At 71.2% G+C, this 57671-nt stretch carries 48 protein-coding genes (1 of these 48 running past the window's edge); 23 read left to right on the forward strand and 25 right to left on the reverse strand.

The annotated features are described in order from the left end of the window. Positions 1–435: FG-GAP repeat domain-containing protein (locus ACFYY8_RS13180; protein ID WP_390040282.1), on the forward strand; the 435-nt coding region annotated here is incomplete at its 5' end. A 26-nt stretch (positions 436–461) separates the two neighbouring features. Here ACFYY8_RS13180 and ACFYY8_RS13185 read toward each other — a convergent pair. After that, positions 462–869: a hypothetical protein gene (locus tag ACFYY8_RS13185; protein ID WP_390040284.1), complete on the reverse strand. Its 408-nt coding sequence runs from the start codon at positions 867–869 to the stop codon at positions 462–464. Positions 870–1042: 173 nt separating this feature from the next. On the opposite strand from ACFYY8_RS13185, the gene ACFYY8_RS13190 reads away from it, so the two are divergent. Beyond that, entirely contained in the window at positions 1043–2548 is a 1506-nt protein-coding gene (locus ACFYY8_RS13190; protein WP_390040286.1) for an alpha/beta fold hydrolase, read from the forward strand. A 193-nt stretch (positions 2549–2741) separates the two neighbouring features. Here ACFYY8_RS13190 and ACFYY8_RS13195 read toward each other — a convergent pair whose 3' ends face one another. Both ACFYY8_RS13195 and ACFYY8_RS13200 read right to left on the reverse strand, forming a co-directional pair. Then, on the reverse strand, positions 2742–3251 hold the full coding sequence (locus ACFYY8_RS13195; RefSeq protein WP_390040288.1) for a DinB family protein: 510 nt from the start codon (positions 3249–3251) through the stop codon (positions 2742–2744). Between the two features lie 84 nt (positions 3252–3335). Then, the gene (locus ACFYY8_RS13200) at positions 3336–4649 is read right to left on the reverse strand and encodes a sensor histidine kinase (RefSeq protein WP_390040290.1); all 1314 of its coding nucleotides are present in this window, start codon (positions 4647–4649) and stop codon (positions 3336–3338) included. Between the two features lie 267 nt (positions 4650–4916). On the opposite strand from ACFYY8_RS13200, the gene ACFYY8_RS13205 reads away from it, so the two are divergent. From ACFYY8_RS13205 to ACFYY8_RS13225, 5 genes are all read left to right on the forward strand, one after another. Then, positions 4917–5495 carry an RICIN domain-containing protein gene (locus ACFYY8_RS13205; protein ID WP_390040292.1) on the forward strand — a complete coding sequence of 193 codons (579 nt, stop codon included), beginning with the start codon at positions 4917–4919 and terminating at the stop codon, positions 5493–5495. Between the two features lie 87 nt (positions 5496–5582). Then, positions 5583–6482, forward strand: a complete 900-nt coding sequence (locus tag ACFYY8_RS13210; protein ID WP_390040294.1) for a DnaB-like helicase C-terminal domain-containing protein — start codon at positions 5583–5585, stop codon at positions 6480–6482. A gap of 63 nt (positions 6483–6545) precedes the next feature. Then, positions 6546–6923 carry a VOC family protein gene (locus ACFYY8_RS13215; RefSeq protein ID WP_390040296.1) on the forward strand — a complete coding sequence of 126 codons (378 nt, stop codon included), beginning with the start codon at positions 6546–6548 and terminating at the stop codon, positions 6921–6923. Between the two features lie 174 nt (positions 6924–7097). Beyond that, positions 7098–7730 carry an AAA family ATPase gene (locus ACFYY8_RS13220; RefSeq protein WP_390040298.1) on the forward strand — a complete coding sequence of 211 codons (633 nt, stop codon included), beginning with the start codon at positions 7098–7100 and terminating at the stop codon, positions 7728–7730. Between the two features lie 120 nt (positions 7731–7850). Further along, entirely contained in the window at positions 7851–8657 is an 807-nt protein-coding gene (locus ACFYY8_RS13225) for a class I SAM-dependent methyltransferase (protein ID WP_390040300.1), read from the forward strand. On the opposite strand, the gene ACFYY8_RS13230 is transcribed toward ACFYY8_RS13225, so the two are convergent. Both ACFYY8_RS13230 and abc-f read right to left on the reverse strand, forming a co-directional pair. Next, positions 8633–9478, reverse strand: a complete 846-nt coding sequence (locus tag ACFYY8_RS13230; protein WP_390040302.1) for a virginiamycin B lyase — start codon at positions 9476–9478, stop codon at positions 8633–8635. The genes ACFYY8_RS13225 and ACFYY8_RS13230 overlap by 25 nt on opposite strands. Next, the gene (gene abc-f / locus ACFYY8_RS13235) at positions 9472–10971 is read right to left on the reverse strand and encodes a ribosomal protection-like ABC-F family protein (protein ID WP_390040976.1); all 1500 of its coding nucleotides are present in this window, start codon (positions 10969–10971) and stop codon (positions 9472–9474) included. Before abc-f ends, ACFYY8_RS13230 begins: the two co-directional genes overlap by 7 nt. A gap of 74 nt (positions 10972–11045) precedes the next feature. Between abc-f and ACFYY8_RS13240 the strand changes: the two genes are divergently transcribed. Both ACFYY8_RS13240 and ACFYY8_RS13245 read left to right on the forward strand, forming a co-directional pair. Further along, positions 11046–11642, forward strand: coding sequence for a TetR/AcrR family transcriptional regulator (locus ACFYY8_RS13240; protein ID WP_390040304.1), 597 nt, complete (start codon positions 11046–11048; stop codon positions 11640–11642). 178 nt (positions 11643–11820) lie between these two features. Further along, entirely contained in the window at positions 11821–12018 is a 198-nt protein-coding gene (locus ACFYY8_RS13245) for a hypothetical protein (protein WP_390040306.1), read from the forward strand. Positions 12019–12532: 514 nt separating this feature from the next. Here ACFYY8_RS13245 and ACFYY8_RS13250 read toward each other — a convergent pair. After that, on the reverse strand, positions 12533–15424 hold the full coding sequence (locus tag ACFYY8_RS13250; RefSeq protein WP_390040308.1) for an AAA family ATPase: 2892 nt from the start codon (positions 15422–15424) through the stop codon (positions 12533–12535). A 259-nt stretch (positions 15425–15683) separates the two neighbouring features. Here ACFYY8_RS13250 and ACFYY8_RS13255 point away from each other — a divergent pair, with 259 nt between their 5' ends. Next, the gene (locus tag ACFYY8_RS13255) at positions 15684–16226 is read left to right on the forward strand and encodes an ATP-binding protein (protein WP_390040310.1); all 543 of its coding nucleotides are present in this window, start codon (positions 15684–15686) and stop codon (positions 16224–16226) included. A gap of 5 nt (positions 16227–16231) precedes the next feature. Here ACFYY8_RS13255 and ACFYY8_RS13260 read toward each other — a convergent pair whose 3' ends face one another. After that, positions 16232–16735, reverse strand: coding sequence for a hypothetical protein (locus tag ACFYY8_RS13260; protein WP_390040312.1), 504 nt, complete (start codon positions 16733–16735; stop codon positions 16232–16234). Between the two features lie 58 nt (positions 16736–16793). Continuing rightward, on the reverse strand, positions 16794–17288 hold the full coding sequence (locus tag ACFYY8_RS13265) for a hypothetical protein (RefSeq protein WP_390040314.1): 495 nt from the start codon (positions 17286–17288) through the stop codon (positions 16794–16796). A 256-nt stretch (positions 17289–17544) separates the two neighbouring features. On the opposite strand from ACFYY8_RS13265, the gene ACFYY8_RS13270 reads away from it, so the two are divergent. The 4 genes from ACFYY8_RS13270 to ACFYY8_RS13285 are packed head-to-tail and all read left to right on the forward strand — an operon-like array spanning position 17545 to position 25070. Next, entirely contained in the window at positions 17545–20847 is a 3303-nt protein-coding gene (locus tag ACFYY8_RS13270) for an FtsX-like permease family protein (protein ID WP_390040316.1), read from the forward strand. After that, complete coding sequence (locus ACFYY8_RS13275) at positions 20844–23423, forward strand: hypothetical protein (RefSeq protein WP_390040318.1); 2580 nt, start codon at positions 20844–20846, stop codon at positions 23421–23423. The genes ACFYY8_RS13270 and ACFYY8_RS13275 overlap by 4 nt, the downstream gene beginning before the upstream one ends. A 2-nt stretch (positions 23424–23425) precedes the next feature. Then, on the forward strand, positions 23426–24394 hold the full coding sequence (locus ACFYY8_RS13280; RefSeq protein WP_390040320.1) for an ABC transporter ATP-binding protein: 969 nt from the start codon (positions 23426–23428) through the stop codon (positions 24392–24394). Continuing rightward, the gene (locus tag ACFYY8_RS13285; RefSeq protein ID WP_352015817.1) at positions 24384–25070 is read left to right on the forward strand and encodes an ABC transporter ATP-binding protein; all 687 of its coding nucleotides are present in this window, start codon (positions 24384–24386) and stop codon (positions 25068–25070) included. The genes ACFYY8_RS13280 and ACFYY8_RS13285 overlap by 11 nt, the downstream gene beginning before the upstream one ends. Before the next feature lie 12 nt (positions 25071–25082). Here ACFYY8_RS13285 and ACFYY8_RS13290 read toward each other — a convergent pair whose 3' ends face one another. The 5 genes from ACFYY8_RS13290 to ACFYY8_RS13310 all read right to left on the reverse strand — a co-directional run bounded on the left by ACFYY8_RS13290 (position 25083) and on the right by ACFYY8_RS13310 (position 29556). Then, positions 25083–26078, reverse strand: a complete 996-nt coding sequence (locus tag ACFYY8_RS13290) for a TIGR04500 family putative peptide maturation system protein (RefSeq protein WP_390040322.1) — start codon at positions 26076–26078, stop codon at positions 25083–25085. Continuing rightward, positions 26075–27085 carry an MvdC/MvdD family ATP grasp protein gene (locus ACFYY8_RS13295; protein ID WP_390040324.1) on the reverse strand — a complete coding sequence of 337 codons (1011 nt, stop codon included), beginning with the start codon at positions 27083–27085 and terminating at the stop codon, positions 26075–26077. Before ACFYY8_RS13295 ends, ACFYY8_RS13290 begins: the two co-directional genes overlap by 4 nt. 61 nt (positions 27086–27146) lie before the next feature. Next, complete coding sequence (locus tag ACFYY8_RS13300) at positions 27147–27308, reverse strand: hypothetical protein (protein WP_362911318.1); 162 nt, start codon at positions 27306–27308, stop codon at positions 27147–27149. A 228-nt stretch (positions 27309–27536) separates the two neighbouring features. Then, on the reverse strand, positions 27537–28388 hold the full coding sequence (locus ACFYY8_RS13305) for a maleylpyruvate isomerase N-terminal domain-containing protein (RefSeq protein ID WP_390040327.1): 852 nt from the start codon (positions 28386–28388) through the stop codon (positions 27537–27539). Between the two features lie 280 nt (positions 28389–28668). Continuing rightward, positions 28669–29556 (reverse strand): TolB family protein, encoded by an 888-nt coding sequence (locus tag ACFYY8_RS13310; protein WP_390040329.1) that lies wholly within the window; start codon positions 29554–29556, stop codon positions 28669–28671. A 515-nt stretch (positions 29557–30071) separates the two neighbouring features. On the opposite strand from ACFYY8_RS13310, the gene ACFYY8_RS13315 reads away from it, so the two are divergent. The 6 genes from ACFYY8_RS13315 to ACFYY8_RS13340 are packed head-to-tail and all read left to right on the forward strand — an operon-like array spanning position 30072 to position 37215. After that, positions 30072–31007 (forward strand): AfsA-related hotdog domain-containing protein, encoded by a 936-nt coding sequence (locus tag ACFYY8_RS13315; RefSeq protein WP_390040331.1) that lies wholly within the window; start codon positions 30072–30074, stop codon positions 31005–31007. Further along, complete coding sequence (locus ACFYY8_RS13320; protein WP_390040333.1) at positions 31004–31672, forward strand: methyltransferase family protein; 669 nt, start codon at positions 31004–31006, stop codon at positions 31670–31672. Before ACFYY8_RS13315 ends, ACFYY8_RS13320 begins: the two co-directional genes overlap by 4 nt. A gap of 2 nt (positions 31673–31674) precedes the next feature. Continuing rightward, positions 31675–32421, forward strand: a complete 747-nt coding sequence (locus tag ACFYY8_RS13325; protein ID WP_390040335.1) for a nitroreductase family protein — start codon at positions 31675–31677, stop codon at positions 32419–32421. Further along, complete coding sequence (locus ACFYY8_RS13330; RefSeq protein WP_390040337.1) at positions 32418–35135, forward strand: PEP/pyruvate-binding domain-containing protein; 2718 nt, start codon at positions 32418–32420, stop codon at positions 35133–35135. The genes ACFYY8_RS13325 and ACFYY8_RS13330 overlap by 4 nt, the downstream gene beginning before the upstream one ends. Beyond that, positions 35132–36028: a hypothetical protein gene (locus ACFYY8_RS13335; protein ID WP_390040339.1), complete on the forward strand. Its 897-nt coding sequence runs from the start codon at positions 35132–35134 to the stop codon at positions 36026–36028. Before ACFYY8_RS13330 ends, ACFYY8_RS13335 begins: the two co-directional genes overlap by 4 nt. Then, positions 36025–37215, forward strand: a complete 1191-nt coding sequence (locus tag ACFYY8_RS13340; protein WP_390040341.1) for a cytochrome P450 — start codon at positions 36025–36027, stop codon at positions 37213–37215. The genes ACFYY8_RS13335 and ACFYY8_RS13340 overlap by 4 nt, the downstream gene beginning before the upstream one ends. Positions 37216–37252: 37 nt before the next feature. On the opposite strand, the gene ACFYY8_RS13345 is transcribed toward ACFYY8_RS13340, so the two are convergent. Continuing rightward, a complete protein-coding gene (locus ACFYY8_RS13345; RefSeq protein ID WP_390040343.1) occupies positions 37253–37630 on the reverse strand; it encodes a hypothetical protein in 378 nt (125 codons plus the stop codon). Between the two features lie 79 nt (positions 37631–37709). Next, positions 37710–38051, reverse strand: a complete 342-nt coding sequence (locus ACFYY8_RS13350) for an ArsR/SmtB family transcription factor (RefSeq protein ID WP_390040345.1) — start codon at positions 38049–38051, stop codon at positions 37710–37712. Positions 38052–38402: 351 nt separating this feature from the next. On the opposite strand from ACFYY8_RS13350, the gene ACFYY8_RS13355 reads away from it, so the two are divergent. Next, positions 38403–38570 (forward strand): DUF3073 domain-containing protein, encoded by a 168-nt coding sequence (locus ACFYY8_RS13355; protein WP_352015836.1) that lies wholly within the window; start codon positions 38403–38405, stop codon positions 38568–38570. Positions 38571–38732: 162 nt separating this feature from the next. On the opposite strand, the gene ACFYY8_RS13360 is transcribed toward ACFYY8_RS13355, so the two are convergent. From ACFYY8_RS13360 to ACFYY8_RS13380, 5 genes are read right to left on the reverse strand one after another with little or no spacing between them, the layout of a single operon-like run. Further along, positions 38733–40004, reverse strand: a complete 1272-nt coding sequence (locus ACFYY8_RS13360) for a proton-conducting transporter membrane subunit (RefSeq protein WP_390040348.1) — start codon at positions 40002–40004, stop codon at positions 38733–38735. Next, positions 40001–41359 (reverse strand): proton-conducting transporter membrane subunit, encoded by a 1359-nt coding sequence (locus ACFYY8_RS13365; protein ID WP_390040350.1) that lies wholly within the window; start codon positions 41357–41359, stop codon positions 40001–40003. Before ACFYY8_RS13365 ends, ACFYY8_RS13360 begins: the two co-directional genes overlap by 4 nt. After that, entirely contained in the window at positions 41356–44364 is a 3009-nt protein-coding gene (locus tag ACFYY8_RS13370; protein WP_390040352.1) for a YbcC family protein, read from the reverse strand. The genes ACFYY8_RS13365 and ACFYY8_RS13370 overlap by 4 nt, the downstream gene beginning before the upstream one ends. Continuing rightward, entirely contained in the window at positions 44361–46004 is a 1644-nt protein-coding gene (locus ACFYY8_RS13375) for a SulP family inorganic anion transporter (protein ID WP_390040354.1), read from the reverse strand. Before ACFYY8_RS13375 ends, ACFYY8_RS13370 begins: the two co-directional genes overlap by 4 nt. Then, on the reverse strand, positions 45970–46482 hold the full coding sequence (locus ACFYY8_RS13380) for a hypothetical protein (RefSeq protein WP_390040356.1): 513 nt from the start codon (positions 46480–46482) through the stop codon (positions 45970–45972). The genes ACFYY8_RS13375 and ACFYY8_RS13380 overlap by 35 nt, the downstream gene beginning before the upstream one ends. A 636-nt stretch (positions 46483–47118) precedes the next feature. Between ACFYY8_RS13380 and ACFYY8_RS13385 the strand changes: the two genes are divergently transcribed. Beyond that, positions 47119–47487, forward strand: a complete 369-nt coding sequence (locus tag ACFYY8_RS13385; RefSeq protein ID WP_390040358.1) for a hypothetical protein — start codon at positions 47119–47121, stop codon at positions 47485–47487. Between the two features lie 83 nt (positions 47488–47570). Here ACFYY8_RS13385 and ACFYY8_RS13390 read toward each other — a convergent pair whose 3' ends face one another. Both ACFYY8_RS13390 and ACFYY8_RS13395 read right to left on the reverse strand, forming a co-directional pair. Beyond that, positions 47571–47978, reverse strand: coding sequence for an NUDIX domain-containing protein (locus ACFYY8_RS13390; RefSeq protein WP_390040360.1), 408 nt, complete (start codon positions 47976–47978; stop codon positions 47571–47573). A gap of 144 nt (positions 47979–48122) precedes the next feature. Continuing rightward, positions 48123–50837 (reverse strand): BTAD domain-containing putative transcriptional regulator, encoded by a 2715-nt coding sequence (locus ACFYY8_RS13395; RefSeq protein WP_390040362.1) that lies wholly within the window; start codon positions 50835–50837, stop codon positions 48123–48125. 68 nt (positions 50838–50905) lie between these two features. Here ACFYY8_RS13395 and ACFYY8_RS13400 point away from each other — a divergent pair, with 68 nt between their 5' ends. Then, a complete protein-coding gene (locus tag ACFYY8_RS13400) occupies positions 50906–54604 on the forward strand; it encodes a WD40 repeat domain-containing serine/threonine protein kinase (protein WP_390040363.1) in 3699 nt (1232 codons plus the stop codon). A gap of 65 nt (positions 54605–54669) precedes the next feature. On the opposite strand, the gene ACFYY8_RS13405 is transcribed toward ACFYY8_RS13400, so the two are convergent. The 3 genes from ACFYY8_RS13405 to ACFYY8_RS13415 all read right to left on the reverse strand — a co-directional run. After that, the gene (locus tag ACFYY8_RS13405; protein ID WP_390040365.1) at positions 54670–55968 is read right to left on the reverse strand and encodes an endonuclease Q family protein; all 1299 of its coding nucleotides are present in this window, start codon (positions 55966–55968) and stop codon (positions 54670–54672) included. A gap of 74 nt (positions 55969–56042) precedes the next feature. Further along, positions 56043–56906 carry an SMP-30/gluconolactonase/LRE family protein gene (locus tag ACFYY8_RS13410; RefSeq protein ID WP_390040367.1) on the reverse strand — a complete coding sequence of 288 codons (864 nt, stop codon included), beginning with the start codon at positions 56904–56906 and terminating at the stop codon, positions 56043–56045. An 81-nt stretch (positions 56907–56987) separates the two neighbouring features. Then, positions 56988–57671, reverse strand: partial view of an IclR family transcriptional regulator gene (locus tag ACFYY8_RS13415; protein WP_390040369.1) — the 3' portion only. Its footprint extends 75 nt past the window's final position; only the last 684 of its 759 coding nucleotides appear in the window; its start codon lies off the right edge, out of view; its stop codon occupies positions 56988–56990.

Consider the following 57671-nt stretch of genomic DNA (forward strand, 5'->3'; position numbering starts at 1 on the left):
TGGGCCACGCATGTGGGTGGCTGGGCTGATTCCACGGCGTGGGTGGCGGGGGACTTCAACAACGATGGGAAGTCTGACATCGCCGCGTCCTGGAACGACGGTGGCGCGCTGTCCACCGCGGTTTACCTCTCGGATGGTTCGCGGTTCCCGGGGTGGACTCAGTGGAGCAATCGTGATGGTGGCTGGATTGACGCGCCCAGCCAGAAGTGGGTCGCCGGGGACTTCAACGGTGACCGGAGGACTGATATCGCGGCCATCTGGAATGACGGTGGCACGAACACGATCACGGTGAGTCAGTCGACCGGTTCGAGTTTCACGCGCAGGCACTGGGCCACGCATGTGGGTGGCTGGGCTGATTCCACGGCGTGGGTGGCGGGGGACTTCAACAACGATGGGAAGTCTGACATCGCCGCGTCCTGGAACAGCGGCAGCTGAAGCTCGTTGCGGAAGCGTGTGATCGTTTAAGCCTTCTCGCATGCGATCTCGGGCGGGCAGCTGACCTTCACGCCGCCGAACCTGACCCGGGTACCGCCGGGCACGCTCAGCCGGTAGTCGGCGCCGCAGTCGCCGCCCCCGCACTCGTAGCCGATGGCCATGCGGTGCTCGCTCCACGACTCGGTGTGGCGCTTGGGGCCGGTCCAGCGCAGCCTGCGGTCGACCACGACCTCGCCCGCCGGCCCGGTGACCACGGTGATCGTCACCGGGCCGCTGGAGTCGACCTCCAACTCGTCTCCGGTCAGTCTGTACGTGCCGCGGGTGGTCTCCGAAGCGGGCACGATCGGCTCGCGGCTGTTGCTGTGGATCAGTACCGCGCCCCCGGCGATCGCGGCGGCGGCCAGCAGGGTGGTGACTCCGAGGATCTTCTTCATGCCTCAAAGGTAGGAACTCGCGGCCCCGGCGAACGATGGTGCTGCGTTCCCACTTGAGGGTGATGCTGGCACCACCCTCGAACCGGGGGTCATCTCCCTCCGCCGTGCGGCGGGGGAGGAGATCATCCGTTGGTCCATGTCGCGCCGTGATCGGGACTTCTAGCGTCAGGACCATGTTGCACGCACACCGCTGGCTTGCCACCGCCATCGCAGGGCTGGCCATGCTTCCCGCACTACCCGCCCACGCCGTCTCGGCCACTCCGGCCTGGTGTCCCACGGTCCCCGGTCACCAGGTCGAATGCGACACCGTCAGCCGTCCGCTCGTCCAAGCCGACCCGGCGCTCGGTACCGTCGACGTCGCCTACGCCCTCATCCGCCGGTCCGCCGGCTCGGCCCCGGCCGCCGGCACCATCGCCGTCAACCCCGGCGGGCCCGGTAACGCGCCCATCCCCCTCAGCGGCTTCTACACCGACCTGCTCGGACCGCTTCTCGCCGACCACGACCTCCTCCTGGTCGATCCGCGGGGCACGAACGCCTCCGGCGCCCTGGACTGCGGCCTCACCCTCGACACCCTGGCCGGACGGGCCGCGGTCCAAAGCGCCGTCGCGCGCTGCGGTGCCGTACTCGGCCCTCGAAGCCGCGGCTACACCGCCACCGCCGTCAGTGACGACATCGACGCCGTCCGCGCGCGCATCGGCGTCGAACGCCTCCATCTCATCGGGCAGTCCTACGGCACCTACCTCATGCAGGTCTACGCCCGCCGCCACCCCAGCCGCGTCGCGTCCATCGTTCTATCAGGAGTTCTACCGGTCGACGCCGACCCGCTCCAGGGACCAGGCGCCCGAGCCTTCCCCGGCATGCTGCGCGCCGTCTGCGAACGCAGCGCCGGAGCGTGTGACGCCGACACCGCCGTCGCCGATCTGCGGACGTTCGCCACCCGCCTCCGCGCACGTCCGGTCACGCTCGTCGTGCCCGATCCCGGTGGCGGTGCCAGCCGTACGGTGACCTTCACCGAGGGAATGCTGGCCGGCCTGGCCCTGCAGAACGCCGCCAGCAGCAGCCGCGGAAACCCCGCCGTCATCGGAGTGATGGGCCGCTTTCCCGCCATGCTGCACGACGCCGTGCGCGGGGACTACGGACGGCTCACCGCCTTGGTCCAGCGCCTGTGGCCCAGGCGTGGCGGCGACATCAACGAATCGACGGCCGCCGCCATGGGCTGCAACGACTTCCCCGTGCTGTGGCGGCCCGGCGCACCGTTGACGCAACGCGCACGACAGTACGGCAGAGCGCTGGCGCGCACGGCACCCGGCCTGACCGGGCCCTTCAGCCCCGAAGCAACCGGTTCGGCCCGCTATGGCTTCGGTGACTTCTGCCTGCGGTGGCCGAAGGTGAAGGGCGTACGCCCGTACAGGCCGTCGGGCACCGCGCCGGACGTACCGGTGCTGCTGCTCTCCGGCGACCTGGACGCCAACACACCCGCCGCGCAGGCGGCGCAGGTCGCCCGATCATTCACCCGCGCCCGCCAGGTCGTGCTGCCCAACCTCGGCCATCTGGTGGACTTCGAACGCAGCGGCTGCGTCACGGGCCTTGTCTCTCGGTTCATCCGCACCGACGACCCCGGTTCCACGGCATGCGCCGCTCTGATCCCACCCCTCAAAGTCGAACCCGTCACCCCATAGCTCCAACGCCGTTCAGTTAGGGAGAGGGCGGTTCGTCAGGGCCGGTGAACAAAACAGCGGAGTCGCTGTAGAAGAGGTCTGTCACTCCGAGACATCCTCACCACAGGGGCTCCGCTGCCGGAACAGGTTGCCGATGCCGGGACACCTGGGCGAACTGACCTGGATCGCCCCGTTCGAGACGGTCGATGAGGTGCTAGTAGTACCCCTTCCGTCCGTCGAGGAGTTCGCGCATCGCGTCCAGGTGGCCGACGTGGCGGGCGGTCTCCTCGACCATGTGGATCAGGATCCACCGCAGGGTCGGGGCGTGGTCCGGCTGCCCGCCGACGTCGTCCAACGAGTGGGCCGCGGTGATCTCGTTCGAACGCGCGTACTGTGCCTCGAACTCGTCCAGCAGCCGGGCCAGCGGTACGCCGTCGGCCATCATGTCGGCGTTGAACGGCAGATCCTTCCGGAACTGCGGGTTCGTCTCCTCGGGCTCACCGAGGAAGATCACGTTGAACCAGCAGTGCTCGGTCCACCGCATGTGCGAGACCAGCCCGGCCGGTGTCATCAGCGGAGACTCCGGCAGCACGGCACGGTGCTCGTCCTCGGCCCGCAGCCCCTCCAGCTTGTGGCGCACCAGCACCCGCTGCAGGTCCAGCCACCCGACCAGCTGGGTCCGTTCATCCGCGACGAGGGGAGGCCGTCGCTCGTAAAGGCTCATGCCCGGAACCTAACCGCCGGACAGGCAGACCGTACGGCCGAAGCGGACGTCGATCGATCGACGGTCCGAAGCGTCGATCGATCGTCAGGCCCGGGGGAGGCGCAGGACCATCCGTGTCTGCGGGCCGTCTCCGACGCCGAGGTCGCCGCCGTGGTCGCGGGCGATGTCCCGGGCGATGGGCAGCCCGAGTCCGGTCCCTCCGGCGTCGCGTGAGCGGGTGCGGTCAAGCCGGGTGAACCGTTCGAACACCCGCTCCCTCATCTCCGGTGGAATCCCCGGACCGTCGTCCACGACCTCCAGGACGGCCTCGTCGCCGTGGCCCCGTACCGAGACCCGCACCATCGAGTCGCCGTACCGGTCGGCGTTGGACAGCAGGTTGGTGAACAGGCGGGCCAGCCGCAGCCGGTTGCCCTGCACGTACACGCCGGGCTCGACGTCCAGCGTCAGTGAGAGCCGGCAGGGCCGCCGCCCGCTCTCGTCCTCGACCAGTCGCCCCAGGTCGACGCGTTCCTGCGAGACGGGTGCCCCCGCGTCGAGCCGGGCCATGAGCAGCAGGTCCTGCACGATGTCGGCCAGCCGCTGCACGTCGTCCAGGGCCGCCCGCCAGTCGGCCTCGGTACGCTCCTCCATCCCCGCCTCCAGACGCACCATCAGGCCACTGATCGGGTTGCGCAGCTCGTGGGAGGCGTCGGAGACGAAGCGGCGCTGCCGTTCGACGGCGTTCTCCAGCCGGTTCAGCGTCTCGTTGGCCGTGGCGGCCAGTTCGGCCACCTCGTCTCCGGTGGACGGAACCTCGACACGTCCGCTGAGGTCTTCGGCGCTGAATCGCTCCAGGGCCCGTCTGATCCGTTCGACGGGTGCCAGGACGCGGCCGACGCCGTACCAGGCGCCCCATCCCATCAGGGCCAGAAGCAGCGCGGACGAGCCGAACAGGAGGGCGGGCAGGAGAGGCGAGTTCACCATGAACGGCTCTTCCATGGCGGCGTAGGCCACGACCGGGCCGTACACGGTGGCGCGGTTGCTGGTGCCCACGATCACCATGCAACGCCCCGCCTGGCACACCCGGTCGTCGACCCGTGAATCGCCTCCGGCCGGCCTGGCCTGAGTCAGCGGCGGACGGCCCTCCAACCTGCGGGAGGAGACCAGGACGCGGCCCTGGTCGTCCACGATCTGCAGGAGCCGGACATCGCCCTGCGGTGGGATCGGCCCGGGGAACCGCCGGTCGTCGATCATGGTGGTGAGGTGGCGGCTGGCGGCGGCGGCCTGGTCGGTGAGCTGGGCCCGCACCCGCGCCGGGTAGGTGACCGAGATCGTCGCCGCTCCACCCAGGATGACCAGGCCGAACGCGACCACCGTCGTGATCGTCATCCGGGCTCTGATGGAGTGAGCGCGCGCCATGTGTCCGACTGTGCCAGGACCACCACAAACACCAGGTCAAATGCCCTTCCGGGGTGAGCTCATGGTCGAAAGGTCACCGGCCGGTACGGCTTCCGCGCCCTGATGACCTTCATGGGGCTTGGAGATGGGGCCTGGACGTGAGGTCTGGGCGTGAAGTCTGAGCGCGAAAATCAACGATGGACAAAGCTCTACGTGTTTGATTCATTACATACGGTGTTGGAAATGCTTGAGTGATCTTCCCGAATCGGTCGAAAAGGAAAAATCACGATGAAGGCAACGATCTCCACCGTACGAATCGCCGCCGGTCTGTGCGCCCTGGCAGTCAGCGGGGCGATGCCGGCCGTCGCCCCCGCCGCGTCGGCGGCGACCTCGGTCCCCGCCCCGTTGTTCAGGGCGAAGCTGATGGTCAACCACAGCGGCAAGTGCCTGGACGTCCCCGGCGCGAACCAGGCCGCCGGGCAGCCCGTACAGCAGTGGCACTGCTACGACGCCCCCGACAACCAGACGTGGAACCTCGTCGCCGCCTACAACAGCGACCTCGCGGACGGGTTCGTCGCGGACAACTACTACACGATCCGTGCCCAGCACAGCGGCAAGTGCCTGGAGGTCCAGGGCGGGGCCACCACTGACCAGGCGTCCGTCATCCAGCAGGCCTGCGACACCAACCACCGCACGACCCAGCAGCAGTGGAAGCTCGTCCAGCGGCCCAACGGCTACTTCAGCCTGGTCGCCCGCCACAGCGGCAAGTGCCTGACGGTCCCGCGAGGCAACCTCACCGACGGCGTCCTCGTGGTCCAGCAGGACTGCTCAAACGACCTGCCCTACCAGGAGTGGAAGCTCCTCTGAGCCACCTGTCATGACCGGCCGCCGCGCTGTGGAACCGGTGACAAATCCTCGCGCGGCGGCCGGTGGGTGTCGGTGCCGGCTGACAAGATGACCGCCATGCCTTACGACCCCACCCCCGCCCCGGTTCGCGAGGAGTTCCACGGTCTTCTAGAGCACCTCGACGCCGTTCGGAGTCGGCCTTCCGGCCGTGTCCTCACGGGCATCACCGACCTTGACGCCCTTCTCGTCTCCCTGAGTCCCGGCACCCTGTCCGTCGTGGCCTCCCGTCCCGGCGTGGGAAGCACGACCCTGCTGCTCGCCTTCTGCCGAGGCGCCGCCCTCACCGACGACACTCCTACTCTGCTGGTCAGCTACGAGTCCTCCCGGCGTGACCTGCTCACCCGCATCGCTTCGGCCGAGGCCCGCGTCAGCCGGCACGCGATGCGCTGCGGCACCCCGCACGACATCGACCGCGCCAAGCTCGCCCAGGTGACACCCCGCATCGCCGAAGCCCCGCTGTTCCTGGCCACTCCCGCCGACTGGACCCTGGGCGAGTTGAGCGCCCGCATCACCCATGCCTGCACCGACGAGCCCGGGGTCCGCCTGGTCGCCATCGACGGCCTGCGGCACATCCGCCCCGACGCGCGTGGTGGCACTCACGAGCAGGAGGTCGCCGAAACCGTCCAGACCCTCAAGGCGCTCGCCGTACGGCTGGAGGTCCCCATCATCGTCTCCACCGACCTCGACCTCCCGTCCGAGGCGGGTTCCAACCGGCCGCCGGACATGTACACCGACCTGTGCGCCCCCATCGCCCGCACCGCCGACCTTGTCGTCCTGGTGCACCGCGACGACGCCGCCGAGCGTGAATCCTCCCGCGCGGGGGAGGCCGACCTGATCGTGGCCAAGGACCGCAACGGCCCCACGGCCTTGATCACCGTGGCCTTCCAGGGGCACTACGGTCGCTTCGTCGACATGCCACATGATGTGGACGTATCTCAGCACGGCTGATGTTTCGGCTCGCGGTGGGACGGACGACCGCGCGCCTTCGGGTTGTCGGCGAAGGGGTTTTCGATGATCGGCAGGCTGCAGTGCGTGGTTCTGGACTGCCCGGACGTTCTGGAACTCGCACGGTTCTACCGGTCGCTCCTGGGTGGCGTGGTCAATCGGCCTGATCCTCGGTGGGCGGTCGACGACGACTTCTCGACCCTTCACACCGGCTCCGGTCTTGTGCTCGCGTTCCAGCGGGTGGAGGACTACCGGCCGCCCCGATGGCCCGACAGCGCGCACCCGCAACAGTTCCACCTGGACGTCGACGTCCCCGACCTCGACCAGGCCCAGAACGAGGTCCTCAGCCTCGGCGCCACACTGCTCCACGCCGACCCCCGAGGCTGGAGGATCCTCGCAGACCCGGCGGGTCACCCGTTCTGCCTGCTCAGGGGTGACGGCTAGCACTACGCCGATGGACTATCCCTGCGTGCGCGGGGAGCACGGCAGCACGCGGCCAAGTACTAATGAGGAGTGGGGACCATCCCCGCGCGGGGATGGTCCTGCCCTATTTCACTCGCCCCGCAATGTGTTGTCGTGCTCCCCGCGCATGTGGGGATGGGGTCGTAGGGTCGGGGGATGTTGGTTTGGGTTAACGGGCCTTTTGGGGGCGGGAAGACGCAGACGGCTCATGAGCTTCGGCGGCGGTTGCCGGGCAGTGTGATCTGTGATCCGGAGCATGTCGGGTTCGGTCTGCACCGGATGCTGCCGCCGGAGTTGCGGGGCGACTTCCAGGATCTGCCCGCCTGGCGGCACGGCGTTCACGAGATGCTTGAGCTGGTCCTCGGCAAGCACGACGGGCCGGTGATCGTGCCGATGACGGTCGTGGAGCCGGAGTACTTCAGGGAGATCGTCGGCCGGTTGCGGGAGAACGGCCATGACGTACGGCACTTCGCGTTGCTGGCCGACCGGGCGACCGTGTTGCGACGGTTGCGTGAGCGCGGCTTCGGCCAGGTCGTGCGGTTCTTCGCGGGGAGCAAGGTCGCCCTGGGGCGGGAGAGTTTCGCCGTGGCCAAGCTCGACCGGTGCCTGGAGCGGCTGCGCGGTGAGGAGTTCGCCGAGCACATCTGGACCGACCACATCACCGTCGCCCAGGTCGCCGACCGGATCGCCTCCTCGACCGGACTGAAGCTCGCCCCGAACACCGACGGCCGACTACGGGGACGCGCCCGCCGAGCGGTGACGGGCCTCAGGCACATTCGTTTCGACTGAGCGTTCCCGGGTGTTTCCGTGGACGAGACGAATTCGTGGCCTTATCGGTGCGCCGATGTGGCAGGTGGAAAAATCCTCCCGGGGGGCTGAAAATCGCCTTCGGAAAATAGAATGATTTTCATGGAGGACGATAAGGCGTACACGGAACGGCACGCTCTGTCATTCGGGGGTGTCGCCCGGATTTACGACGACGCCCGGCCGGACTATCCGGACGAGCTTTTCGAGTACATCGCGGGAAGGCTCCCCGGGCCGAAGGTGCTCGAAATCGGGGCGGGCACGGGGAAGGCCACGATGGGGCTCGTCGACCAGGGGCTCACGGTGACGGCCGTCGAGCCCGACCCCCGGATGGCGGCCATCCTGCCGAGCCGCGCCGGGGGACAGGTCGGGGTCGAGGTGGCGACCTTCGAGTCGTTCGCGGCGGCCGGGCCGTACGACGGGCTGGTCAGTGCGCAGGCCTGGCACTGGACCGACCCGGAGACCCGGATGGACCGGGCCGCCGCCCTGTTGCGGCCCGGCGGGTTCCTGGGGCTGGTCTGGAACTGCGGCCCGCTCAGGCAGGAGGAGGTCGTCGCCGCGATCCGCGCGATCTACGACGACTTCGGGCTGTCCGACCTCGATCGGCCCGCTGAGCCGATCACCGGGGCCGAGGCCGAGACGATCCAGGATCCGGAGACCTGGCCGGGCGACGAACTGGACGCGCACCCCGGGTTCGAATATCTCGGCAGTGTCCTTTTTCCGTGGCAGGAGACTCTCAGGGCCGCGGAATTCGGCGCCTATCTGCGTTCGACGTCCTATTTCCAGACGCTCGGGCCGGAGAGAGGTGAGTCCCTGCTCGGGAGCATAACCACGATGATTCACCGGGATTTCGACGACCTGGTGACCGTCGACTGGACCACTCAGTGTTATGAGGCCGTGAGGCTGGGCTGAACCAGGGCTCCGGACTCCATCGCGACCCAGATCTCGCCGTCGGGCCCGACCGTGAGCCCGTGGGGTTCGGCGCCCTCCAGGGGATACTCCTCGATCCGGCCCTCGGTGGTGACGCGGCCCAGTCTGCCCGTGCCCCACTCGGTGAACCAGAGGGCGCCGTCCCGGCCGGTCACGATGGCGTGCGGCCTGGCGGCTCGGTCGGGCAGCGGGAACTCGCTGATCGCGCCGGAGGTGTCGATCCTGCCCACCTGGCCCGCGCCGATCTCCACGAACCACAGCGCCTCGTCCGGTCCGGCGCAGATGCCCACCGGGGCGGCGCCCGGTGTGGGCAGCGCGTACCGCGTCACCTCGCCGTCGACGGTGACGCGGCCGATCGCGTCGCCCTGGTTGAGGGTGAACCAGAGAGCGCCGTCGGGTCCCGCGGTGATCGCCGACGGCATCGCGCCCTCGGTCGGCAGCCGGTGGAGGGTGATGTCGCCCGACGTGGTGATACGTCCGATCCGGTCGCCCTGGAGCTGGGTGAACCACATGGCCCCGTCGGGGCCCGCGGCGATGCCGTACGGCGACTCCACGTCGAAGGCGGTGACGGTGCCGTCCAGGGTGATCCGCCCGATCCGGCCGCCGACGAACTCCGTGTACCACAGCGCCCCGTCGTGCCCCGGGGTGATCACCGTGGGCTGACCGTCGGCGGGATCGAGCTGGAAGATCGTGGGTTCCTCGCCCGGCACGACCCGCCCGATCTGTCCCTGGTGGACGAGCGTGAACCACAGCGCGCCGTCGGAACCGGTGACGACGCCGTAAGGTGAACCGTTGATCAACATATGTCGCCCCCTGAGAGTTCGATCTCCGTGCCGGTGAAACGGCGCCGCAGCGCCCGGTCGTGCGTGACCACCACGAGCGCGCCGCCGTAGCCGTCGAGCGCCTCTTCGAGCTCCTCGACCAGAGTGAGCGAGAGGTGGTTGGTGGGCTCGTCGAGCAGCAGCAGGTCGTGTTCGCCCGCCAGCAGTACGGCGAGCGCCAGCCGTCGCCGCTGTCCCACCGACAGGGCGCCGACCTTGAGTTCGAGCGCCTCCGGAGGGAACAGGCCGGTCGCCAGCAGCGCCTCCTCCTCCCCGCCGTAGGTCTCGATGACCGTCCTGTCCGGGTCGAACGTCACCTCCTGCGGGAGGTAGCCGGTCCGCGCGCCGGCCTCTGCCGCGATCGCGGCGAGCAGCGTCGACTTGCCCGCGCCGTTGGGCCCGTGGATAAGCAGCCGGTCGCCCGCCGCGATCCGCAACCGGTCGAGTCGCACGAGCGTGCCCGTGCGCGTACCGGCGGGCGCGAACGTGCCGTGGAAGCGCAGCGGCCTGGGCGGGCGTGGGACCGGGTTCTCCTCCAGACGGCGCAGGCGCTCCTGGGCCTGCCGTACGCGTGAGGCCACCGAGCTCTGCACGCGCCCGGCGTTGCGGTCGTAGGCCATCTTGTTGTTGTCCTTCATGGCCCGGCCGACGGCGACGCGGTGCGCGGTGGTCGCGGCGAACTCCTTGACCTGCCGGATCTCCTCCCGCCAGTCGGCGTGGGCCTGTTCCCGGCGCAGCCTGGCCGCCGCCTTCTCGGCGAGAAACCCGCTGTAGCCGCCGCCGAACCTGGTCGTCGTGCCGTCCTCGACTTCGAGGATCGCCGTCGCCACCCGGTCCAGGAAGGTCCGGTCGTGTGAGACCGTCACCACCGTGCCCCTGTGCTCGCGCAGCCGGTCCTCAAGCCAGGTCACCGCCGCCTCGTCGAGGTGGTTGGTCGGCTCGTCGAGCAGCAGGATCTCCGGCGAGGCCGCCAGCACGCAGGCCAGGCCCAGCCGTGCCTGCTCGCCGCCGGACAGGCTCGACAGCACGCGTGAGCGCTCGATCCGTGACAGACCCAGCCCGTGCGTCGCCTTGTCCACCCTGGCGTCGGCCTCGTAGCCGTCTCTGGCCTCGAACGCGGTGAGCAGCTCGCCGTACCTGTCCATGTCCTGCGCCTCGGCGGCCTCCTGGATGCCGCGTTCGAGCGCGCGCAGCTCGGCCAGGGCGGCGTCGATCGTCTGTTGGACGGTGTGGTCGCCTGGCAGGCCGAGGGTCTGGCTCAGATAACCGACACCACCTGCTGCCGAAACCGTCACCTCGCCGTCGTCCGGTGTCTCCGCCCCGGCGATGATCCGGAGCAGCGTGGACTTGCCGGAACCGTTCTCGCCCACGATCCCCGCGCGTTCGCCGGGGCGGACGCTGAGGGTGACCTGGTTGAGGACCCGGCGTTCGCCGTACGACTTCGAGACTCCCTTGAGGGAGAGCTGTGTGGTCAGTGAAGAACTCCAATCGCAACTCGTGTTGCTTTAAGCTAGCAGGGTCAAGGCACTTAATGCAACTGGAGTAGACTTTGGAGCAGCGTCCCGGTGGTCGCAGCGCTCGCGTGCGCGACGCCGTACGGCAGGCGACCCTCGCCGAACTGGCCGAACGTGGCTACGGCGGACTGACGGTGGAGAACGTGGCGATCCGCTCGGGTGTCCACAAGACGACCGTGTACCGCCGCTGGGGGAGTGTTGAGGGACTGATCGCGGACGCGCTGGAGCTCGCGCGTGAGGAGCCGTGGCCGATGCCCGACACCGGCTCCTTCCAGGAGGATCTGCGGGAGATCGTCCGGCTGGTGCAGAGCGGGTTCGCCGACCCCGTCGCCGGCCCGATCTCCGCCGCGTTCGTGACGGCCGCCGTGCAGAACGGCGACGCCGCACGATCCCTGCACGACTTCTTCACGGCCCGCCACGAGCAGGCGGCCGAGGTGGTACGGCGAGCCGTCGAACGGGGCGAGGTGCCGGCGGACACGGACGGCGCCGACGTGATCAGGATGGCCGTCGCCCCGATCTACTACCGGCTGTTCGTCACCCACGAGCCGGTCACCGAACACGACGCGGTACGCGCGGCCGACGCCGCTGCCGCCGCCGCCCGCGCGGGCGTCATCCCAGCACTCCAGCCGTAGACCTGACCATGGAGCGCGAACGACCCGCCGCCGGCGACGGCCGATCCGGGTACGGCTTCGGCGGCATCAGCTCTTCGCCGCCCTCGCACGGGCGGGTGCCGCATTCCGTCGCGCGTTCGTGCAGGATGAGCACTCCGTTTGCCACGTCCGCGTGCCGGAATTCGTGAGAGTGGAGATCATGCCTGAACACGGCAACTGGACCATGCACCACTTTTCGCAGGCGGGGGACAACGTTCCCGGTCTGTTGCGCAAGGTGGCGGAATCAATCGAAGAGCTGGGTGAGGTGGAGGTTCACGACTTGATTCTGCACACCGAGATCGGCTGTGAGGACGGGAACGAATACTCGGTCACCGTATATTTCGGCTATCCCGCATAGTGGCGATCCTGCCTCGGCAGAGAAGAGCGGTTCGGGTGAGTCTTTCGCGCTTCCTGGGAGAGACGTGCGCCAGGCCCCCGGGTTTCCCGAGCCCCGGGGGCCACTCGCATCCAGGGATGCCCTTACCCGGCGGCTCCCAACAGCACTGCCGATCCCTGGCTCCCGAACCTCGTGTGGCGGGTGGGGGAAGATGCCGTTTCCGCCCTCCCACCGACCGAGGAGACCCCGCTGAGACGGGGGACGCCGTTGCCCGTCCCGGGAGGCACCGCAGTCCTTTCCGTACTCCACGAGGTGGGAGGGCGTCATGGACAACTCTGTGCCGACGGCGGGCGCCGAACAATCCGGGACGGCATCCGTAGGGGTACGTGGTTTTTGCCCGCCGTACCCACAGGCCCCACGGACCCTACGGATCCCACGATCCAGTGCCCGCGCCCCACGCCACACGGCCCCACGGCTCACGCCCCACGACCTACGATCCCCGGGCCTCCGGCCCCACGGTCCCAGCGAGGAAGGGTCAGTCGTCGAGCAGGTCGGTTCTGGATTGTTTGCCGAGTTTCTTGAGGGTTCTGGCGACGTGCTGTTCGACCGTACGGGGAGACAGGAACAGCGCCTGGGCGATCTCGCGGTTGGTCCGGCCCTTCGCCAGCAGTCTGGCCACGTCCTGTTCGCGGGGGGACAGCACGTCGCCGTACCCCCGGCGGCCCCGCTTGGACGGCTTGACCGTCCCGTGGCTGCGCAGGCGGTACCTGCACCGGTCGGCGTCGCGGGGCGCGCCCATGGCGGCGAAGCCGTCGGCGAGTGCGGACAGCTCCTCGGTCGCCCGCGCCGCCTCGGCCCCGCCCCGGTCCATCCGGCACAGCGCGGCCTGTTCGGCGGCCAGCGCCGCGTAGTACGGCGCGGGCAGCGCGCGGTAGAGGTCCCTGGCCCGTTCGTAACCGTCGAGGGCCAGGGCCGGGTCGCCGGAGGCACGGGCCAGCCAGGCCCCGGCCATCTCCAGGGCGGCGGCGGCCATCGGGGTGTCCTTGCCCTTGATGTTGCGTTCCAGTTCCCGGGTGAGCTGCCTGGCGTCGTCCGTCCTGCCGACCTCGACGAGTACGGCGACCGCGACGGGGACGAGTTCCCCGGTCCAGGACCAGACGCCCTTCGCGCGGGCGACGGCCAGGCCGCGTTCGATCTCGGCCAGGGCGAGCGCGTTCTGCCCCTGGGCGAGCCTGAGCCTGGCCAGACCGGCGAAGCCGCCGATGGCGATCGGGGTGATGGCGTCGTGCGGGGCGGCGACGCCGGTCACGGCCAGGCGTTCCTCCGCCTCCTCCCAGTCGCCGCGGACGATCGCCAGTGAGCCGAGGACGAGGGAGAGTTCGCTGGCGACGGGGAACAGGTCGTGGTACTCGTCGAGCAGGTCGGTCGCGCGTTCGGCCAGGCCGTTCCACTCGCCGAGGAACCAGGAGAGCCTGGCCTGGGAGGCGCGGGCGGTGCTGACGACGAACGGCGCCCCGGAGTCGATGGCCAGCCGCAGACCCGTCTCAAGCAGGGTCCTGGCCTGGTCGTGGTGGCCGACGCAGGTGCAGGCGTCGGCCATGTTGCAGTGCACCCGGGCGAGGTGCCGCTGTTCGCCGGTGGTCAGCGGCGCGGGGGGCGACAGGAACGCCAACTCCCGCAGGACGCTCGGGTCGCCGGTCTGTATCAGCGACGACAGGTGGTTGGCCAGCAGGGACAGGCGAACCTCGCCCTCGGAGGCCTTGATCAGCTCGCGCAGCCGTTCCCGCCACAGCAGGACCTGTGACACCGGAGCCGTGCCGTAGAAGGGCTGCGCCAGGACGGAGACCCCTCTGGCGAGCAGGTGGGGGCGTTCGCCGAGCTCGTCGAGGGCCGTCTCGATCACGGCACGCCCCGCTTCGAGACCGCCGATCTGCCGCACCAGGAGCATGCCGAGGAAGAGCCGCACCTCGCCCCTGGCGGCGGTCGAGAGCCGGGGGTCGCTCAGCAGCCGCTCCAGGGTGGCCACCGGGTCGTACTGGTCGAGGCCGGTGTGCGCGACCTGGCCGAGTTTGACCGCCAGCCGGTCGACGTCACGGGCGGGCAGCCCCGGGTATCCCAGCAGGCGCTGGAGCAGGCCGGTGGCCGCCGAGACGTCGCCGACCTGCGCGGCCAGGTCGGCGGCCCGCTCGCCGTAGCGCAGCGCGAGCGCGGCGTCCCCGGCGTGGTGGCTGTGTTCGGCCATCCGCACCACGGGCCTGGGGACGCGGTGTTCGAGCGCCCGCAGCGCGCGGGCGTGCAGCCGCTGCCTGTCGTAGCCGGGCAGCGTGTCGTAGACGGCCTGCCTGGCCAGCGAGTGGCGGTAGCCGTAGGAGCGCTCGTCGATCTCGTACAGCACGCCGTTGCCGAGCGCGGAGGCCAGGGCCTCGTGGCAGCGCCGTTCGGTCAGCCCGGCGACCTCGCTCAGCAACCCCACGTCGACGGGCGTCTCCAGTACGGCCGCCGCCTGCGCGAGCCGTACGGCCGGCAGGGGCATGCCGGTGAGGCGTTCGGCCATGGCCTCCCGCAGCAGCACCGGGACCTCGACGTTCTCCAGCAGTTGCCGGGTCGCCCGGCCTCCCTCGGCCGAGTCGCGCAGGGCGAGCAGGGTCTCCTCGACGACGAAGGGGATGCCGGCCGTGCGTTCGTACAGTTTTCCGGCGAACCGGGTGGAGATGTTCCTGCCGAGGAGGGCGGCGGCCAGGACGCGCACCTGGGCGCGGTCGAGCGGGCGCAGGTTCACCAGGACGCTCGCCGCGCCGGGCGGGGGACGGTAGGCGCTGCCCAGCGGCACCCCGCCGGGCACGTCCTCGCGCCGGTAGGTGACCACGATCGACAGGTTGCGCGGCAGGTCGGCCATCAGGAAGCGGAGCAGGTGCCGTGAGCCGTCGTCGGCCCACTGGAGGTCCTCGACGACGAGCAGCGCGGGCCCGACGCCGGAGAGCAGTTCCCGGACGGCGCGGAACAGCCGGTGGCGTTCCGATCGCGGGTCGCCGGTCGGCTCCGGCGCCTCGGGCAGGTAGGCCGACAGTTCGGGCAGCAGCGCGCGCAGCACGCCGGTGACCGGGTTGAGCCGGTTGCGGGCCAGGGAGGGCGGGACGGGCGGGTGGGCGAGGCCGCCGAGCGCCTCGATGACCGCGCCGTAGAGGAACGGCTCCCGCAGTGACTGGCAGCGGCCGAGCATGATGCGCAGGTTCCGCAGCGGGGGACGGCCGAGCAGCTCTCTCAGCAGCCTGCTCTTGCCGACTCCGGCCTCGCCCTCGATCATGGCCACCGCGGGCTGTTCGGAGAGCGTCGCGGTCAGTGACTCCAGCTCGGTCTCACGTCCCACGAGGACGGGTGACGCCGTTCGCGCCGGACCGTACGCCTCGTGCCTTGGAGCCGTGGCCATCGCATGCCCCTGTCCGCATCGCCGTGCAGCACCACGTGGAGTGAAAGCGTAAGTGAACTCATAGTGGTTGTGAACACCAGTTTTTCGGTGGATTACGTAGCTCTACGGAGGTTCCTACGGATTGCGTTGTGTTGGCCCCAGGGAGATGGTGCTTCGGTACGGCTGTTGGGCATCCCCTGACGTTCGGACGGGGGGTATGACGAGGAGACGATGAGGACGCGAAATGTCCATGACGGCGCATCGGCAATCTCGTCCGTGCGTGTTTCTTGAGGGTGAGTGCCGGGAGAGGACCCCGGGGCGGTGGGCGACCTGCTGGGCCAGGTGCTGGGCGGCGCGCTGGGACGCGAGCTGGGACGCCCGGTGGGGTACGGTCCGCCCGGTCGGCCTGCGCGCGTTCGCGGCCACGCCCTCCTCGGTTCCCGACGCCCGTGCGTGGGTGCGTGAGCTGCTCGAGGACTTCGACGGCGCGTCCTCCGACCTTCTCGACGACGTGTTGCTGCTGCTGAGCGAGGTGGTCACCAACGCCGTCGTGCACTCCGACTCGGCACGTCACGAGGAGGGGCTGGTGACGGTGCGTGTCGGCGTGGGCAACGGCATGGTCCACGTCGAGGTGCTCGACGCCGGATCGGCGACGGGTGGCCCCGCCGTACGGGAGGCAACGGCGGACGGCCTCGGCGGCCGGGGGTTGTTCCTGGTGGACCTGCTGTCGGCCGACTGGGGCTCACACTGCGGCGACATGGGCGGAGCCGTGTGGTTCAGGGTCGGCACCGCCCACTCCCCGAGCAACACCCTGGCGGGCTGACCATTTCATTTCGGGCATGCGCTCCGCGGAACAAGCGTGTCCTGCGGAGGATTGTTCATGTCCCTGCCCTGGCCCTGGCCCGTCCAGTAAATTCCGAGTTCCGCCTTCGGTGTGCCGTCTCCGGTCCGGACGACGAGGAATTCCGAGCGGTAGTCCTGGCCGTCGAGTGTTCGGCCGTGAACCTTCAGCTGCCAGGCCTCGCCGTATCCGTCCGCCGCGGGAAGATGGACGGCCCGCTTCACGACCGGCCTGTTCCCGGGTAACAGGCAACGCCTCAGGGCGTCCTTCAGAAGGGTGTCGCACGTCTGGTCGCTACGCGCGAACCGGGCGCAGAAGTCCGTCACCCCGCTTTTCTCGACCCCGGCGACGGTTTCATGGAACACCGATTCCGCCATGTCCCGTGTGAAGGCGGAGGGCGTCACATGATTGTCCGGACCGGAGTCGCAACCTGTCGCCGTCAGTACGACGGCGATGCCGACAACGGCGGCTCGGCGTGCTGTCGGAATCATCTCGTTCCTTTCCGTCGGCTTCGTGCTCGGCCCCGTTCCGGAGAACGCGCGCCGTCGTTCAGACGCCGAGTTCGTCGCAGAGGTCGGCGTAGTGGTCCAGGTGGTCGGGGTTGCTCCGGTAGTCGCCGAGGCCGATCGTGTCGAACTCGTCCATCGGGGGTGACGCCTGGACGCCGAGGAGGGCGAGGGCGTCGTTGATCGACGCCCGGTCGGTCGTCAGCCGCCGCTCACCGGCGAACGCGGCGGCCCACTGGTCGCCGAAGCCGGCGAAGTAGTCGGTCTGGATGATCGCGAACCGTGGTTCCTCGGCGCCGGTCACCTCGCGGACGAGGTCGCACAGCACCGTCTCGCCGGGGAAGGTCGCGGGGAGGCCGTCGGGCAGGTCGAGCCGTGTGTCACCGCCCCGGGTGGCGGCCCAGTAGGCCGAGAAGTAGTGGTCGATCGGGAGGACGCTGACGCCGTCGCGCACGAGTTCGGCGCGCAGTCCCACCGAACGGGCTCGGTCGGCGTCGATCCGCCCGGCCACGACGAGAGCGCAGATATGGTGTCCCACGCCCGAATCCTACTGTCCGGTTACGTGCCCTTTCGGGGGGTAACCGGTGCTGAAGGGCAATGTTTGACGTTCCGAAATGGCCCGCTGAGCTGCGAATATATGGCGGGAAAAGCCTAATGTCATGAGATCGATATCACGCTGACATTGCCCCGAAATACCAGCTCCATCACTGTGCGGCGTCCGAACTTGTTCCGGGGCGCCGTTTACCCGGAATGTGGCGGCAACGGATGTAATCGCTGCTCGGGGAGGCGGTGCCATGCCGAGGCCTACGGCACTGGTCGTGCGCCGCGCGCTCAGTGAACCACTGCTGTTGTTCGCGGCTTTCGGGGCGATCCTGCTCGCCACGACCACACTGGTCGGGCTGAGCGTCTACGCCACCTCGGTGGTCGACGCGGGTGTCCGCCGTACGCTGGAGACCGTTCCCATCGAGGTCTCCGGCTCCGTGGTCAACGCGCCGGTGCACGAGGGCACCTTCGAGGCGACGGACAAGGCCCTGCGCGCGCAGTTCGCCGAGACCTACGCGGGCCTGCCCGTCGTGGTGACGGCGCACGGCCAGTCGGACTCCTACGCCATGCCCGGCCAGGAGCGCAGGTCCAAGCCGGAGCTGCTGAGGTTCGGCACCCAGCAGGGTCTCGCCGAGCACGCCCGTCTCGTCAAGGGCGCCTGGCCGAAGACCGGGACCGAGGTCGTCGAGGCCGCGATCACCGGCGTCGTCGCGCGGGACACCGGAATGGCCGTCGGGGACTCCTTCACGGTCGAGGGACGACTCGACAAGTCGAAGGTCCGCGTCAAGATCGTCGGCGTCTTCGAACTGAAGGACTCCCACTCGGGCCGCTGGATGGGGCAGCCGTTGCTCACCCGGGGCATCGAGATCGGGGGCTACGTCACCCACGGACCGCTCATGGTGCCCGAGGAGGCGTTCCTCGACCGGTTCGCCGCGGGCACCTCGGTCTCCTGGCTGGCCGTTCCCGACCTGCGCTCCCTGCCGAGGGAGGGGTTGCGTTCCCTGGCCGCCGAGGTCGGCGCCATGCAGGGGGTGCTCAAGCGAAGGCCGGGTTGTGAGGGCTGCACGCTCGCCACCCGGCTGCCGGAGCGGCTGAACCAGCTCGCGACCGCGACCCTGGTCGCCCGCTCGACCATGCTCGTGCCGGTGCTGCAACTGCTGCTGCTGGCCGCCTACGCGCTGACGCTGACGGCCCGGCTGCTGGCCGACCACCGGCGCACGGAGACCGCGCTGCTGCGCTCCCGGGGCGGCGGTGCCGTACGGCTGGCGCTGCTCGCGGCGGGGGAGGCGCTGCTGGTCGCGCTGCCGTGCGCCGCGCTCGCCCCACCGCTGGCCCTGCCGCTGCTCAGGGCGGTCAACGCCATCCCCTGGGCGGGGGCGTCGGGCGCTTCGGTCGCGGTCGATGTCGGGCCGTCCGGCTACCTCACCGCCTACGTGGTCTCGGTCGCGGTGGCGCTCGGCTGCGCCGTACTGATGACGCTGCCCGCGCTCAGCGGCTCCCGCCGCACCTATGTGGCCGAGCAGACGGCGCGTGGACGCGGCCAGCGGTACGGCCCGCTCCAGCGGGCGGGCGCGGACGTGGTGCTGCTCGTCGTCGCGGCGCTCGCGGTGTGGCAACTGCAGCACTACGGCGCCCCGGTCACCGCGACCGCCGGAGGCGAACTGGGCATCGACCCGCTGATCGTGGCCGGTCCCGCCGTCGCCCTGCTCTGCGGTGGCGTGATCGGGCTGCGCGTCGTGCCGCCCGTCTCCAAGGTCGCGGAACGGCTCGCCGCCCGCCGCGTCGACCTGGCGCCCGCGCTCGGCGCCTGGCAGGTCAGCCGCCGTCCGGGACGCTACTCGGGGCCCGCGCTGCTGCTGACCATGGCCATCGCGATCGGTGTGGTCAGCATGGCGACCACCGCCACCTGGCGCGGCTCCCAGGAGGACCAGGCCAGGCACCAGGCCGGGGCCGACCTGCGGGTGGCCGCGCCGCCGGAGAACGCCGAACTGGGACCGCTCGGCAGGGCGGCGGCCTACGCGTCGCTGCCCGGCGTGACCTCGCTCAGCCCGGTCTACCAGAGCGGCGGCGAACTGGCGGGTGAGGAGACGACGCTGCTGGCCGTCAACGGGAGCGAGCTGCCCGGCATGCTCAAGCTCCGCCCCGACCTGTCGAACGAGACGATCGGCGCGCTCGCCGGCGGACTCACCGCGGCACGCCCTGAGCTGCCCGGCCTGGCGATCCCCGGACGCCCGGAACGGCTGCTCGTGCGGACCCGCCTCACCGTCCAGGACCCCGCGAAGACCGAGGACTACGCCAACGCGGGGCTGATGCTGACGGTCGTCGACGGCGCGGGCACGAGGTATCCCGTCCGCTTCTTCCCCGGCCTCGGGGAGCGAGAGACGGCACTCGACCTGACGCCGCTGCGTGGACGGAGCGGGCGGCTGACCTACCCGCTGACCGTCGCCGCGATCGTCGTCGACGTGCCGTTGCCGATCGAGGGGGCCGGCTTCGAGGCGGCCGTGCTCGGCGTCAGGACGGGGGACGGCGCCCAGATCACCGTGCCGGAGGGGACGCGGCTGGCCCACGGGGTCTCGGCCACGACCGCCAGGGAACGTGGCTTCGAGACCGGGGAGGGGCTGTTCACCGCCTCGTTCGAGGCCCCGCCGCGCCGCGAACCGTTCGACGCGCTCGCTCCGCAGCGGGTCACGGTCGTCCCCGTGGCGAAGGAGGTGCGGGAAGAGGCGGTGTTCTTCAGCGAGGGAACCCCGCAGGGCGACCATCTCGGCCCGCTGCCGATCGTCCTCACCGCCGACCTGGCCGCCAAACTCCACCTGACCACGGGCGCGACGGCCAAGGTCACCCTCGACCGGCGCACCACCGTGATCAAGGTCGCCGGGATCGTGGAAGGGCTGCCGGGGACGACGCCCGGTGTGCCCGCCGTACTGCTCGACTGGCAGACCATGCAGGCGTGGGACATGCTCGGCCATCACAACCCGCGCATGCCGACCGAGTGGTGGCTGAGCACGGGCGGGGCCGAGACCACCGGGGCGGCCGCCGAACTCAGCCGCCACCCCGGCTGGGAGACGACCGTGGTCGACCTGTCCTCGCTGGCCGACGGCCTCAGGGACGACCCGCTCGCCGGCGGGCTCAGAGGGGCGCTGACGCTCGGCTTCCTGGCCGCGCTCTCCTTCGCCGTCCTCGGCTTCGTCGTCAACGCCGCCGTCGCGGCCAGGGAACGAACGTCCGAGTTCGCCATCCTGGGCGCCCTCGGCGTCGGCTTCCGGCAGGTGTTCACGATGCTCGCGGTCGAACAGGCCTTCCTGATCGGCCTGTCCCTGGCGGCAGGGACCGGGGTCGCCGTGGTCGTCGCGTCGCTGGTCGTGCCGTACATCGTGCTGACGGGCCAGGCCACGGCCGTGACCCCGAGGGTGCTGCTGGACATTCCGTGGCCGGCCACGCTGGGGCTGCTGGTCACGGTCGCCGTGCTGCTGTTCGCGATCGTCGCCGTACTGGCCCGTGCGCTGCGGCACCGGGGCATGGGCGGCGCCCTGCGGATCGGGGAGGACCGATGAACCCCTGGACACAGGTACGAGTCAACCGGGGCGTCGCCGCCGTGCTCGGCCTGCTGGTGCTCAGCGCCTGCCTGCTGGTCGCGGCCGTGCCCAAGGTCACCCAGACCGCCTACGACGAGGCACTGCGTGACGCCATCGCCAAGGGCGAGCCGAACCGTACGGACCTGACGGTGGTCAGCAGGCGCAACAGCCCCCCGCAGGAGCCGCTTACCCCGGACGTGCTGCTGGACGCGGACCGGAGGTTCAGGGCGGAGCTGCCTCCCGGACTCCGCCAGGCCGTGACGGCGCCGGGTGCCGGGAGCAGCCACTACGTGGTGCGCAAGAGCGAGAACCCCGCGCTCGCCGTGGACGACCAGGTGCGTTACTACCAGTACCTGAACCTGGGCTGGATCTCCGGCACCGAGCGATATGTCCGCTATGTCGAAGGCCGTCCACCGGGGACGCCGAAGCGGCTGGACGGCGGACCGCTGTTCGAGGTGGCGCTGGAGAAGAAGGCGGCCGAGGACATGAAGATGCCCGTCGGCTCGACCGTGCGGCTCGGCGGCCTGCAGAAGCTGTCCGCCAAGGTCACCGGGCTGTTCGAGCCGATCGAGCCGGACAGCGGCTACTGGCGGCACAACGAGGCCTTCCGCCAGGTCATGAAGATCCGCAAGCCCGGGGCCGACGCCGACGACTGGTACGCCACCGGGCTGGTCGCGGAAACCGCCCTGCCCGAGCTGGGCGCGATGTACACCAACGTCACCTACCAGTGGGTGATCGGCGTCAACGGCCCCGCGGTCACGACCCTGCGGGCGCCCGAACTCACCGAGGCGGTACGCGCCTTCCGGGGGGCCGTCCCGGTCGTGCTCGACGGCACCTCACCCGGCTCCCTCGACACCGGGCTCGACTCGCTGCTCGACGAACACCTGAGCCGGATGCGCGTCGCGGAGTCGCTGCTGCTGTTCGTCATCGGGGGCCTGCTCACCGTTTCGCTCGGCGTGATCGCGCTGGCCGTACGGCTGCTGGCCGAACGCATGCGCCACAGCCTGGTCCTCATCCGGGCCAGGGGCGCCTCCCTGCCCGGGATCGCCGCGACGACCGCCGCGACGGTCGCGGCGGTCGCGGTGCCCGCCGGGGTGGTGGGCTACGCCCTGTCCTACGCGCTGCCCGGACCGCTCACCCTCTTCGTGCACCTCGGCCCGCTCGTCGTCGTGGCCGTCACCGCGCTGCTGGCCGCCGGGCAGGCCCTGGGCCACCGGTGGCCGCGCGCCGACCGGCGTGACGACGTCGCGACCTCCCGCCCCTCGCCCCGGCGGATCACCGCCGAGGTGGCGGTCGTCGTGCTCGCCCTCGCCGGGACCTACCTGCTGCGTCAGCGCGGGCTCACCACCCAGACGGGCGAACGGGGCTCCGACCCCTTCCTGATCCTGGTGCCCGCCGGGCTGACCGTGGCCGTCGCGCTGGTCGTGCTGCGCTGCTACCCCTACCCGTTGCGCCTGGCCGTACGGCTGGCCGCCAGGCTGCGGCCCGCGGTGCCGTTCCTCGGCCTGACCCTCGCGGCCAGGGCCAGGCCCGCCGCCACGCTGTCGGTGCTGATCCTGCTGCCCGCGCTGGCGGTCGCGGTGTTCGGCGTCGTGATCTCCGGCGGGCTGGCCACGACGCAGCAGACCTCGGGATGGCAGCAGGTCGGCGCCCGCGCCCGGCTGGACAGCGCCCTGCCCCTCACCCCGGAGGCGGTCGAGAAGATCAGACAGGTCCCCGGGGTCAGGAACGTCGTCCCCGCGACGCGGAGCACCGCCATGGTCAAACCCGACATGCAGCAGGTCATCGTGCTCGGCGTCGACACGCGCGCCTACCGGGCACTGCTGTCCGGCAGCCCCCTGGTCCTGCCGGACGCGCCGGTGCTGGTCTCGCCCGACCTCGCAGGCCGGGGGCCGATCGAGCTGCTCGGCAAGACCTCGCGCGCGCTGACCCCCGGCGGCGTCGTCACCGGCCTGTCCCGCGTGTACGGCGGCGGCCCCCTGGTCGTGGCCCCGCCGGACGGTTCCCCGGTCAACACGGTGTTCATCGACGGCGCCGGCATGGACGCCAAGCAGCTGAGGGCCGCGGCCGGCATGCCGGACGTGCAGGTGGCGAGCCTCGACGACGTCCTCGCCGGCATCGCGGGAGCGCCGTTCACCGCGACGATCGAACGGGCCTTCACCGTCGTCACGATCGCCCTGGTCGGCTACGCGCTGGCCGCGGTGCTCGTCGCCCTGGTGACCGGCGGCGCGGACCGCACCGGCACCCTGTCCCACCTGCGGGCCCTGGGACTGTCGACGGCCCAGGCCCGCCGTCTGACCGTGCTTGAGATCTCCCCGATGATCGTGCTGACCGCGCTGGCCGGGATGCTGCTCGGTCTCGCGCTGCCCGCCGTACTGGGGCCGGGGATCGATCTGCGGGCCTACACCGGGGGTCTCGCGGTGGAGGTCTATCCCGCCGACCTGACCACACCGGTCCTGTTGACCGCGGGCCTGGCGGCGGCGGCCGTCCTCGGGGCCTTCGCGTACGCGACGCTCGGGCGCGCGGTCGCCCCGCGCCTGAGAAAGGGAGAGTGACGGTGAGCGGACTGGCGGACACCTCGCTGGCGGAGCTTGAGGCCGAGGCCGTACGGCACGGCCCCGCCTTCGGGGAGGGCGCGCACATCCTGTGCGACAACCTGGTGCGCATCTACAAGACCGAGGGCGTCGAGGTGGTCGCCCTGCAGGGTCTCGACCTGCTGATCGAGAAGGGTGAGCTGGTCGCGATCGTCGGAGCATCGGGTTCGGGCAAGTCCACGCTGCTCAACGTGCTGTCCGGGCTCGACGTGCCGACCGCCGGGGTGGCCAGGGTCGCCGGGGTCGACCTGCTGGCGATGACGGCGCGCGACCGGCTGAGGTACCGGCGCCAGGTGGTCGGCTTCATCTGGCAGCAGACCGCCCGCAACCTCCTGCCCTACCTGAGCGCCGCGGAGAACGTCGAACTGCCGACGCGCCTGGCGGGCAGGCGGCGGCGCGACCGGGCCACGGAGCTGCTCGACCTGCTGGGCGTCGGGTACTGCGCCAAACGCAGGCCGGCGGAGATGTCCGGCGGCGAACAGCAGCGGGTGGCCATCGCGGTCGCCCTGGCCAACTCCCCGCAGGTCGTCCTGGCCGACGAGCCGACCGGCGAGCTGGACAGCGAGAGCTCGGAGGCGGTGTTCGCCGCGCTGCGCGGGGCCAACCGCGAACTCGGCGTCACCACGGTGATCGTCACCCACGACGCCATGGTCTCCGGGCAGGTGGACCGGACCATCGGCATCAGGGACGGGCGGACCAGCAGTGAGACGCTCCGCCGCGCCTCCTCGGACGGGCTGGTCGTCGCGGAGGAGTACGCCGTGCTCGACCGCGTCGGCCGCCTGCAGCTGCCCAGGGACTTCACGAGCGAGCTGAACATGGAACGCCGGGTCCGCCTGCGGCTGGAGAGCGACCACATCGGTGTCTGGCCCGAGGAGGCGGCCGACGGTCCGGGCAGGGAAACCGCGGGAGAGGGAGACGAGGATGGGGACTGAGGAATCGCTGGTCGCCGTCGAGGGGCTGCGCAGGGTCTACCGGAGCGGCCCCAAGGAGGTCGTCGCCCTGCGTGAGGTGTCCTTCGAGGCCGCCCCCGGGGAGCTGGTCGCGGTCAGGGGGCGTTCCGGGTCGGGCAAGACGACTCTGCTCAACCTGGTCGGCGGCCTGGACCGGCCGGACGCGGGCCGGGTGACGGTCGCCGGGCACGAGGTGACCGCGCTGCCCGAGGAGGGGCTGCTGGCCCTGCGCAGGGACGTGGTCGGCTTCGTCTTCCAGTCGTTCGGGCTGATCCCGGTGCTGTCGGCGGCCGAGAACGTCGGGGTGCCGATGCGGCTCAGCCGTACGCCGACGGCCGCGCGTGAGGACCGGGTGCGGGTGCTGCTCTCCCTCGTCGGGCTGGCCGAGCACGCCGACCAGCGGCCCTACGAGCTGTCCGGAGGCCAGCGGCAGCGGGTGGCCGTCGCGCGGGCACTGGCCAACCGTCCCCGGCTGCTGATCGCCGACGAGCCGACCGGCCAGCTCGACTCGCAGACCGGCCGCCAGATCATGCGGCTGATCCGCGCCCTGGTCCGCAGCGAGGGCGTCACGGCGCTGGTCGCCACACACGACCCCGCCCTGATCACGCTGGCCGACCGGGTCCTCGAACTCCGTGACGGGGTGCTCGCCCCCGCCTGAGCCGGGGACGGGTCACAGCCAGTACCACTCGATCCTGGCCTTCGCCCGCCGGTCGGCGAGGAAGGCGGTGAAGGCGGCCCTTCCCGCCGCGGCCAGTGTCGGCCTGTCGGGGCGCGCGGGGTCGCGGCGCCGTACGGCTCCGAACAGGAATCCGTCCCGGTGGGGCACCGGACCGGTGGCCTCGCCCTCACCCAGCTCGCGCAGCGGGGCGGGCAGTTCGGACGCCGACCGGTCGGCCACGTGGACGGTGAGGTCCCCGACCGGCCGGGCGACCGCCTCCCCGAGCGCGGCGAAGGGGTCGTCGCGCCCGGCCAGCTCCGTCAGCCGCTCCTCGGAGCCGGTCGCCCACACCGCCGAGACCCGGTCGAACTCCGTGGCGTGCTCCGCGAAGTAGGCCTCGGCCGACTCGGCCTCCTTACGGGCACGGAAACCGCGCATCTTGGCCAGCGAGTGCAGGTGGTTGTCGTAGGCGCCGGGTGTCAGGCCGACCTCTTCGAGCCAACGCAGCATGTCGGCGCGGCTGTGCAGGCCGCGATGCCTGCGGAAGTCGTCGGAGGCCCGCTGGAGCTCCTCCTGGGAGGGGGCCGGCTCCTGCCAGCTCTCCAGGATGAGGAGGCAGTAGTCGATGAGGTCGTCGTGCACGGTCCGGTCGCGGTCGGCGAGCGCCTTCAGCGTGAACAGGGCGGTCTGTACGGAGAGCTGCTGGCCGTCCACGGACAGCACGTTGCTCGCGGCCCAGTGCGTGGAGTGCTCGGCCGTCCACGGGACGCCGTCCTCGGCGGGGGCGGTGATGGCGACGCAGCCTCCGTCGGGGTGGTCGAGGACCAGGTCGTAGTCGACGATCGGGGTGCCGGGCCGTACGTCGACCACGAGCTGGGCCAGGCTCTCGGGGTGGGCCGCGCGCCACGCGGCGACCCTCTCCCGGGCGTCCGGTACGGCCTCACGCCTGCGCGGCAGCTCGCGCAGCAGTTCGACGGCCCCGGCGAGCGTCTCGGGGAACCCGCTCATGCCGGGACTCCCTGCCGGGTCGGCCCGTCCGTCCCGACGGCGGGTTCTCCGGCGGCGAGCCAGTCGGCGATCGCCCTGGAGACGGGCAGGTCGGTGAACTCCTCGATCCATCCCCACTGTCCGTTGGGGTTGAGTTCCAGATACACGTACTCGCCTTCCGGGGTGAGGATCACATCGATGCAGCCGAAAGCCAGGTCCAGGGAACGGACCAGTTCGACGCAGCGCCGTTCCATGTCCTTGGGCAGGTCGTGGACGGCGTACTTGGAGAAGTGGCCTTCGTAGTGCCGGTAGTCGTGGCGGGTCGCCTTCGAGCCCTGGGAGTGGATCTCGGCGGTGAAGACCTGGTCGCCCACGACGGTGATCCGCAGCTCCACGGCCTTGTCCACGTAGGGCTGCAGGATCACGGGGGCGTGGGCCAGGCGGTGCCTGCCGGTGAGATGCCGCCGGGAGACCGGGGTCGTGTAGAAGTTGTGGCCCATGCCGTCGATCCCGAACTCCACGAACTCGACCTCCTTGGCGATCATCCGGCCCTCCGTCTCCTCCCAGACCTCGATGAGTCCTTCGGGGCTGTTGGTGACGGTCGTCTCCGGGACGGTGAAACCGAGTTCGGCGGCGGCGGCGAGGTTGAGCAGCTTGTTCTGGGTGCGGAGCACGTCGGCGGTGCGGGCGGGGAACCAGCGCGTGTCCAGGGTGTCCTCCCACCCGTTGAGGTGGAAGCGCGCGATCTTCCGGACGTAGTCGCGGTGCGTCTCGTCCGTCACGACGTCCGCCGCCCTGGGCAGGGAGGGCCTGCGGTTCCAGACGGCGCTGAAGAGGGAGAAGTCGTACTCGGTGCCGTTCGTCACCAGGGTGTGCCGCCACCGCCCGCCGGTCAGGCGCGAGGTGATCCGGCTCTCGGTGGGATAGTCGCCCGGGTCCCACCAGAGCGTTTCGATTCCTCGCTCGGTGAGTTCGGGCAGGACCAGGTTGACCGCGAGGTCTTCTTTTCTGCTGATTACCAGGATCACGGGTTTCTCCGCGGGAAGCGGATGGTGCCCGTGCACCCGTACGGGCACCATCCATTTACTTTCAGGAAATGTCGGGCAGCGGGTCGCCCTGGGTGCCGTTGCCCAGCGAAGAGGCGTACCTCGGGGTCGGGGGCGTCATCGGCGGCCGACCGCCGACCACGGCGCCCAGTACCTCGTCAGAGACCTCGGCGGAGCCGTCCAGGTCATCGATACGAACAGTCATTCCACACCTCCATCGGTTTCTCGCTTCAACGAGACCGATCCTTCATCCGGCCCCTTGGCGAGGACTTGTAGGCAGCTTGGATCTTTCCTGGAAGGAAATCCGGATATCGGCCAGGAAGTATGGGAGCCGCTCACGGTCCTCGCCGCCGACGCCCGAGAGGGGGCAGCCGACATATGAGGGGAAAAGTGATGAAAGGGTGCAGAAATCCGGAAAAGTCCGGAAAGGGCGTCAGGGCATGTGGACGACGCGCAGGAAGGCGGGCAGCAGCCAGGGGCGGGGGCCGCCGATCGCCACCCGGCCGCTGAGCAGGGCCCTCAGCTTGCCGATGCGGCCGAACATCATCAGGTTGAAGACCGCCGGGTCGAAGGTCACCCGCACGTCCGGCCGGCGCCCCGGCTCCCCGAGCGTCACCCGCCCGTCGCGCAGGACCATCGTCACGGTGGTGATGTACGGCGAGCGGAACTCGACCGCGATCGGGCGTTCCGAGCGGGGCTGGCCGGTCTCCAGCAGCCGTCCCGAGCCGTGGCGGACGACCCCGGCCATGAACAGCTCGATGAAGAAGGCCGCGTCCGCGGAGGAGATCCGCCACGTCATGCCAAGGGCGCGTCCCATGTCGTGGCCGTGCAGCAGCAGTTCGTTGAGCAGGTGGGCGATGATCCCGGCGACCGGGACGCGGGAGCCGCCGAGCCAGGAGACCGGCAGCGTGGGGTCGAGGTCCTCGGTCGAGGCGAGCAGGACGTCGATGTGGGTGTTCAGCAGTTCGGCGAGCCTGCGCGGGTCGCGTTCGGTGAAGTCGCGCAGCGTCAGCTCGTTGAAGTCGTCGATGTCGTCGACGCTGATGTCGTCCAGCCGCCCGTCCAGGGAGGGGAACGGGTTGGGCACCTCCGCGGGCCGTACCAGGGAGGTGTAGAGCCAGGCGACGACGGTCAGATGGGCGGCGGTCTCGGAGACCGACCAGCCGGGGGTCACCTCCGTGCGGGCGTCGGGCGCCGAGACGACCATCTCGGTGAACCGGTCGCCGACCCGCCTGAGGGAGGAACGTACGGACTTCCACTGGTCATGGGTGATGGGCGCGGCCACGTCTGCCTCCATGTTTTCGCGTGGGGGTTCGTGAAAGGCGTTTCGCGGGCCGGAATGGCGTTTCCCCGGAAGGGAAGCCGATCCGCCTCCACGAGACGGGAGCGGCCGAAAACTCCATCACCGTAACACCCGAACATACGAACCTAATGGTCGATGACGTGGTTTCTCCACCAGGAAGCAGCTATTTCCCGTTTGGGAATGTGGCGCGGCCGGGGAACCCCCGGGATTTCCTCGCCGGAAGGCGCGACGCCCCCGGCGGGGCGCCGCGCCCGTGAACCCGTCAGGGCGTGGGTACGGCCGACCAGTCGCTGAGCTGAATGCTTGAGGGAGGCACGTAGCGCAGGGTCATGTTCGACCCGTCCGGGGCCATGGTGAACAGGCGCCCGCTGTACTGGTAGGCGATCCCGGCGCCGTCGGGGGACCACACCGCCTTGAGCGAACCGCTGTGCAGCAGGGTCTTGCCGGTGCCGTCCGCGTTCATGACCATCAGGCCCGGAGGGGGGCCGAGCTGGTCCTGCCTGTAGACGAGCCGGGTGCCGTCCGGGGACCAGTCCGGACTGCCCGAGCTGTGGAAGGGACCGCCGTGCGGGTTCGCGGTGAGCTGGGTGAGACCGGTGCCGTCGATCTTGACGCGGTAGATGTCGCGGTTGTAGGTGTAGGCGATCTCGGTGCCGTCGGGGGAGTAGGCAGGGCCGCCTCCGCTCGCGACCAGCGTCGCCGGATCGGTGCCGTCGGTGTCGACGGCCTTGATCGCGCCCCCCGAGGTGTAGACGACCCTGGTGCCGTCGGGGGAGACGTCGAGTCCGCCGCGGGTGGCGGCGAGGCCGGGGGCGACCTGGGTGACGCCGGTGCCGTCGGCGTTCATCACGTACACGTCGGCCGGGCCTGTGGAGGCGGAGCCGCGCAGGAAGGCCACGGTGTGGCCGTCGGCGGAGACTCTCGGATCGCTTTCGACGTCGGAGGTCGCGGTGAGCCGGACGGGGTCGGTGCCGTCGGCCTCGACGCTGTAGAGGTCGCTGTCCTGCACGTAGTAGACCCTGCCGTTGACGCCGGGGTAGGCCGCGTGGGCGGGCGGGGCCACGGCGACGCCGGTCGTACAGCAGGCGATGAGCGCGACGGCCAGCCGGGCTGACGGTCGTCGGCGGGTGACCGGGGTCCGGTCGGACAAGGTGGATCTCCTTTCGGTGACCGCCGGTCCGGGGCTGGCGTCCTCGGCACGGCGGGCGGGGGTGACCGGTGGACCTTGACCGAGGGCGGACGGGCGGCGGCCTCCGCGGGTGCCGCCGTGTCGCGCCTGGGTTCCGAGAGGGATGGTCTCTCGTGCTCCGGTGCGGGTCCAGGACGGAGGACGCCGGACGGGCATCAGGGTCGGGCCCAAAACATACTTTCGCTACCTATGTCCAGGTTTCGGATGTTTAGGGATACCGGAACCGCCGGCGGATTGCCATCTTTGCGCAGGTAACACGACAGACCTATTCCAAACGGGTGCTGTCAACATATTCTCCGAAATAGAGCAATTTGGAAGATGCGCAACCCGAATCCGGCGATGATGTTCGCTTTGCGAATTGGTCGTGTTGAATCCGTGTTTTCGGTCGCGCGCACCGGGAGATCGGAGGGTTTTTCGATTGATGGTGGCGTTTTTTTCGGGCCGCCGTATTCGCCTGACCCTGTTCACCGCACTCCATGCTGGAGGTTTGTGCATTGGTATCCCATCACCATCTGGGCACGTCGTTCGGCGCGCCGGCGTCGGACTGGCTGAACGTCATCACTCCGGCTGAGGGGCGACCAGGGCATTACGGCGCCACGTTGTGTGTGGACCAGAACCACCCCTACTTCTTCGACCACCCCCTCGACCACGTCCCGGGCATGTTGCTGGTGACCGGACTGCTCGACCTGCTGCGCGGCCACGCGGTCCTGTCACGGGACCACCGGGTGCGCCTGTCGCTTGAGTTCACCAAGATGTGCGAGCTCGGCCCCGGGGTCGGCCTGTCCGCCGACCCCTCGGACGAGCGGGGGAAGTGGACCGTGCTGGCCCTGCAGGAGGACCGGCCGGTGTGTACGGGCACGATCACCCTCACGGAGGAGCCGAGATCCGAGCCCCGCGAGGAACAGGGCCCCGACGTGTCCGCGGCGCCGATCGAGAAGGGACTCGCGCACCGCGCCGACCCGAGGAACGTGCTGATCGGCGATCCCACGATCTCCCGCGACGGTGAGCGCGCGGGCTCCCACGAGGAGTACGTGGTGCCGCTCGTCTCCCCGCCCGTCGGGCACTTCCTGCTCAGGCACGGCAACGAGCACTACGGCCTTGAGGAGATGATCGAGGCGGGGCGGCAGTTCGCGACCGCCGCCAGTCACCTGGCGCACGAACGGCCCCGCGACGCGGTGATGCTCTGGCTCCGCCTGACCGCGGACCTGCCCGCCGCGCCCCCGCGCGCCGAACGGCTCACGCTGCGCTGGCCGACCCAGCCGCCCCGGGGCAACCGGGGCACCTTCGACCTCACCGTGAGCCGTGGGACGGCGACCGGCCGGGGCGAGCCGATCGGCTCGCTGTCCTACGGCTCCAGAGCCCTCAGCCCCGCCTCCTACCAGAGGATTCGCCAGAACGGAGAACAGGAGTGAGCGGCACCCCCCTCTCACCGGCCACACCCAGGTCGTGGACCGGCTACATCATCCCCGTGCTGTTCCTGTTCGCGGTGACCGCCAACGTCGCGGGACTGGTCGTGCACCTCGGCCGGGCGGGTGAGCCGCCGCACCTGGCCGCCGCCGTCTTCGCCGTGGCCAACCTGGTCTGGGTCGCCCTGGAGACACCCGTCACGTTCCGCAGGCCGTCCGCGCCGCCCCGCGAGGTCGCCACCCTCCTGTTCTACGGGGGCGCCAGGGTCGCCGTGATCGCCGCGGCGCTCCTGGGGCCGTTCCCCTGGCAGGGGCTGAGCCCGCTGGCCGTACTGCCCGCCCTGATGTTCGTCTCCGGGGTCGCGCTGCGGCAGATCGCGATGCGCACGCTCGGGCAGTTCTACTCGCACCACGTGATCCGCCGCGACGACCACGTGATCGTCCGCACCGGGCCGTACCGGGTGGTCCGTCACCCCGCCTACGCGGGCATGCTGCTCGGGCACACCGGGTTGGTGCTGTTCTTCCTCAACCCGTTCAGCGTGGCGCTGCTGGTCGTCCTGGCCCTGGCCATCGCCAGGCGCATCCACGTCGAGGAGCGGGAGCTGCTGGCCATCCCGGCCTACCGCGACTACGCCACCGGCCACCCCCGCGTCGTCCCCGGAGTGTGGTGAACGTGAACCCCCGACCCGACCTCACCTGCGACGAACTGCTCACCACGACCAGGGCCGTACGGCGCGGCCTCGACGAGAGCAGGCCGGTCGACCTGGAGCTGGTCAAGGAGTGCCTGCGCCTGGCCCTGCAGGCCCCCAACGGCTCCAACAAGCAGAACTGGCGCTGGATCGTGCTGACCGACCCCGGCCTGCGGGCCGGGATCGCCGACGTCTACCGCCGCGCCTTCCTCGAACGGATGGCGCCCCTGTTCTCCCGGCTCGACGAACTCGACCCGCGCACGCGACGCATGGCGACCGACGGCCGGGACCTGGCCGAACGGCTCCACCGCATCCCGGTGCTCGTCATCCCCTGCCTCGAACTCGCCGACGGGCACCTGCCGGAGGGCAACCAGGCCGGGCTGTGGGCCTCCCTGCTGCCGGCCATGTGGAGTTACGCGCTGGCCGCGCGCAGCCGGGGCCTGGCCACCACCTGGACCAGTGTCCACCTGGACCGGGAGAAGGAGGCGGCCGAACTGCTCGGCCTGCCGCCGAACGTGCGCCAGGGCGGCCTGCTGCCGACCGCCCACAGCCTCAGGACCGACTTCAGGCCCGGTCCCCGCCTTCCCCTTGAGGAGGTCCTGCACATCGACGGCTGGAACGGCCCGCTCAGAGACGGCCCTCGCGAAGACGGCCCCCTCACAGACGGCCCTCAAGACGGCCCTCGCGGAGACGGCTCAGAGGACGGCCCGGGGAAGGAGCCGAACCCGTGACCCCTGTCCCGGAGCCGCCCGTGCTGCGGGTGGACCTCCACGACGTGACGCGGGTCGGCAACAAGTTCGCCAGGCTGGAGTCGATGCGGCTGGCGGGCCTGCCCGTGCCGCCGCTGTACTGCCTGCCCGCCGAGGCGTTCGACCTGGTCGTGGGGAAGGTCCGTGACGGCCTGCCCGCCGTGCCGCCGCTCGGTGACGCCGGGGCGGTGAAGGCCTGGGGCGAGGCCGCCACGGCGGAGGTGGCCCGGCTGGCCGTCCCCGGCGAGCTGGCCGAGGCGGCGCTGGCCGCCTTCGACGAGGTGATCGGTCCCGACGGGCTGGCGGCCGTACGGGCGTGTGTGGTGCCCGCGGCCGGTCTGACCGGTGAGGACGACGCCGCCGACCCGTTCGCCGGGATGAGCGACAGCTTCCTGTACGTGCCGCGCCGTGACCTGCTCACCAGGATCGTGGGCTGCTGGGCCTCGGCCTACAAGCCGGAGGCCGTGCTGTACCGGCTGCGCGCGGGCGCGGACCCGACGGCGACGCGGGTCGCCGTCGGCGTGCAGCTGATGGTGCCGGGAACCCGCTCCTTCGTCGCCTTCAGCCGCGACCCGCGTGACGGCTCCGCCCGGCACGTGATCGCCGCGGCCCTCGGGATCGGCGAGGGCGTGGTGCAGGAGAAGGCCGACGTGGACCACTTCTTCGTCAGCCACGCCACCGGCGAGGTGACCGAGCGGACGGTCCGCAAGCACCGGATGGTCGGCCCGCCCGGCGAGGACGGCTCAGGAGAACCCGCGCTGCTGGCCGTACCGGACGAGCTGGGCGGGAAACCGGTGCTCGACCGGGAGCGGATCTCCCGGATCGTGGAGGCCCTCACCAGGATCGAACGGCACTTCGGCTGTCCACAGGATGTGGAGGGCACCTTCACCGAGGACGGGCGGCTGTACGTGGTGCAGGCCAGGCCCATGGCGGCGCCCCCCGAGGAGAGACCGCGGACCCGGCAGGTGCTGTGGAGCAACCACAACATCACCGAGAGCTACCCCGGGGTCTCCGGGGCGCTGACCTACTCCCTCGCCCGCGACTTCTACCGGTGGATCTTCACCGACCTGTACCGGCGGATGGGCGTGTCCGAACGTTCGCTGCGCCGCGACAGGCACCACCTGGAGCGGATGGTCGGCATGGTGGACGGGCGGGTCTTCTACCGCCTCGACGCCTGGTACGCCCTGCACGGCAGGCTGCCGGTCTTCGAGTTCGTCAGGGGGTGGTGGGAGCACTCGATGGGGCTGGCCGACGACCCCCGCTCGGTCCCGCCCCGCCCCGGCTGGCCGCTCCGGGCGCTGTGGATCGCCCCCGGTTACCTCCGCAGGGCGCTGCGCCACCCCCGTGACGTGCGCGAGTTCCTGACCTGGTGGGACGGGACCGCCGCCACGGCCCACGAGCGGATCGAGCACGCGGAACCCGCCGAACTGGTCACCTTCTACCGGCGGCTGTGGGCGCAGGTCGCGGTGCGCTGGGGGATCACGCTGACCAACAGCGTCTTCAGCATGACGGTCGCGGGCACCCTCGACCGGCTGCTGCGCCGCTGGGCCGGGCAGGACGGCCGCGCCCTGATGCTCGGCCTGCTGTCCGGCGGCCCGGACAACCGCTCGCTGGCCGCGCTGCGTTCGGCGATCGCGCTGGCCGAACTGGTCGGCGCCAACGGGCCCGCCCGTGAGCGGGTCCTCGCCGCCGAACGGCCCGAGGACGCCAGGCGGGCGTGGGAGGAACTGGTCGAGGGCCGGTACGGCTCCGCGATCGCCGGGGCGGCCGTCGCGCACCTGCGCCGCTACGGCGACCGCGCGGCCGGTGACCTCAAGCTTGAGGAGCCGACCCCCAGGCAACGGCCGTGGATGGTGCTCGACATGGTCCGTCCCTTCGTCAGGCAGGGCCTTACGGTCGCCGCGAGCCGGGCCGAGGAGCTGCGGGTCCGCCGGGAGGCCGAGCGGGAGCTGCGCGAACGCTGCCCGGGGTTGCTGCGCCGTACGGCGTTGCGGCTGCTGGCCGCCGCGATGCGCGGACTGGTCAAGGCGCGGGAGGACACCAGGTTCTGCCGCACCGAGCTGTACGGCCTGTCCCGGGGGGTGCTGTTCCGGCTGGGGGCCGAACTGGCGAAGGCGGGTCACCTCGACCGGGCGGACGACGTGATCGACCTGACCGTGCAGGAGGTCCTCGGCGCCTTCGAGGGCACACTGCCCGGCGCCGACCTGCGTCCGCTGGCCGCGCACCGCAGGAAGGAGCGGGAGTTCAACGAGACCCTGCCCGCCCCGCCGTCGCGCCTGCTCACCGGAGAGGGCCTCGCCAGGGACGTGGGGGCACGGCAGTCGGAGCCCCGGGAGCAGGAGGGAGATCCCCGGCTGCTGCGCGGCCTGGCGTCGAGCGCCGGACTCGTGCGCGCCCGCGCCAAGGTCGTGCCGCACCCCTCGATCCCCCCTGAGGCCTGCCAGGACAGGATCCTCATCGCCAGGGAGACCGACCCCGGGTGGCTGTTCCTGATGAGCGCCGCCAGGGGACTGGTCGTCGAACGCGGCACGCTGCTGTCCCACACCGCCATCACCGGCAGGCTGCTCGGGGTGCCGACCGTCGTCGCGGTCGCGGGCGCGACGACCCGCATCCCCGACGGAGCCCTGATCGAGCTGGACGGGGCCGCGGGGACCGTGCGCGTCCTGGACGAGGCTCCCGAGGAGGGCGAAGGATGATCGGCCGTCTCGGCAGGTACGTGCTGGGCAGCTACCCGCCCGCCTTCTACCTTCCCTACGGGGTGAGCTGGGCCGTCGGCGTCACGGCGCTGTTCGCGCTGGTCGACCCGCGCCTCACCGGCTGGCGTCCCGACGTCGGCGTCGTGGTCGCGGCGCTGACCTTCGCGATCGACCTGCTGCTGATGCGGGCCCTGGACGACATCAGGGACCTCGACTACGACCGCGAGCACAACCCCGGACGGCCGCTGCCGAGCGGCGCCGTCCGGGTGGGTGACCTGGCGGTCCTCATCGCGGTCGGTGTCGTGGTCGTGCTCGCGCTCAACGCGGGCCGGGGGATCGCCCTGGTCGCGCTGGCCGTGCAGCTGGGGTACGCGCTGCTGGTGCTGGCGGCCGACCGGCTGCTCGGGTGGCCGCACGGCGACGACGTGGTGACCGGCCTGCTGGTCAGCTTCCCGGTGCAGATCCTGATCAACCTCTACCTCTACGCCGGGGTGCTGCACCAGACGGGCCTCGGGCCGGACCGGTACGCGGTGCCGGCGCTGCTGACCGCGGCGACCGCGTACCTGCACCTGGAGTTCGCCCGCAAGGTCACCCGTGAGCCACGGCCGGGCGAGCGCAGCTACGTCACGGTGTGGGGGACGGAGCGGACGGCGGTGATCTCGACGGTCAGCGCCGTGGTGTCCGTCGCGGTCGCGCTGGCGTTCATCCGTCCGTGGGAGTCCTCACCGTGGGGCTGGCTGCTCGTGCTCCCGCTGGGCTTCGTCGTCTCCGGCGCCGACGCGTTCTGGCGGCGGCGGGCCGTACGGTGGCCGGTGCTGCCGCCCGCCCTGTTCCTGCTGTCCAGCTTCGTCCTCTATCTGGTCGTGGCTCTGCTCGGAAAGGACGCCGGATGACCCCCCGCCGTTTCCCCTTCCCCGAGGGGCCGGACGCCCGGCCGCCGAAGGAGTACGAGGACCTGCTCGGCCTGCCGGGCCTGCCCGAGGTGACGCTGTCGAACGGCAGGCAGGCGCTGCTGGTCTCCCGGCACGCCGAGGTCAGGGCGGTGCTTTCCGACGACCGGTTCAGCCGGGCCGCCTTCTCCGGGCGGCCGATGTTCGCCCGCACCCCCGAGTCGCTGGCGCTGGCCACCAGCGACCCGCCGGTGCACACCCGCAGGCGGCGGGCCGTACTGCACGCCTTCACCGCGCGCCGGGCCAGGCAGCAGACGCCCTGGCTGCGCGAGGTGGCCGGGGAACTGCTCGACGACCTGGAGAAGGGCGAACGGCCGGTCGACCTGGTCGACGGGTTCACCGTGCCGCTCGCGCTGCGCGTCATCACCGAGATGCTCGGCGTCCCCTGGGCGGACCGGACCAGGCTGCGCCCGCTGGTGGACAGGATGATGTCCGCGGGCCGGTTCGCCCCCGAGGAGGTGGCCGAGGCGCACGCCGAGTCGCGGCGCTACTTCACCGCCCTGGTCGCGGCCAGAGGCGAGGAGATCGCGGCCGGACGGCCCGGGCCCGACCTGCTGACCGAACTGCTGGCCGCGCCGGAGGAGGAACGGCTCAGCGTCGAGGAGATCGTGGTCTTCGGCGCCGGGCTGCTGATGGCGGGCTACGAGACGACCGGCAACCAGCTGGCCATGTGCGTGCTCACGGTCCTCCAGGACCCGGCCCTGGCCGCCCGCCTGCGCGCCGAACCGGACGCGCTCACCCCCGCCGTCGAGGAGATGCTGCGCTGGAACGCGCTCGGTTCGACCGGCGGCGCGCCGCACGTCGCCACCGAGGACGTACGGCTCGGCGAGACCCTGGTGCGCGCGGGCCAGGTGGTGGTGCCGCTGATCGACGCAGCCAACCGGGACCCCGCCGTGTTCACCGAGCCGGGACGGTTCGACCCGGCCCGCGAGGTCAACCCACACCTGGCCTTCGGGCACGGCAGGCACTTCTGTCCCGGCGCCCACCTGGCCAGGGCCGAGATCCACGTCGGCCTCGGAACGCTGCTCGAACGCCTTCCCGGGCTGACGCTCGCCGTACCGGCCGAGGACCTGGTGTGGCGACGCGGCATGTTCATCCGGGGACTGCGGGAGCTTCCGGTCCGCTGGTGAGCCCTCCCCGCCCGGTCGAGGCCGGGCGGGGAACCCGTCAGCGCGGGCCCAGGTTGATCGAGCCGAACACGTCGCCCGCCTGGATCACCGTCCCGTGGATCGTGGCGTCGCCGCCGATGGTGTTGGAGACGTCGTGGCTCTGCCGTACGACCTTGGCCGTCTCCTGTGCCCAGGCGGCCAGCTCATCGGCGAAGGCGGGGTCGGCCGTGGCGCGGTCGATGAGGATGCCGGTGATCTCCTCGGCCCGTCCGGCGGAGCCGCCGGGGGCCGCCTCAAGGGCGGCGACCTCGCCGGAGTCGCCGCCGAAGCGGTTCCTGGCCAGGGTGACCAGCGAGGTCCAGGCGCTCTTGCCCACTTCGCCTGCGGCACCACCGACGAGGGCGGTGACGATCGCGGTGAGTACGGTTGGGTCCATGACGGCGCTCCTGTGCTCTGATCGGCTGCCCGCGGGCGGGATGCCGCCCGCGGGTCGATCATGGCCGAAGACGGGAGCGTCAGGGAATGGGTTTGTCGGGATCGCGGAGTTCGGCCAGCAGCTCGTCCCGGTCGGCCAGCAGGTTCGCCAGGATCCTGCGGGTGGCCACCATCAGGTCGGCCAGGTCGGGGGTCGAGAGCGCGTACACGACGGTCGCCCCGTCACGGGTGGCGTTCACGATCCCGGCGCGGCGCAGTACGGCGAGCTGCTGGGACAGGTTGGAGGCCTCGATGTCGAGTTCGACCAGGAGGTCCCGGACGGGCAGCGGGCCGCGTTGCAGCAGCTCCAGAACCCGGATGCGGAGCGGGTGCCCCAGCGTGCGGAAGAGGTCGGCCTTGACCTGGTAGAGCGGCACGGGCATGATCAGGACGCCCCGTCGGCGTGTGCCCGCGGCCTGGCCGCGAACGCGTTGACGCCGCCCACTTCTCGTGGACCGATGACCTCCTGCTGGATCCAATCGAGGAACACAAGACACTTATAATCTGGCAAATTGCATAATTGTTCAAATCGTCAGGTTTCTAGGTAGGATGAGGCCGTGTTCTGTTCCCCAACGCCGCTCGGCAGACCCGATCCCGGTCGATACGAGGATGGGGTAGGGCGTCGCTGGGTACAGGTACCGGCGAACACAGCCTGACCTGCCGCGCCAGGCTGGATTCGCCGGCGACGCGACGGTGACAGTAGGTCAGCACGGCCGTGTGAGGGAGTACAGCCAATGGGGCGGGGTCGAGCCAAGGCGAAGCAGACGAAGGTGGCGCGCGAGCTGAAGTACAGCAGCCACGGGATTGACTTCAACCGGCTGCGCGAGGAACTCAGCGCGACCGGGGGCTCTGCGAAGGAGGACCGGACGGAAGAGCCCGTGGAGGAGCTTCCCAACCGGTAGGTTCCCCGCGCCGGATCGCCGAGCCGTACGGTGCCGGTGAAGCCACACGAGGTCTTACCGCGTTGGCGCAGCCGTACGACACGAACGAGACCGTGTGGCGCGATGGAGCTTCATATGACCGGCCGCCGGAGTCCGGCGGCCGGTCCTTTGGGTTCCGCGGGGTCAGGGGGTCAGCGGGAAGAGGCCTCCGACCAGCAGCGCGCCGATCGCGATCGTCAGCGCGTACGTCTCAAGCGGGACGAGGTCACGTTCCCCCGAGTGCGTACGGCTGCCCGCGAACAGCGCGAAGAAGCACCGCATCACGGTCATGCCGTTGACGCCGACGGCCCCGGCCAGCGCGAGCCAGACGACCGGTGACCCGGTGACCGAGCCGTGGATCAGCAGGTGGCCGCCCACGAACCCCAGGGAGAGCGGGAAGCCGACCGTGGCGAGCCCGCACAGCAGGAACGCCACGGCCAGCCGGGGGGTCCTGGCGAAGTTCCCGCTCGGCGCGCGCAGCGACAGCGTGCCGCGCCGCGCCTCAAGGGCGGCCAGCGTCATGGCGAGCCCGGAGACGGCCAGCGCGGAGGCCTCCCAGGTCAGCACCGCCCCGGAGACCGCCTCCGGCGAACCGCCGAGCCCGCACGTCACCAGCCCGGTCTGGCTCATCGTCAGGAAGGCCAGCGCGCGCCTCGCCTCCCCCTGGACCACCCCGAACAGCGCGGCCACGACGGCGGTCGCACCGCCGAGCAGCGCCACGTCGTGGGCGAGCGGAACCGGCAGGTCGAGCTGGGCGAGCAGGCCGAGAGGCGCGGCGTAGAAGACGACCACGACCCCCAGCGGGACCCGCTCGACGAAGCGGGGATACCAGCTGTGCAGCGGGACGACCGCGAACCTGGCCATGATCGCGAGCACCACGAGGACGCCGCCCGCCGTCCGCCAGCCGGTGGCCGACAGCGCGGAGCCCATCCCGAAGAGCAGGACGCCGGGCAGGTGGTAGGCGGCGAAGAGCCGGTCGAGCCGGTCGCCGCCCCGGCTTCCCTCGCCGCCGCGCAGCCCGGCCCACACCAGCCAGGCCGACAGCGCCCACAGCACGACGTCGACGGCCTGGTGCCGTACGGCCACGAAGCCGCAGGAGACCGCGAGCAGCCGCAGGATCCTGGCCAGCGTCGCGGGCGGGTGGGAGGCCAGCGGGCTCATCGCGACGACCAGCAGGCCCGCCGCGCACGTCGCGACGACGACGAGCCTGGCCGTGCCCTCCGGCAGCGCGGCGTGTTCGCCGGAAAGGAACGGGACGAACCCTCCCGACCAGGGCAGCACGACGGACAGCGCCGTCGCGGCCGACGCGCAGGTCACCGCGGTACGGCGGGCGGCCTGCCGGTCGGCCACCCGGGCGACGACCACGGAGGACACCAGGAACAGCGCCGCGACCAGCGAGGGAACAAAGGTGATCACGACGTGCGCCCCTCTCGCACGGGAACGGTGGTGTCACCGGTGCTCAGCAGCCGCGCCCACCGGTCGTCCAGCGACTCGGCCCGCCTGACCAGGCGCGCCAGCCCGCCGACCAGGTGGTCGCGCAGCCACGCGTCGAAGTAGCCGCGTTCGAGCGCGTAGCGGTACAGCCACGCCCGCGCGCCCGCCGGGACGAGCCGGTCCAGATGCCTTCCCGTCGGCGGCAGTGGCGCGCCCAGCGCCTGTTCGAGGTGGTGGTGGTCGTGGATCAGGCTCGGCGAACGCAGGATCTGGGCGGTGCGCGACGCGGCGTGCGCGACCAGGTGCGCCAGCGCGAGATACCGCAGCCCGAGCCCGACCTCGACCAGGACCACCCCGATCTGGGTCATCGAGGCGTAGGCCAGCGTGCTCTTGATGTCGGTCTGGGTACGGCCGACCAGGGTGGCGTGTACGGCGGTCAGCGCGCCGACCACCACGATCGCCGCCCGCACCCCCGGCGCCCCCGACCAGGCCGACTCGGTGCGCAGCAGGAGGTACGGCCCCATGCTGACGGAGATCGCGCCGTAGAAGACGGCGCTCGACGGCGTCGGTCCCTCCATGGCGCGGGGCAGCCAGCCGCCGAGCGGGACCTGGGCGGCCTTGCCCATCGAGGCCCACAGCAACGCCAGGCCGACCACGAGCGCGTCCCCGCTCGACGTGGGGGGCGGGAAGAGCGCCCACCCGCCGCCGTCGACCCCGGCCACGCTCGACGAGCCGGTGGCGTGGTGCAACCACACCACCGCGACCAGCAGGCCCACGTCACACGCCCGGTAGACGAGGAACGCCCGCAGACCGTGCTCGACCGGCCTCCTGCGCTCGTGGAAGAACGCGATCAGCAACGCCGAGGACAGTCCGGCCAGCTCCCAGCCGACGAGGGACAGTTCGAGGGCGCCCGCGAGGGCCACCAGCTCGACGCCCGCGCCGAACAGCGCCAGCAACATGTAGAAGCGCAGGTAGCCGGGCTCCCGGTGCAGGTAGCGCCGGGAGAAGACACCGATCAGGCCGCACAGCAGCGCGGACAGGATCGCGAAGGGCAGCGAGAGCCGGTCACCCACGAGCAGCAGGTGGAACTCCGACTCCCCGCTGCCGAACCAGGTGCCGACGGGCGCCGTCACCAACGTCCGCCCCTCGCCGACCATGACGCAGGCCAGTGTGAGCGCGGCGGCCGTCGCCAGCCCGAAGGCCAGCGCGACGGCCGTCGAGACGGCCCGCTCGACCCGCCGCCGCCCCTGCCAGGCGAACACCGCCATCAGGGCGAACGCCCCGAGCGGGAGCCCGGCGACCGAGAGCAGCAGAAACCGCTGGAGGGTGTCGTTCACGACGCCTCCTCTCCGACCGGCTCCGGGGAGACCCGCTCCCCGGACCCCGTGCCGAGGGAGGCCGTCACATGGGCGAACCCCAGGTGCTCCCGCCTGCCCGCGTAGAACTGCGCCGAGCGGTGCACCGTGGGGAGGGCCTCCCCCTCGGGGACGTACGGCACGAAGCCGCCCCGCTCGAAGACGTGCATCGCGTCCGAGGACGGGCTCCACGCGACGAGCTGGATCCATCCGTTGCTCACGAGCCGTTCCAGTACGGCGTGCGCCCCCACGATCGCGGCCAGCCGCTCGGGCTCGGTCTCGACGACGAGCAGCAGCCGTACCGGCTCGTGGATCTCGACCATCTGCCAGGGCAGGCCCGTGCGCAGGTCGGAGGCGTGGCCGTCCATGACGCCGAGCAGGCCGACGATGTTGTGCGGCAGCTTCGTGCCGCACCCGTACCCCGCCGGGTCGACGTAGCTGAAGTAGTACTCCAGGTTGATGCCCGCGCAGACCGGCCCCGCCGCGAGCAGCAGGTTCGTCAGCAGGTCCCCCGACGGGTCGCCCTCCGGGTCGTAGGAGACGAGGAAGGCCCGCCGGTCGAGGAAGAGCCCCCGGGTGCGCGACCTGCGCCCGACGACGCCGATCGCGTTCGTGGCGTGGCCGTACTCGGGCCTGGGCTGGCCCAGGTCGACGGTGTGACTCTCGACGTGGGCCAGCGCCGCGTCGAGCGGCAGGTCGAGGGGGGCGGACTCGAACCTGCGGCAGCGTTCGTGCGCGTCCAGGACGCACGCCCGCGCCATGACCCGCTTGGCCTCCTCGACCGCGTGCCTCGACCGCTCGGGGACGAGGTCCTCGTCGTAGTAGGTCATGGAGTCGTCGCAGGTGTTGTGGTACGCCCCGACGAACCAGGTGGTCTCGGGGACGTCGACGCCCAGGTCACGCAGCCCGGCGCGTACCCCAGGGTGGTTGGCCATCGCCGCGAACGCGCGCGCGTTGGGGCCGCCGCGCCCGCCGCCGGTCGCCCCGCAGTCGTGCGCCGACTCGTGCGGGTTGTTGAGGCTGGAGGAGCCGTGGCCGACGATCAGCACGACGGGCGCCAGGTCACGGCCGAGCCCGGTCGTCCACAGGGCCGAGGAGACGACCTGCGTCATCTCCGGCACGGAGTATCCCCGCCGCAGGCCGTCCTCGGTCTCCACGGCGCCGGGGGCCCGCTCGATCGCCAGCCTGGTCACGGCCCCGCCGCCGGGGTCGTGGTCGAGGCGCCGGGACCAGCGGTGGAACCGGCGCGGGAACAGGCAGCGGCCGACCAGCGTGACGACCTGGGTCGCCCCGAGGCCGAGCGAGATCACGCTGCCGCGCGCCAGGGTCCTGCTGCCCACGGCCAGACCCAGGCTCAGCCCGCCCCGGCGGCCGTGCCGTGATCCCGGCTGCCGTGCCGTACGGGACTCGGCGGGTTCCTCGACGACCAGGTGTGTCGGGGTGACGACGACCGGGCACAGCGGGCGCGGGCGCACCTCGCCCAACCCCAGGTAGGTCATGGCCACCCCGAAGAAACCGGCGTAGCCGTAGGTCCTGGCCTGCGGGAAGTGCTCCTCAAGGTGCCTGCGCAGGGACTCCTCCCGCTCGTCGATGCAGAACACGGCCTGCATCGTGACGGGCGGCGCCATGACGGGCGGCGCTCCGGCCGTGAACCGCCGGTGGGCGTCGAGCGCGTCGAGCGCCCCGACCCGGTGCCGCCGTTCGTAGGCCAGGTGCAGCAGACGGCGCCGTTCGGTCTCGTCGCAGGCGGCGACCGCCCCGAGCCAGGCGGCGGCGTGTTCGGGCCTGGTGAGGACCGTGATGTCCACGGGCATCAGCTGCGCCAGGACGAACGCCTCGTAGACCAGTTCGAGGCCGGGCCGTACCGCCTCGTCGTCGGCGCCGGTCACCCTGGGCGGCCGGTCGAGGTGACCGGCCATCGCGTGCCGTGCGGCCTGGACGTCCAGGACGAGCTGGACGGCCAGGTAGTCGAGCAGCCGTGCCTCACGCGCCTCGACCGGCGCCAGGTCGGGCCGGTGCTCGAACTGACGCATCATGCCCGCCCAGCCGCGCAGCGACAGCAGCGTCGCCTCGATCGCGGCGCCCCGGGCCTCCTCGGGTACGGCCAGCTCGTCCAGGGCCCAGACGACCGTCCGCTCCGCCGTCCAGCCCTCGGCCTCCTGCCGTCTCAGCTCGGCGCCGAGACCCCGCAGGAACCGGTCGGGCGGGCCGCCCGCCTGGCCGTACAGGCGGCGGAAGGCGTGCAGGAAGCCCAGTTCGCGCTCGGGCATCGGCCAGTAGGCGATCCCCTGGTCGAGGAAGGCCGCCGACAGCCGGATCAGCAGCGGGTGCACCAGCTCGTCGGTGTCGGTCCCGGTCGCGGCGAGGATCCGGTCCCGTCCGCGTGCCGGGGGAGCGCCCGCGCCGGGCGTCATCGGAGCCGCCGCGGCCAAGCCGTTCCACAGGGTGTCGAGAAGCCGCGCCTGCGAAGCCCGCGCAGTCTGTTCGGGCGTCGTGGTCCAGTCGCGGCCGGCCTGTGCGAGCAGCTCGGCGCGTCGCCGAGGGTCGAGAAGGTCACTGAGGCGGGTTCTGGCGTCGGTCTCCAGGAGCAGCCAGTCGAGCGCGGCGCCGCTGGGGATCTCGAACAGGTGCCGCAGCCGCAGGGCGAGGAAGCGCGCCCGCGTCGGCCCGCCCGGCACGATCGGGGCACCGCCGGGTGCCTCGGCCTCGGCGACCGCGTCGATGTCCGAGGGACGGATCCGTCCGGAGCCGACGTGGTCCCGGAAGGCCGCCTCGCTCTGGAACGGCTCGGTGCCGAACACCCGCGCCGCGCTGACGACGGCCTCGTCGAAGGGCAGGTGCTCGAAGGCGTGCAGGGTGTTGTGGTGGACGAACGTCTGCAACGGAGCCTGCTCGGGCAGCAGCCTCGCCGCCCGTTCGACAAGCTCGGTGACGTCCGTGACGCGGTCCCCACGTCCGGGGGCCGCGGCGATGTCCAGATGGGTCATGCTCGCCTCCGGCGTCTGGTCGCCTGCGGGTGGGCGGAGACGGGGACGAGCCCGTCGAGGCCGCGCAGGGTGAGGGTGGCCCGCCACTCACGTGACATCGTGGCCAGCCCGGAAAGGAAGGTGTGGTCGACGAGCGTCGCGTCCGTCACGTCGACGACGACCTCGGTGACGCCGCTGTCCTCCGTGTCGTTCTTGGTGGCCCCGCCGACCGTACGGCGCAGCGGCAGCAGGGCGGTGAAGACGGCGGCGGCGGGGATCCGGACGTTCAGCACGCTCCCCGAACGGACGGCCTCGGCGCGGGGCCGCAGGAAGGCCACCGGCGGCACCCCGCGGACCAGGTGCAGCACGATCTTCAGGGCGAGACCGGCCGCGACGCCCATGAGCAGGTCGGTGGCGAGCGTGACGAACATGGTGGTCAGGAACAGGGCGAGCTGGTCGAGGCCGACCTCACGGGCGTGGGCGAACTCGCGGGGGGAGGCGAGCCTGGTGCCGGTGTAGACGAGCATGGCGGCCAGCACCGCCAGCGGGATGGTCTGCAGCAGGCCCGGCGCCAGGGCGACGAACAGCAGCAGGAAGACGCCGTGGAAGAAGTTGGACCCCCGGGAGGCGGCGCCCGCGTCGATGTTGGCCCGGCTGCGGACGATCTCCGAGATCATCGGCAGGCCGCCGATCAGCGCGGAGACGAGGTTGCCGCCGCCGAGCGCGAGCAGGTCGCGGTTGAGGTCGGAGGAACGCCTCTCGGGGTCCATGGAGTCGACCGCCAGCACGGTCAGCGTCGACTCGATGGTGCCGATCAGGGCGAACATCACCACGTACTTCAGCGACGTCCCGCTGAGGATCACCGAGAAGTCGGGGAAGGCCACGGCGTCGAGCAGGGTGCCGGGGAGCCGGACGAGGAACTCGGGGCCGAGGTGGTAGGTCGTGGTCATGAACCGGTAGTCGTGCGGGACACCGACGTGGAACCACAGCGCGACCGGCACGGTCACGGCGAGCACGACCAGCGGCGCGGGTACGGCCCTGGCCCACCTGGCCCTGATCAGCGGCATGCCGAACATGATCAGCAGGCCGAGCGCGCCGAGCAGCAGGACGCGGGGGTTGGCACTGGCGACGCTGTGCGGGATCTCCGCGATCAGGCCGAGGGTCTCCTTGCTCTCCGGCTTGACGCCGAGCGCGACGTGCGCCTGCTTGGAGATGATGATGATCCCGATCGCGGCGAGCATGCCGTGCACGACCGAGGGGGACATGGCGATGCCGACGGTGGCCACCCGGCACAGCGCGAAGGCGATCTGGACGACCGCGGCGACGACGCCGACGGCCAGCGCCCGCCGGTAGCCGACCGCGAGGTCGCCTCCGCCGAGCTCCTGGACCGCGCCGAGCGCGATCACGATCAGGCCCGCGGCGGGACCCTTGATGGTCAGGGGCGCGCTGCCGAGCAGGCTGACCAGCACACCGCCGACGATCGCCGTCAGGACACCGGCGACCGGCGGGAACCCGCTGGCCAGCGCGATCCCCAGGCAGAGCGGGAGGGCGATGAGAAAGACCAGGAAGCCGGACTTGACGTCGGCCGTCTGGAAGGCGCCGCGGCGGGGCGCGGTGGCTAAGTCGTCATGGGCCTTCAGGCCGTGCTGTTCTGACGTCACTGAGATCCTCACAAGGGCGTGGGCGGTCTGCTCCTGCCGTGTTCGGCCGGAGGTCGTGCGCACGGGAAACGCCTGCTCGCAGGCGTCCTGGGCGCACGGGGGGACCGCGGGCCACGCTCGTTTCGAGGATCGTCTCCGACGGCCGCTCCTGGTGGATCGCGACGGTGACGTCGCGTACCGGAGGACGGGAGTCGGTGGTCTCACTGTCGGTGAAGTCGTCCTTGACCTCACGCGAGTCGTTCCCGAAGGTGTCGTGCTCGTCGCCGAAGGCGGTGGCGACCGGGGAATCGAGGCTTCCCATGGCCGTCCCGCTGATCGGGCCTCGCACCGGGGTCGGTGGGACGGCCCTGGTGCGGTCGAGCTCCTCGTGGTGGTGGTGATGGCGGGTGTCCGCGCAGGCCACGGAAAAGGCCCTGGCCGGGGCGATCGTCTCGACCCATGACGTCATCGCCATCACGACCGCGAGCGCCGCCCCCACCGCACGAAGCAGTTTCCGCCCGTGCCGGGATGATGCCCTGACAAAAGGGGCATTCGGCGAGTCGAGGGATGGCGGGGTCACTTTGGCTCCGGGCCACGATATGGGTCGGGATGAAGCCTCATGATTGATCCAGAAAAGGATTAAATCGGTCAAGACCTACGAAGAGTGGTTGTTCACTCTCCATCCGTGGCTTCGCGGCGCACGCGACCGTACTCTAGCTGCGACGATCTGCCGGTTGCCGGAAATTCTTCCGGTCAATGTCACTATGACTTTCCGTAAACGATGCAGGTCGTGAACAGGGAAACGTTACCAAAGCGTTATCGGAAGGGCTGCGGGATCGCTGTTTTCTCTACACGGATATCGGCATTCGCTGTGATGCCCGGCTATAACCCAAATACCTAACATCGTCTTTTCTATACGATGAATGCCTTAATTTCGTGTGCCATAACGTGTTTCCCTAACATGGGAAGAATGTTGAGTTCCTTATAGGGAACGCGCCGGTCGTTCTCCGGCGTGCGGTCGTACGGCGCGGGCCGGGAGACGGGGGCGCCGGACCCAACGGATCCTCAACGAATCCTCAACACCCCCCTGCCTACGGTGCCCATGACATTCCGCTTCCGACAAGGAGAGCCGAACATGCGCGCACCAAGCTCCTCTCTGAGAGTGACCGCCGTGGCGGCCGTCACGGCGGCCGGGCTGCTCACGGCGGTCGGCCCGGCGAACGCGGGACAGACGCGGGCCCCTCAGGCGCCCACCGCGGTGGCCGCCTCCGACTGCGGTGGAACGATCACCCACAAGGACACGCACAAGCCGGGCAGGCACACCCGTACCTACCGGATCACCTGGGGAAACTGCGGCTCCCGCACCTCACGCAAGAAGGTCGACATCCGCTGGGCCCGTGACCTGCCCTGCAAGACCATCCCGGGGGGCTCCACGGCGACGTGGACCGCCACGTACCCCATCAAGGCCTTCGCGCCGTACCCGCGGTCGATCAAGAACTGCTGACCACCACGGTGGCACACCGCCCGGCCGGATTCTCAGGGGCGTCTCCGGCCGGGCCCGCGTTCTCGCCCTCCCCGCCGTGCGGCTCAGGCGGGGAAGGCGACGGCCTTGCCGATCAGGTCGGCGTAGCCGTTCTCCAGATCCTCCGGGAGCTCGTCCACGGGGAAGAAACGGAGGGCGCTGTGCTCCGCACTGACCTGGAGCGAGGCGGAGCCGTCGACCGTGGCGCGCACCGCCACGATGAGCACCTTCGACTTCCCGATGCTCATGATCTCCGCGCCGACGACGGGGCCGACGACCACGTCGAGGCCGCTCTCCTCGCGGACCTCGCGCCGGACGACCTCGGCCAGGGTGTCGTCCTCCCTGTCCGGCCACCCGCCGGGGAGCTCCCATTTGTCCCGGGGGTTCCGGCAGAGCAGGACACCGCCGTCCACCAGCACCACGGCCTTGATCGAGGCGTGCATGAAGTACCAGCCGGTCTCGGCGTCGATCACGGGACGGTCCTTTCGACGGTGATGGTGTGGATCTTCCACCTCATCACCGATACCGGGGGAGGTCCACCGTCCGCCGGGCCACCCCGGGCCACCCCGGGCGAGCCGACGGCCCGACCGCCCGGGGCGGTCACGGAGCGCCGGACGTCAGGGGTGCCCGCTTCTGGCGAGCACGTCCAGGGCCTTCTCCCGTCCCGGGCCGTCGCCCGCGCCTTCGAAGACGGCCAGCGCCTCCCGGGAGAGCCGGGAGGCGCGCTCGGCCGCCCCCGTGGCCCCCTCGGTCAGGTCGGCCTCGGCGAGGACGAGCAGTGCCCGGGCGTTGAGCAGCCGGTCGCCGAGCCGTACGGAGATCCCTCTCGCCTCCTGGACGAGGACCCGGGCCTCGGGGACCAGGAGCTGCGACAGCCGTACCGAGGCGAGATCGAGGAGCGCGTCGGCGTGCCGGTGCCGGTCGCCGAGAGAGGACAGGATCGAGACCGCCTTCTCCAACTCGTCCGCCGCCTCGTCCGTCCTTCCCGTCCGGTGCAGCACCGTGCCGAGGGCGCGGCGCGCGTCGGCGGCGCCGGACGGGTCGGCGCGCTCGTCGAACCGGGCGAGGCACGCGGTGAGGTTGCGCTCGGCGTCCGCCGGCCTGCCCTGCTCCAGGAGCACCTGGCCGAGCCTCCGCCTGGTGTGGGCGACGTCCCTGGCCGACCCCGCGCGCATGAACATGCCGAGTGCGAGCCGCAGCCGTTCGTGGGCGTCGTCCCAGCGCGGCTCCGCCCGGTACAGGTCGCCCAGGTCGCGCAGGGCGAGCGCCTCGGCGCGCCCGTCCCCCGTACGGCGCGCCGCCTCCAGGGCGAGTTCGCCGACGTGCCGCCAGGAGTCGAGGAAACGATGGCGTTCCATGAACGGCGTGAGCAGGTGGGCCAGCCGCCAGGCGGCGTCCCACAACCCGGCCCTGTGCAGGTCCTCGACCAGAGAGGTCAGGAACACGCGCTCGGCCAGCAGCCAGTTCACCGACTCGCGGATGTCGGTGGTCGCGAAGGCGGGCCGGTCGGCGCGCACGCCGGACACCAGGGGGAACCGGGAGGCGCGAACCCTCGTCATGACGACGCTCGCGAGCGTGGTGAGGGTCTGGCGGACGGCGTCCTCCCCGCTCCGCGCGACCAGCCGTTCCCGGGCGTACAGGCGGGTCATGTCGTGCATGCGGTAGCGGACCTGCCCGGCGGCGTCGATGCTGTGCGTCTCCAGGAGACCCGCGTCCACCAGCGTCTCCGCCTCTCCGCCGAACAGCGTGGCGACCCACTGGGCGAAGTCGGGGGCCGAGAGCGCCCCGAGCGCGCACAGCACGTGCCTGGCACCGTCCGGAAGCTCGTCGTAGCCGATCGAGTAGACGCTGCGCACGGTCTGGTCCCCCGAGTGCAGCAGGTCGAGCCGCCGGTGCTCGTCGTCGAGGAGGGCCGCCAGGTGCTCGACCGTCCAGGCCGGGCGTGCCGCGAGCCGGGACCCGGCGATGCGCAACGCGACGGGCAGGCCGCCGCACGCGCGCCCGAGCCTGCGGGTCGCCTCGGGCTCGGCCGCCGCCCGGTGCGGGCCGACCAGCCGCACGAGGAGGGCCGTCGCCTCGTCGTCGTCCAGGACGTCCACCGGCAGCCGCACCACGTCGGTGAGCCCGCCGAGCGGGGAACGGCCGGTGACGATCGTCGGGCACGAGATGAGCAGGGGACGAACCTGGCTCTCCTGCCAGGCGTTGTCCAGCAGCAGGAGCATCCTCCGGCCGGCCGTGTAGGCGCGGAACAGCCTCTCGCGCTGCTGGAGGGTGGCGGGCATCGCCTGGACGGGGCAACCGAGCCAGCGCAGGAGATCCTCAAGGACCGCGGCGGCGCTCACCGGCAGGCCCTGGTCGCCGCGCAGGTCGGCGTAGAAGACGCCGTCGGGAAAACGCTCACGCACGCGCCACGCGGCGTGTACGGCGAGCGCCGACTTGCCCGCCCCCGCCTGCCCGTGAACGACGACGTGGGCAGGGCCCTCAGGATCGGTCATCAGCCGCTCCAGCCGGGCCAGCGAGGACTGCCTGCCGGTGAAGTGGGTCACGTCGTTGGGCAGGAGCACGGGCGGCCCGGCCGTGATGTGCAGCGAGGCGTCGTCGTGCAGCATGCGGTGGTACAGCAGCTGCAGCTCGGGGTCGGGCTCGATCGCGTGCCCGTCGTCCATCGCCCGGCGCAGACCGGTGTAGGCCTCCAGCGCCTCGACGCGCCGCCCGCTGCGGTAGAGGGCCAGCATGTGCTGCCCGTGGAAACGCTGCCACAGGGGATGCAGCCTGACGAGCCGCCGGAGGTCGGCCACCAGCTCGCGGTGGCGCCCGGCCTTCAGGTCGAGGTCGACGCGCCGTTCGACGGCGAGCAGCCGGAGCTCCTCCAGCTCCTCACGCATGGCCGACGTCTCCGCCCACCGGTGCCCGTCGGGGTCGACGTCCTCGAGCACCGGCCCCCGCCACAGCTCCAGCGCCTCACCGAGCAGGGAACGGGCGTGTTCGTCCCGTCCGTCGCGTGCGGCGGCCAGTCCCTCCTCGACCAGCCGCCGGAACCGGTGGACGTCGATCTGGTCGTCGTCGATCACCAGGGTGTAGGTGCCCGCGACCGTCGTGATGACGTCCTTGCCGATCAGCTGTCTGAGCCTGCCGACATAGCCGCGCACCAGCGAGTCGGACCTCTCGTCGTCCTCGTGCGGCCACAGCAGGTGATGAAGCCTGGCCAGCGGCATCGGGCGGCGCGGATTGAGCACGAAGAGCGCCAGAAGGTCGCGGTGCTTGGCGGCCGTCGGGGTGTGGTCACGCGCTCCGTCGCCGACCCGGAGCGCCCCCATGATCCGAAAATCCATGACAGTCTCCCGGTGACACCGTTCGGACACGTCGGTAACCGCGAGCCTTCATATCACGGGAGGATTCGATGCCACGTACGCCGCTGCTCCCCTCCGACCCGCAGCGGGTGGGAGGTTACTGGCTGGCCGGTCGGTTGGGCGCGGGTGGCCAGGGAGTGGTCTACGAGGCCTACGGCGAAAGCGGTGAGCGCGTCGCCGTCAAGGTGCCCCGGCTGGACGACCCCGTCTCACGCGCCCGGCTGGCCAAGGAGGTCGCGGCCGCGCGGCGGGTGGCGTCGTTCTGCACGGCCAGGGTCATCGAGGCCAGGACCGACCTGCCCGAGGCCTACGTCGTCAGCGAGTACGTGCCGGGGCCGAACCTGCGTCAGGTGATCGACCGTTCGGGTCCCTACGGCGGTGATCTGCTGGTGAGGCTGGCCATCGGTGTCGCGACCGCGCTGACGGCCATCCACCGGGTCGGCATCGTGCACCGCGACCTCAAACCCGACAACATCATCCTGGGCCAGGACGGCCCCCGGGTGATCGACTTCGGGATCGCCCGGCAGCTCGGCGTCCCGGGCACCACGGTGGGGCCGATGATGGGCACGCCCGGCTACATGGCCCCGGAGCTGTTCGCGGGACACGACGCCACGGCCGCCGCCGACATCTGGGCGTGGGGCATGACCGTCCTGTTCGCCGCCACGGGGCACGACCCCCTCCCGGACCAGGAGCCCATGGCCGTCGTGACCCGGGTGCTCGACTTCCGGCCCGACCTGGGCGGCCTGGCCCACGCGCTGCGGGAACCGGTTGCCCGCGCGCTGGAACGGGAACCGGAGTCGCGGCCCTCGGCCCGCGACCTCCTGCTCGGTCTGCTGGGCGGCCTGGAGGAGTCACGCCCGGCCCCGTCCACCTCCCCGGGCGGGCCGTACCACCGCGACGCCACCCCGCCGGCCGACGACGTCCTGCTGGCCGACGGAGGCGGCGCCGCGTCGTGGGTACGCCCGCCGCGTACGGCGGACGCCTTCGAACCCGATCTCGGCACCACCGCCGAGGAGCTCTACCAGGAGCTGTCCGACGGTGAGCGCGCCGCGGCCCCCGAGATCTTCCTGCGCATGGTCGACGCCTCCGGCGGCGACGACGAGGTCATCAGGAGCGTCCCCCGTGACGAACTGCCCGGCGCCGACGACGAAGGCCCGGTCTCCTCGCTGCTCGCGCTGTACGGCGCGGCAGGGCTCGTCGTCGAGACCGAAACCGCCTTCACCCTCACCCACCCGGCGCTCATCCAGGCCTGGCCGAGGCTGCGGGAGTGGGTGGCCGAGGAACGCGACGGCCTGCCCGTCCACCGGCGGCTGACACAGGCGGCCCGAGCGTGGGAACGCCACGGCCGCAAACCCGGGGACCTGCTGCACGGCTCCGCGCTCGACCGCACCCTGGACTGGGCCGCGGGCGAACGCCGCAACGTCACGCTGATTCCGCTGGAAGGCGCCTTCCTGTCCGCCTGCACCGCCGCCGCCCGCCGCGGTGCCCGGCGTCGCCGGACGGTCCTGGCCGCGCTGAGCGTCCTGCTGGTCATCTCCCTGGTCGCCGCGGGACTCGCCGTCCTCGCCCAGCGGAACGCCGACCGGCAACGCGACATCGCCCTCTCCCGCCAGCTCGCGGCGCAGAGCGAACTCCTCGCCGACGATCCTCCGCTGTCGGCGCTTCTGGCCGCCACCGCGTGGAAATTCGACCGGAGCCCCGAAGCCCGCGCCGCCATGCTCGGATTTCTCAGCAGACCGGGACGTGCCGTCCTGGCCGGCTCCGTCGGCATGTCCTCCCGGATGGCGTTCAGTCCGGACGGCCACACCCTGGCCATCGGCGCTGATGAGGGCACGGTGCGGTTGTGGGATGTGGGAGCACGGCGGCGGGTCGGCGCCCCGCTCACCGGTCAGACCGGTGTCATCATCTCAGTGGCGTTCAGTCCGGATGGTCGCCTCCTGGCCACCGTCGACGATGACGGTGTGGTGTGGCTGCGGGACGTGGGCACTCGCCGACAGGTCGCCTCCCTCCCTACCTCGACCGACGCGGTCCGGTCGGTGGCGTTCAGTCCGGACGGCCGCATCCTGGCCACCGGAGACGACCACGGTGTGGTGCGGTTGTGGGAGGTGGGCACCTACCGGCGGATCGGCGCCCCGCTCACCGGCCACACCGGCATCGTCTACTCGGTGGCGTTCAGCCCTGACGGCCGTACCCTGGTCACCGGCGCCGGGGACCGTGGGGTGCGGTTGTGGGACATGCGTACCCACCGGCAGATCGGCGCCCCCTTCACCGGCCACACCGACGAGGTCCTGTCGGTGGTGTTCAGCCCGGACGGCCGCAGACTGGCCAGCGTCGACGCCGACGGCGCGGCGCGGTTGTGGGATGTGGGAACGCGGCGACAGATCGGTGACCCTCTTACCGAGCGGACCGACACGGTGATCGTCGCGACGGCGTTCAGTCCGGACGGCCGCATCCTGGCCACCGGCGGCGAGAGCCACAAGGTGCGGTTGCGGGACGCCGACAGCCGGCGGCATGCCGGTGGTCCTCGTCCGGCGTTGACCGACAGGATCTTCTCGGTGGCGTTCAGCCCCGACGGCCGTACCCTCGCCACCGTCACCAACGACGGTGCGGTGTGGTTGTGGAATGTGGACACGCGACGGGGAGACGCTCCTCTTGTCGGTCACATCGGCATCGTCGACTCGCTGGCGTTCAGCCTGGACGGCCGCACCCTCGCCACCGCCGGTCAGGACGGCACGGTGCGGTTGTGGGATGTGGGCACACGGCGGCAGGTCAGCGCCCCCTTCGCCGGCCGCGCCTACGCGGTTCGGTCGGCGGCGCTCAGTCCGGACGGTCACACCCTGGCCGTCGGCGGCGACGACGGAGTGCGGTTGTGGGAGGTGAGCACCCACCGGCAGATCGCCTCCCTCGCCACCAAGAGCAGTGGCCAGCCGATGGCGTTCAGCCCGGATGGCCGTGTCTTGGCCGTCGGCGACGACGAAGGGGTGGTGCGGTTGTGGGATGTGGGCGCACGACGGCAGACCGGTGCCCCTCTTACCGGGCCCGACGGCGTCATCTCCTCGGTGGCGTTCAGTCCTGACGGTCGCATCCTGGCCAGTAGCGATGGCGATGCGGTGCGGTTATGGGACATGGGTACCCGTCGGCAGGTCGGTGCTCCCCTCGGCACTCAGCTCGGTGTCCGTTCGGTGGTGTTCAGTCCGGATGGCCGCATTTTGGCCGGCGGTGGCGACGACGGTGCGGTGCGGTTGTGGGACGTGGGCGCCCACGAGCAGGTCGCCTCCCTCACCGGTCACATCGGCATCGTCTACTCGGTGGCGTTCAGTCCTGACGGTCGCACGTTGGCCAGCGGCGGCGAGGATCGTACGGTGCGACTGTGGGAGGTGGCCACCCGCAGGCAGGACGGCGCCCCCCTCGCCACCCAGCGCGGTGCCCTGTCGGTGGCGTTCAGCTCGGACGGCCACACCCTGGCCAGCGGCGGCGAGGACCGGACAGTGCGGTTGTGGAATGTCGACGTTCGGCGGCAGTTGGGCGCCCCGCTCACCGGTCACGCCGGCATGGTCTTCTCGGTCGCGTTCAGTCCGGACGGCCGTACCCTGACCACCGGAGGCGACGACGCGGTACGGCTGTGGGATGTGGCCGTCCCCGCCGACATCCTCGCGGCCGTCTGTGCCGTTCCCGGTCGTTCGCTCAGCCCGGCGGAATGGGCCCAGTACGTTCCCCCCGGTGTGGAGTTCCAGACGGTCTGCCCGTGACGTCCGCCCACGACCCCCGAGTCAGGTCCCGGGCGCGCGTCGCCGTACCCGTCAGGGGAGGACGCTCAACGCTGATTCACGTCGGCCGGGGTGTCGAAGAGCGTCGGCGCCTCCCGCTCGCCGGGGGCGAACAGGCGGATCACGCCGTACTCGCCGTCGAACCCGGGCTCCCTGATGACCTCGCCCCGGCGCAGCCTGCCGATCGCCTCCCCGAGCCTGGGGAGGCGGGCCTCCAGGTCGCCGACCGGAACCTCCTGGAGGATCCGCAGCTCGGGGCCGAGGGCGGCGACCAGCCGGTCGGCCTCACCGGCGACCTTCTTGCTGCCGGGCCCGACGCCGAGGATCTCGCCCATGATCTCCGGCAGCGGGACGAGACCCTCGGAGACGGAGACGTCGCCCGCGGGCCGTACGCCCTCGGGACGGTCGGCCAGGTCCTCGACGCGGCTCAGCACGCCGACGGTGAGCGGCTTGCCGCACACCGGGCAGATCCCGCCGAGGCGGCGCGTCTCCTCGGGTTCAAGCCTGACGCCGCACTTACGGTGCCCGTCCAGGTGGTAGCGGCCCTCCTCGGGGAAGAACTCGACCGTCCCCTCGTAGCCCGCGCCGGTCCGCAGCGCGTCCAGCACCGCGAAGTAGTCGAGATCGGTGTCGAGCACCGTGGTCTCCCGGCCGATCCTGGGCGGCGAGTGCGCGTCCGAGTAGCTGACCAGGCGGTAGCCGTCCAGCATGGAGACCCGCCGGTTCATCTCCGGGTCGCTCGACAGGCCGGTCTCCAGCGCGAAGATGTGCCCGGACAGGTCGCCGTAGCACTCCTCGACCGTGTCGAACCCCGACTTGGAGCCGAAGACCCCGAACCACGGCGTCCAGACGTGGGCCGGGACCAGGTAGGACCCCTCGCCGCTGTTCAGGGCGATCTCCAGCAGGTCGCGGGAGTCGAGGCCGAGCGTCGGCCTGCCGTCGGCGCCCAGGTCGCCGACCTTGCCCAGTTCACGGTTGAACGTCTCGGCCGCCTCGAAGCCCGGCACGTTGACCAGGTGATGGAGCTTGCGGGTACGGCCGCCACGCCGGTAGACCGTGGACACCTCGACGGTGAGCATGAACCGCACCGGGGCCGAGGCGACCGAGGACGGCAGCGTCCTGGCGACCTCCCGGTCGAGGTCGTCACGCAGCCGGAACAGGCCGGGCTCGGCGGGTACGAGCCCCTCGCGCAGCAGCGCGAACCAGGACGGATGCGTGAAGTCGCCCGTCCCCATCAGCGTGACACCCTTGTGCCGCGCCCACCTGGTCAGATGCGCCAGGTCGCTGTCCCTGCTGCACGCCCGTGAGTACTTCGAGTGGATGTGCAGATCCGCATGGAAGCGCATTCCAGACACTTTTCCATGGAAAGGCCCCGCTAATCCGTGCGGGGGTCGTACCCGTCTCTCCCCGTGGTCGTCCGTCAGGGGACGACGTTCTCCCGGTACGGGTTGGCGGGCAGGCCGGTGAGGGAGGTCTCGCAGCGGAACAGCTCGCCGCCCGTCCTCCCGTTCCAGGCGCTGGTCACGTACAGCACGTCCAGGTCCGGGCCGCCGAACGCGCAGCTCGTCACGTTGGTCGCGGGGATCTCGACGGTCAGGTCGAGACTCCCGTCGGGACGCAGCCGCAGTACGGCCCCGCCGCCCCACAGCGCGACCCACACGTGCCCGGACGCGTCGACGGTGAGACCGTCGGGCATCCCCCTGGGGATCACCGCGAACACCCTGCGGTCGCCCAGACTCCCGTCGGCCGGGTCGTAGTCGAAGACGTCGACCCGTCCCGTGAGCGTGTCCGCGTAGTACATCAGCCGCTCGTCCGGGCTCCAGGCCACGCCGTTGGAGATCGAGACGTCCGCGACCACGCGCTCACAACGTCGCCCCGGCCCGAGCCGGTAGAGCGCCCCGGCGCCCGGGGTGTCGTCCTCGGACATGGTGCCCGCGAAGAACCGGCCCGCCCGGTCGCAGGCGCCGTCGTTCATCCGGTTCCCCGGCCGTTCGCCCGCCGTGACCGGCGCGACCACCTCCAACCTGTCTTCCGTGAGTACGGCGAAGCCGTCCCTGACGGCCAGGGCCAGCCCGCCCTCCGCTCTGGGGACCGCGGCGCCGACCGGCATGCCCACGTCGATCACACCGTGCGAGCCGTCCGCCGGATCGAAGCGGTGCACCGTGCCTGCGGGAATGTCCACCCACAGCAGGGTCTGGGTGTGCCCGTCCCAGTGCGGTCCCTCACCCAGTGACGCGCGGGGCCCGGGAACGACCCTCGGCTCGGAGACCAGGGGGAGGTTCATGAGGGTGTTCCTATTCCATATAGCAGAATGCCATTCCAAATAGGGCTCAGCAGACCACCACGGCGAACGACCTGTCAAGGGTCAGAGACGCTCGGCCACGGCCCGCCGCAGGAAGTCGCCGCACTCCTCCATCCGGGCCTGTGACATGCGGCTCTTGAGGGCCGTCACGCTCACCGCGGCGATGGGGGCCGACTTGCCCATGAAGATCGGAGCCGACACGCACCGCACCCCGGGTTCGTTCTCCTCAAGGTCGAGCGCGTAACCGCGCTCCCTGACCTGGGCCAGGTTGGTGGCCAGCCGCGCCAGGCCGGTGATCGTGTTGCGGGTCCGCGAGGCGAGCGGGCCGTACCGCTCGGCCCATGCCTTGATCGCCTCGTCGGCGGGATACGTCCAGGCCAGCAGGGCCTTGCCCACCCCCGTGCAGTGCGCGAGGTCGCGCCCGCCGATCACCGAGGTCATCGTGATCGAACGCACGGCCTCGATCTTGTCGAGGTAGACCACCTCGGCCCCGTCGAGCATGGCCATGTGCACGGTCTCGGTGAACTCCTCGCTCAGCCGCGTCAGCAGCGGACGCACGAGAGCGCGCAGGTCCATGGTCTCGTAGAACCCGAAGGCCGTGGCCAGCATCTCGGTGCCCAGGTAGTAGGGGCCGCCCGGCTCGGGCTGCGCGGCGAACCCCCGGTGCTTCAGCGCGCTGAGCAGGCGGTGCAGCGAGCTCTTCGGCAGTCCGAGCCGGGTGGACAACTCGTCGAGGGTCACCCCTCC

Origin of the sequence: Streptosporangium sp. NPDC001559, assembly GCF_042893955.1 — a bacterium.
GTDB lineage: Bacteria > Actinomycetota > Actinomycetes > Streptosporangiales > Streptosporangiaceae > Streptosporangium.

Coding starts and splice junctions, on each gene's coding strand:
- ACFYY8_RS13250 (WP_390040308.1), bottom strand. CDS start 15,424: ATGGCCACGGCTCCAAGGCACGAGGCGTACGGTCCGGCGCGAACGGCG.
- ACFYY8_RS13355 (WP_352015836.1), top strand. CDS start 38,403: ATGGGGCGGGGTCGAGCCAAGGCGAAGCAGACGAAGGTGGCGCGCGAG.
- ACFYY8_RS13260 (WP_390040312.1), bottom strand. CDS start 16,735: ATGATTCCGACAGCACGCCGAGCCGCCGTTGTCGGCATCGCCGTCGTA.
- ACFYY8_RS13205 (WP_390040292.1), top strand. CDS start 4,917: ATGAAGGCAACGATCTCCACCGTACGAATCGCCGCCGGTCTGTGCGCC.
- ACFYY8_RS13275 (WP_390040318.1), top strand. CDS start 20,844: ATGAACCCCTGGACACAGGTACGAGTCAACCGGGGCGTCGCCGCCGTG.
- ACFYY8_RS13350 (WP_390040345.1), bottom strand. CDS start 38,051: ATGCCCGTGCCGCTCTACCAGGTCAAGGCCGACCTCTTCCGCACGCTG.
- ACFYY8_RS13340 (WP_390040341.1), top strand. CDS start 36,025: ATGACCCCCCGCCGTTTCCCCTTCCCCGAGGGGCCGGACGCCCGGCCG.
- ACFYY8_RS13405 (WP_390040365.1), bottom strand. CDS start 55,968: ATGCGCTTCCATGCGGATCTGCACATCCACTCGAAGTACTCACGGGCG.
- ACFYY8_RS13220 (WP_390040298.1), top strand. CDS start 7,098: ATGTTGGTTTGGGTTAACGGGCCTTTTGGGGGCGGGAAGACGCAGACG.
- ACFYY8_RS13185 (WP_390040284.1), bottom strand. CDS start 869: ATGAAGAAGATCCTCGGAGTCACCACCCTGCTGGCCGCCGCCGCGATC.
- ACFYY8_RS13210 (WP_390040294.1), top strand. CDS start 5,583: ATGACCGCCATGCCTTACGACCCCACCCCCGCCCCGGTTCGCGAGGAG.
- ACFYY8_RS13195 (WP_390040288.1), bottom strand. CDS start 3,251: ATGAGCCTTTACGAGCGACGGCCTCCCCTCGTCGCGGATGAACGGACC.
- ACFYY8_RS13300 (WP_362911318.1), bottom strand. CDS start 27,308: ATGACTGTTCGTATCGATGACCTGGACGGCTCCGCCGAGGTCTCTGAC.
- ACFYY8_RS13245 (WP_390040306.1), top strand. CDS start 11,821: ATGCCTGAACACGGCAACTGGACCATGCACCACTTTTCGCAGGCGGGG.
- ACFYY8_RS13290 (WP_390040322.1), bottom strand. CDS start 26,078: ATGAGCGGGTTCCCCGAGACGCTCGCCGGGGCCGTCGAACTGCTGCGC.
- ACFYY8_RS13225 (WP_390040300.1), top strand. CDS start 7,851: ATGGAGGACGATAAGGCGTACACGGAACGGCACGCTCTGTCATTCGGG.
- ACFYY8_RS13285 (WP_352015817.1), top strand. CDS start 24,384: ATGGGGACTGAGGAATCGCTGGTCGCCGTCGAGGGGCTGCGCAGGGTC.
- ACFYY8_RS13200 (WP_390040290.1), bottom strand. CDS start 4,649: ATGGCGCGCGCTCACTCCATCAGAGCCCGGATGACGATCACGACGGTG.
- ACFYY8_RS13400 (WP_390040363.1), top strand. CDS start 50,906: ATGCCACGTACGCCGCTGCTCCCCTCCGACCCGCAGCGGGTGGGAGGT.
- ACFYY8_RS13315 (WP_390040331.1), top strand. CDS start 30,072: ATGCTGGAGGTTTGTGCATTGGTATCCCATCACCATCTGGGCACGTCG.
- ACFYY8_RS13410 (WP_390040367.1), bottom strand. CDS start 56,906: ATGAACCTCCCCCTGGTCTCCGAGCCGAGGGTCGTTCCCGGGCCCCGC.
- ACFYY8_RS13230 (WP_390040302.1), bottom strand. CDS start 9,478: ATGTTGATCAACGGTTCACCTTACGGCGTCGTCACCGGTTCCGACGGC.
- ACFYY8_RS13395 (WP_390040362.1), bottom strand. CDS start 50,837: ATGGATTTTCGGATCATGGGGGCGCTCCGGGTCGGCGACGGAGCGCGT.
- ACFYY8_RS13345 (WP_390040343.1), bottom strand. CDS start 37,630: ATGGACCCAACCGTACTCACCGCGATCGTCACCGCCCTCGTCGGTGGT.
- ACFYY8_RS13385 (WP_390040358.1), top strand. CDS start 47,119: ATGCGCGCACCAAGCTCCTCTCTGAGAGTGACCGCCGTGGCGGCCGTC.
- ACFYY8_RS13270 (WP_390040316.1), top strand. CDS start 17,545: ATGCCGAGGCCTACGGCACTGGTCGTGCGCCGCGCGCTCAGTGAACCA.
- ACFYY8_RS13335 (WP_390040339.1), top strand. CDS start 35,132: ATGATCGGCCGTCTCGGCAGGTACGTGCTGGGCAGCTACCCGCCCGCC.
- ACFYY8_RS13370 (WP_390040352.1), bottom strand. CDS start 44,364: ATGACCCATCTGGACATCGCCGCGGCCCCCGGACGTGGGGACCGCGTC.
- ACFYY8_RS13190 (WP_390040286.1), top strand. CDS start 1,043: ATGTTGCACGCACACCGCTGGCTTGCCACCGCCATCGCAGGGCTGGCC.
- ACFYY8_RS13215 (WP_390040296.1), top strand. CDS start 6,546: ATGATCGGCAGGCTGCAGTGCGTGGTTCTGGACTGCCCGGACGTTCTG.